Below are 44,140 nucleotides of genomic sequence, written 5' to 3'. Positions count from 1 at the left end.
CTCTTGCACTTTCAACATACCCTAAATTTAGGACACGCATTGTCTCTCCTCGAGCAATACGAGCGTAGCCAGGCCATGATGTAAAAATAAGACATAGTACTAATCCCGTAAAAGATTGTCCTGAAAATGACATAACTAAAATGGCGAGCAAAATACTAGGAAAAATAAAGATTAAGTTAGTAAACATATCCATTACTTCAGAAACAAACTTAATTTTTATTGCAGATAGATAACCTATAACGATCCCAATGACACATGCACTACTACTAATTAAAAGAGAAATCCCGACTGTATAAATAAGCCCAACGCTAAGAACCTTAAATAAGCTCCTTCCATTGATGTCTGTACCTAAAAAATAATCTTGTGAGAAAGGGGCAAACAATTCATGAGAGATAATACTTGAAGGTGTGTAATTAAAACCATTCATAAATAACCAAAGCAAGGCCCATACAATATAAATTGAAAGGATGACGCCACCGAAGATCATTTCATTATTTATTTTCTTCTTTCTCACTAACCTATCCTTGGATCAATTTTTTCATTTAAGTAATCAACTAATACATAAACAAGCATATAAATAACTGTTGAATAAGCGATTATCCCTTGAACGAGCGGGTAGTCACGATTGTTAATGGCCTCAAATAAAAGAGAGCCTAGTCCAGGAATATCAAAAATAGTTTCAGTAATAACAGTACCGGCCAGGACAACAGAGAGTTGAATTGCGACGACATTTAAAATCGTCGGCATACAAATCTTTACCAAGCGATAAACAATGGCCGAGTTTGAAAGTCCTTTTGCATTTAACACTAAAACCCATAGCTGTGATTCTTCTTCAAGATACTTATTTCTCATTACTCTAACGATTACAGATGATAAAGGAAGAACTAATGTCGTCACCGGAATTACCATATGCATGAAAGATTCCCACTGAGAAACAGGAAAAATTCCAAGCTTAATTGAGAAAACTAAAACAAGCAGCGGTGCCAAAGAGAAAATTGGAAATGACAACAGAGTCAATGTAATTACACGTATGGCAGTATCTGGTAATTGCGACTTCTTAATTGCAGAAATAACACCGATACCAATTCCAATTGGTGTTGATATTAAAATTGAGATTAAGGCCAACACAAGCGTTGGTGGTAGGTTTTGTTTAATAAGAGTAACGACAGATTCTTTTTTAAAAAATGACTTTCCTAGATCAAGAGTGATGATTCCTTTTGCAAAGTCTACATATTGCTCAACCAGTCCTTTATCAAGTCCAAGCTCAGCACGATACTTCTGAATCTCTTCTACCTTGGCCTCAGGCCCAAGTAATCTTTCGACAGGATCGCCAGGAGTTAATCTCAAAGCAAAAAATATCGTTGTGATTGCAAAAAATAATGTAAAAAAAGATTTTAAGAATAGCTTCATTTAACCAACTCTTTTGATAGGCCCTGGGATGCCCAGTAGTGACCAACAACATCTAAGTTTTTATTTAATATATACACTTGCTCCTGGCCGCCAGCAGCTAAAAGAAAGCGATAATTTCCTTTTTTATCAAATTCATCAAAACTCAATCTTGCTTCAGAAAGGATTTCTTTAGGAATATTTAAGTATTGTTCTTGGAAATATGGAAAGCTCTCCCAAAGAATATGAAAATTCATGTCACCATTTTTTTTCTCTATGGCCTTCTTAATAAATCCTGATACCTTTGCACATTCAATAATCGATGAATAAAAACAAATTGCTTTTACTCCTTGAGGTACAGCGTACTCACGTTGTCCCAACCATTTATACTCAGGCGAATTTAGATTATAGAGAATCTTTCTTCTTTTTAAGTCAACCTGTCCACTTACAGTGTAGACATCATTATTTAAGTAAAATGTTGATTCGTACTTAATTGGTACTAAGAAGAAAAGATCATTAGAAATCTTCTTTCTTTTAGATATGACAATAGTCTTTTCATAGACCTTGCTTCTATTAACTGGAGAGATGATTTGTGTCTTTCTAACATATTCATGATTTTTATTAAAACCAGACATTGTATCAACAAGATACTCGCCACTTACTTCTAATTGCTTATATTGATTAGTTGATGCCGTTAGCTGATCGTTTAAATCCTCGTTTAGCACACTACATGAAGCAATTAAGAATAGAAAAAGCACACCAAGAGGTCGCAACATAAACTACTCCTCTATTTTTTGATTAATATACTTATTAAATTCCTCATCAAGTGAAGTTAAAATTATTGATTTATCATCAAGCTCTTGTAGATATGACTCTAGCTCGCCATTACTCTCAAACTTAATACCAATTTTCTTCATTGGAATATTATCGAGCCTAAAGTTTACATAATCGATATCGTAAACTTTTTGGATATTAGAGATATCATACGAATTCTTTTCTAAAACTAAAGTCCCCATTGAGAACTTCTTATTTGAAAAGTTTTTGAAATCTTGAAGAGACATAACAAAGGAAGCACCATTACTTGAAATATCAATTAACTTAGCACCTCTTAATTCAGGAAAGTCACTCATCGATGTAGAGAAATCTTTAATGAATGAATCTTCTTTATTTTTTGATTTATTGAAGTGAAGAACGTTATCTGCAGAAGGCAGATCTTCTTCAACGGCATCAAAGTAGAGATATGAAGATGTCATATACGAAACATTGAATCTCATATCTGCTCTTCTTTCACTTCGATATACTTTACCATCGATTTTTAATTTACCACCATCAACGATACCCTTAAAAAAGTAGCTCATATAGCGAAGACTAAAGTTCGCCATCACAACACCATCAAGAGAGTGATTATCATCAATAATTAGAGTATCTTCTTCAATTGCAAAAATCTCAACAGAAGCAACTTGCTGTGAGTTAGTCCAAATTTTTAATTTACTCTTAGTGGCAATGAGCTCCCTGATTTTTAATTTTATATCAGAGAGCTCTAATTCGATAAAAAGATTTTTAGAATTCAATTGTAAACCTATCTTCGACTTATGATAGAGTCGCTACTTGTTTTAAAAGATCGATTGACTCTAGTGCCTTACCACATCCACGAACAACACAAGTAAGTGGATCTTCAGCAAGAGCTACAGGAAGACCAGTTCTTTCTTTAATTAAAACATCTAGGTTCGCTAGAAGTGAACCACCACCAGCTAGAATAATTCCGTTATCAACGATATCGGCAGCTAGCTCAGGAGGTGTCTTTTCTAATGAAGTTTTAATTGCTTCGACAACTTCTGCAATTGGATCAGAAAGAGCATCTCTGATTTCGTCAGAAGTAACTTCGATAATCTTAGGTGCACCTGCTACAAGGTCACGTCCCTTAACTTCATATGTTCTTACTTCATCATCAAATGGATATGCATTACCAATCGACATTTTGATTTGCTCTGCAGTTCTTTCACCAATTAATAATGAGTATTTTTTCTTAATATATGAAGCAATTGCTTCATCAAATTTATCACCGGCCACTCTTTCAGATTGAGAGTAAACGATACCACCAAGTGAAATGACTGCAACTTCAGTCGTTCCACCACCAATATCAACGATCATATTTCCAGAAGGCTCAGTAATTGGAAGTCCAGCACCGATTGCTGCGGCCATTGGCTCTTCAATTAAATATACTTCACGCGCACCTGCTTGCTCAGCAGATTCTTTAACTGCACGTTTTTCAACCTGAGTAATTCCAAAAGGAATACAAATAATGATTCTTGGCTTAACAAGCTTCGAACCTGATAGTGATTTTTGAATGAAGTACTTAAGCATCGCACCTGTCACTTCAAAGTCAGCGATTACTCCATCTCTCATAGGACGAATAGCTTGAATAGATCCAGGTGTACGACCAAGCATTTGCTTTGCTTCAGAACCAACAGCAAGAACTTTTGATCCAGTTCCTTTATACCCTTGGTGAACAGCAACAACAGAAGGTTCATTAACAATGATCCCTCTATCTTTAGCGTAAACAAGAATATTTGCCGTACCTAAATCGATCGCAAGATCGTTTGAGAAGAAATTAAAAAATTGCTTTAACATTTCATATTCCTTTATAAAATTTTACCAATGATAGTGTCTGATATTCTCACCACGGTCAGCAATGTCTGCCATTGCCTCAATTCCTAGCTCGATGTGAATATCTGTATATTTCTTGAAGACCGACTTAGCAGACTTCTTCGTTTTAATACCATCCTTAGTCATTGGACAATCAGAGATTAATAGTAATGCTCCAATATTTACCTTACTTACAAAACACGAAACAAATAGAGCGGCCGTTTCCATTTCAACAGCTAAAACTCTTTGCTCAATTAAGCGTTCTTTAAAACGATCATCAAACTCCCAGAATCTATAATCTGTAGAGTGGATCGTTCCAGTACGGTAATCATGCCCATGTTCTAATAATATTTGAGAAACGAATTTTTGTACTTTAAATGTTGGAAGGGCAGGAACTTCCCTAGGAAGAAAGTGCTCAGTAACACCTTCAGCTCTAATCGAAGCGATAGGAAGTACGAAGTCACCAACTTTCAGAGAAGGGTGAACAGCACCTGCAAGACCTAAGAATAGAACGGCCTTCGGGTGGATAACTGAAATAAGCTCCCCAATAAGGGCGGCCATTGCAGCACCTACACCAAATTCAATAATCGTTACTTTTGCTTTCTTAGAACTTGAAGCCTTAAAAGCTGAACCTTGTGTATAAACATGGTCATCAAGAAGAGCATTGAATCTTTCAACGTAGTAGTGAAAATTTGTTAAGATAATTTGTTGTTGGAAGTCTCTAAAGTCGTGACCTGTGTAGCGCTCAAGCATATCAATTGCGATCTTGCGCTTATCTTCGTTCCAGTGAATACGACGTGCTCTAAGAGCAGCCTTCTTCATTTCTAGGTTAGCACCTAGTTCCGGAGACTTCGCCTTTGTATTAAGAGAAAGTTCATCAACAAATGCAGTTGATAAGCTAGCCTGTGTAGGAGAACTTGCTTTACGTGAAGAAGTTTTCTTTACAGCTTTTTTCTTTGTAGCTTTCTTTTTAGCAACTTTTTTAGTCGTTTTTTTCGTCGTTTTGCTCGCAGCTTTTTTCTTAGCTGCTACTTTTTTCTTTGCAGCGCACATTCCATTATACCTTTTGATTAGCAATCCGTTTGCTTATATATGTAAAATGTACCATTTAGGTCATTTTATTGACAACCATTAATAACAAGTTTAGCACCGCGCATTCCTATAAAAATGACTTGGCCCTTGTCAAAATCGATATTTTTTTTTAGTATAACCAGACTATTTTCTAACACTACGCAAAAGGAAAGATTATGGGTGCAGGTAGAAAGAAAACTATTGCTAAAATGAGCAAGAAAAAAGCTCAACTTAAGAAAAAAGCAAGAATTTTACGCAGAATCAACGCTGCTAAGAAGTAATATAACTGGCGCATTAGCGTCAGTTACTTACTTCCTCTTCAATTGATTTTTCAACCGATTTTTCAATAGTCAAATTCACTTTATTTAAACGACCACGGTATAGGCTCATGAGACTCATGTCCTTCATCCACACGTCATCTTCAAGCCTCCAAGAACCTGTTATTCCAGCAACCTTCTTCGCATTAACCAGCGTTCTTTCAAGTTCATCACGGCTTGTAAAGTCACCTAACGATAGTACATTAGCAGCAAGTGCCATCCCCTCAAAGCCCAGGATTTCAACAACACCAGGACGTTGTCCATAGCGCGATTGATAACTAGAAACGAAGCCAGAGTCTCCCTGAGGCACTTCAGAATCCACAAAGTATAGCTTACCTAGCTTAGAAGTCTCCCTTGAGATTCTTCTTGATCTCCAGTTTGGACCTCCTACTAAATTTACATTAAATGCATCGTAGTAGTTAAAAGATGGAATTAGTTGAAGGGCATCATTTGGAGCTGCAGGCAGTAGAACCCAATCAAAGTCCACAATTGGGCCAAGTGTCTGGACACGTCTAATTGATGTATTACCTTCTAATTTATGAACAGACTTTAGAAGTTCAAACTCTTCTTGTCTTTCACGTGTAAAGTATAGACCTAGGATCTTAGCAACAGTTGATCTGTGGTCTGTCTGATTAGTATCAAATGATTGAATACTAACAATTTCGGCACCGGCCTTCTCGGCCATCTTCCATGCAGAATCAACATATGAATAACCAGTATCTGTATTTGGATAAATAATTGATACCTTATTTCCAAATTTTGAAAGATATTTCTCAGAGAATAATAATGATACTTGAGACTCTACTGAACCTGGTACTTCAATTAGTAAGTGTCCTTTATCATCTTTGCTTGTATAAATTTGAGATAGCGAAATAAAAAATGCTCCATACTTTCTAGCGGCTTCATATTGCGCCTTTGCTTCATCTTTCAAGAGTCCACCGATAATAATTGAAGAGTTCTCTCTTTCAATCATTTCACGAACTTTCTCTTTTCCGACAATGGCACTTCCCATACTATCAAAGATTTTAATCTGGATTGGTTGAAAGTTTGGCTTCGTTGAATTCTGTTCATTATATTTGCGGACAGCGTGATCAATACCAGCAAGCGCTCTCTTTCCAAACTTACTCTTGTCACCCGTAAGTGGAAGAACAACTCCAATTGATCGAAGATTAATTTTGCTATACTTCTTCAAATTTTCAAAACGAGCCGTAACTAGGGCAATGACCTCAGGATACATACTATATTGAGACTTAACCCAATCCCCTACTTCTTGTGCCTTACCTTTATTTCCTTGATTAATTAATTGCTCAATTTCTAAGTACGAAAGATAGGCACAAACAAAGTCCTTCCCCTCTTTAAAATCTTGCACTAATCGTACACGTTCCGCTTGATCAACAATGAAGTACTGAGTAACAAGTTGCCCATAGAACTTCTTCTCTTTTAATTCATCAACAGTATTGGCACCAGAGTTTAACCAAAGTAGTGAATCCAGCGCAACCGCTTGAAAATCAAGTTCTTTTGAAACACGGTAGCGTAATTTATGAAAATTTTCTAAGTCTCGGTTTAGAAGCCATCTTGAGTCCGTTCCATCAAGTGTTTTGAAAGTATTCTCTAGATCACCAAGCTTATAATAACTGCTCGCAAGATTAAGTTTAATCTGAGCATTAAGTTGACCATCTTCACCTGAACTATTTAAAGCTAGGTTAAATTGAAAGATTGCTTGTTCATAGTTTTGGTTTGAGTAATTGATAACACCAATTAAATTTGTCTTAGTAGCAAGTTCAGCTGGTCTTAACTTAGCATCCTGAATTGCATTAAGTTGACCTAGTGCTAATTCCTTATTTCCATCAACGAAACTCTTCTTAGCTACATCAAAATCTTTTAAAAACTTTTCAGTATAAAGATGTGAAGTGTCTCGGTTGATCATTTGGATACCACCGCAACTCACAAGAAGTGTGATTAAAATTAGAGAAATATACTTAAACATAGTCGACCTTTTTTAATTTTGTATGGTCTATTTTATTTGAAATATAGATAGATGAAAACAGGAGAAATATTAGGATTTTATAAACATGGGAGACTAATTCACTCAGTCTCCCGTGCATATATTGAATTAACTAAATAATTCTTTAACTTTATCGATGAAACCAGTGCTCATTGGATGACACTGCTTTCCTTCTAGCTTAGCAAGTTGCTCAAGTAATTCCTTGTGCTCCTTAGATAGCTTAGTCGGTGTCTCAACATGAACAGTTAGAATTGCATCACCTGTTCCATATCCACCAAGCTTTTGGATCCCCTTCCCCTTAAGTCTCATTTTCTTTCCAGACTGAGTACCAGGAGGAAGATCAACAACAACCTTACCATCTAAAGTTGGGACTTCTACCTCTGCACCAAGGGCCGCTTGTGAGAAGCTAATTGGTACAGTATAGAGAACATTGAAACCTTCACGCTTAAAGATTTCGTGCTCTTTAACATCCACAACAATATAAAGATCTCCGTTTGGTCCACCTTGAGCACCTGCATCACCTTCACCAGAAAGTTTTAGACGCTGCCCATGATCAATACCTGCAGGAATTGTTACTTCAAGTTCAACTTTTTTCTTCTTACGGCCTTGGCCATGGCAAGTTCCACAAGGATCTTTGATCATTGTTCCTGAACCCTGACACTTAGGACAAGTTGAAGCAACAGTGAAGAAACCTTGTTGGCGACGAACCTCACCAGCTCCGTGACACATATCACATGTTGTTGGTTCTGAGCCTGCTTTAGCACCAGACCCCGAACAAGTTTCACAAGTTGTTTCTTTGTTGATTGAAACTTTCTTTTTAGCGCCAAATGCTGCTTCTTCAAATGAAACACTAACAGTCATTTGAAGGTCATTACCAGGAACGCCTGTGCGACGTCTTCCACGACGACCACGGCCACCACCGCCCATCATGTCACCAAAGATATCTCCAAAGATATCACCTAGATCACCGAAATCACCAAATCCACCTTGGAAGCCACCGCCACCGAAGCCACCAGCTTGGCCATTTACACCAGCGTGTCCAAATTGGTCATAGCGCTGACGTTTTCCATCATCTAGTAAAACCTCTGCTGCTTCAGAAGCTTCTTTAAATTTAGCTTCAGCTTCTTTGTTATCAGGGTTACGGTCAGGGTGATACTTCATGGCCATCTTGCGATAAGCCTTCTTAATCTCAGCTTTATCAGCGCCTTTTGCGACACCTAGAATATCGTAATAATCTCTTTTATCACTCATATTTTTAATTCTCTATTAACGAACAAAGGGAGCACAGGGCTCCCTTCAATTCTATATTTCTAATTAAACTTCTTTAAAGTCAGCATCAACAACATCGTCGTCTTGCTTATTTGATCCTGCATTTGCACCTGCATCTGCTTCTGGACCAGCTTGCTGAGCACCAGCTTCAGCACCTGGTTGTTGGTACATTTGCTGAGCGATTGCATGTGAAGCGTTCGTTAGAGCTTCTTGAGCTGCTTTTAACTCATCAAGATTCTCAGACTGAAGCTTACCTTTAGCTTCATTGATTGCTGCTTCTAACTTAGACTTATCGTCTTCAGAGATTTTATCAGCACTGTCTTTGATCATTTTTTCACAGCTTAGGATAAGTGCATCTAGATTGTTTCTAGTATCAACAATCTCACGTGCCTTCTTATCTGCTTCTTTGTTAGCTTCTGCTTCTTGTACCATTCTTTCGATTTCTTCATCTGAAAGACCTGAACCAGCAGTAATCTTAATCTCTTGAGATTTACCAGTTGCTTTGTCTACAGCAGAAACGTGTACGATACCGTTAGCATCAATATCAAAAGTAACTTCGATCTGTGGAACACCTCTTGGAGCCGGTGCAATACCACTTAGGTCGAAACGTCCTAGTGACTTATTATCTTTAGCAAACTCACGCTCACCTTGGCATACGTGAATTGTAACAGCTGGTTGGTTATCAACAGCAGTTGAGAAAGTTTGTGACTTCTTCGATGGAATAGTCGTGTTCTTCTCAATTAGTGGAGTCATAACACCACCTAGAGTTTCGATCCCTAGAGTTAGTGGAGTTACGTCTAGTAGTAGAACGTCTTTTACGTCACCAGCTAGTACACCACCTTGGATTGCAGCACCTGCAGCTACAACTTCATCAGGGTTAACACCTTTAGAAGCTTCTTTACCAAAGATTTCTTTAACTCTCTCTTGAACAGCTGGGATACGAGTTGAACCACCAACAAGAATTACCTCATCGATTTCGCTCTTCTCAAGACCAGAGTCTTCAAGACAAGTTAGACATGGCTTAGCAAGAGCAGTTAAATGATCACCGATTAGAGATTCAAACTTAGCTCTTGAAAGGTTTACGTTTAAGTGTTTTGGACCTGAAGCATCTGCAGTGATGAATGGAAGGTTAACATCTGTCGAGTTAACATTCGATAGCTCATGCTTAGCTTTTTCAGCAGCTTCTTTTAGTCTTTGAAGTGCCATTTGGTCTTTTCTTAAATCGATTCCGTCAGACTTTAGGAACTCTTCAGCAAGGAAGTTAATGATTTTTTCATCAAAGTTCTCACCACCAAGGAATGTATCACCATTAGTTGCTTTTACTTCGAATACACCGTCTGAAGTGATCTCAAGAATTGAGATATCAAAAGTACCACCACCAAGGTCAAATACTGCAATGTTTTTATCTTGCTTAGACTCTAGTCCATAAGCAAGTGCCGCAGCAGTTGGCTCGTTGATAATTCTTTTTACTTCAAGACCTGCAATCTTACCTGCATCTTTAGTTGCTTGTCTTTGAGAGTCATTAAAATATGCTGGAACTGTAATTACAGCTTCAGTAACTGTTTCACCTAAGTAATCTTCTGCCGCTTTCTTAAGCTTTTGAAGAACTTTTGCAGAGATTTCTTGAGGAGACATTGCTTTCCCATCAACTTTTACCCATGCATCACCATTGTCATTTGCAAAAATTTCAAATGGAGCAACGTCAGCAAATGACTTTGCTTCTGGTGTATTAAATTTACGACCAATAAGTCTCTTAATCCCATAAAGAGTTTTTGAAGGGTTCGTTACAGCTTGTCTTTTTGCAACTTGACCTACAAGAGTTTCACCATTGTTTGCGAAACCAATAACAGATGGAGTTGTATTGTGTCCCTCTGCGTTTGCTACGATTTTGTATTTTCCATTCTCAAGAACAGAAACACATGAATTAGTTGTACCTAAGTCGATTCCAATAATTTTTCCCATTATAATCTCCTTTATATAATTAGTTTTTTGCTACTACTACTTTTGCTGCTCTAATCACTCTACCGTTTAGTGAGTAACCGTTTTGATATGTTTGTACGATCTCTTGATCTTCTTTTCCTTCTGCTGGCATTTGTGCCATGGCTTCGTGAAAATGTGGATCAAAAATCTTACCTTCTGTTTCAATTTTTTCTAACCCATTCGACTTAAGTGTTTCAAGAAACTGGTTTTTTACCATATCTACACCAGTGTAAATATTTTTAACCTTATCATCTTCATCACTTTCAATCGCCTGAAGAGTTCTTTCTAAGTTATCAACAACATCTAAAAGACCCATCATCACTTTTTCTGTTCCAAACTTAATCTGATCCTGTAGTTGCTTTTCATGGCGTCTTTTAAGATTTTCCATCTCAGCTGCTACATAATAGAACTTGTCTTTAAATTCCATTAACTCTTTCATTTCTTCTGAAACTTCATTTTCAGTTTCTGTATCTTCTACTTGAGAAGTTTCCTGAGTTTCTTCATTAGTTTCAGGCCCTAGTTCTTTTTCATTTTCTTCATTAACTTGAGTTTCAGACATTTCAACTACCTCTTTAAATTTATCTCTATCCTAAAGATGGTATTCTTTGGCCCAGTGTCAACGTTGTGCAATGATTTTTTTTCGATATACTTTACAACTATCTGAAATCACTTAGAAATTTTAAATATTTCATCAATAATTGAGTCAAGGATAAGAAAGCCGCGGGACGTCAAATAAAAATGATCGCGTCCGGCCATGGCCAATCCACGAGACTTAAGTGACTGAACGAGCTCACTAAGGTCACCCCAGTAAGAATCTTTAACAGGAAAGCCAACACTCGAGCGTAAATTCATATAAAGTCGCTCAATCTGAAACTCGTCTTCATTAAGATTTTCTTCGACTACTTCGGCCCCTTTAGTTTTCCACTTATAGCGATAACGATTATTTTTGATATAGCCAGTAGCAGAAGGGCCAATCGCTGCAACAGATTCCATCTTCCAGTAATTTAAATTATGAATTGATGCTTTATCCGCTTTAGCAAAATTTGAAACTTCGTAGTGCTTGAAACCATTGATAGCGAGGAAGTTAGCGACTTTTATATATTCATCACTTATCCACTCTTCGTCAGGTAATTCATCGTAGTGCTTATAATGTTTTGGAACAGTCAGAATATAAAGACTTATATGACTTGGGTTATATGTAAGAATTTCACTTAGCTCAGCTATAATATCGCGGTTGTACTTTTTAGAAAATGGCAGGCCAATCATAAAGTCCACAGAGAAATTATAATTTCCTTTATTAAAATATTTTAATGTTTCGTGAACATCATCAATATTGTGGACCCGATCGATAATTTTTAAGAAGTTCGGGTTTAGTGATTGGACCCCTAAAGAATAGCGATTCGCTCCAATACTTCGCCAACTACTCAAAGTCTCTTCCGTCCATGCCCCAGGATTTACCTCAAGAGTAAATTCACAATCCTCTTTCAAAGAAATCTTATTGTCAGACAACCAATCTCTTAAGAAGTAGGCTCCACGACTTCCCCATAAACTCGGCGTTCCTCCACCAATATAGAGAGACTCTAACTCTTTAAGAGTAGCGCCATGACTATCTAGAATCGACTTATGCTTTGTAGACATATCTGCAAAGAGTCTTTCGAAATCATCGAGTTGCCCATCGTTCTCTTTAATTGACTTAAAAAAGTCACAATAATTACACAGGTGACGACAGAACGGGAAATGGATATATAACGACTTTATTTCTTCCATATTATTTTTTTGTAACCCAGACTATAATTAACAAATACCTAAAATTAAAAGGCAATGTAAATGAAATATGAAATAGAAAAGTTAAATAATGGTTTGGAAGTCATTTTTGTTGATGTTCCAGGAAATACAAGTGCATCTGTACAAATTTGGTTTCGAGCAGGCTCAACTCTAGAAGATGAATCAAATTTTGGTATCGCACACTTCCTAGAGCATATGTTTTTTAAGGGAACACAGAAAAGACCAGGAGCTAAAATAGCCCATGATGTAGAATCATTTGGTGGTGAAGTAAATGCCTTCACTTCTTTTGACTACACTTGCTACTATATTAACTCACCTATTGCTTACTTTAATACATCAATTGATATCATCATGGATATGGTTTCTAATCCAATGTTCAATCAAGAAGATCTGATTCCTGAAAGAGAAGTAGTTTTCGAAGAATATCGTCGTAGCCAAGATAACCCAGGCCAATTTTCTTTCCAAAGAATTCAAGAAATGTCTTTTAACGGTGGCTATGCACACCCAATTCTTGGAAATGAACAAACAATCAAAAATTTCACACAAAAGCAGTTAATTGATTTCAGAAATAACCACTACAATAATGCTAACGCATTCTTAGTAGTCGCAGGGGATTTAAAGAATAAAAAGAAATATATTAAAACAATCGAGGGTTACGAACTTCCAAAAGGGAAGCGTTCAGAGAGACCTTCTTTTTCACTCCATAAGAAGTCTACAATTGAAATACATAAAAAAGACGTTCGTATGTGCCAACTGACAATGGCCATTGAATGTCCTCCAATGAAGTCAGATGGTGCAGCAGGAGAAGATCTCGCATATAATGCCCTTGGATACGGAGAGACATCGCCACTATATAAGAATCTTGTCTTAAATAATACGATTGCCAATAACTGTACTTCTTCTTCGATGTTCTTCGCAGATGGTGGGATACATTTTTTAAGAATCAATTTCCCAAAAGAAAATTACCAAAAAGTTATGCATGAACTAGAGAAGACAATCTCAGAAGCAACAACTGTTGGCCTTAAAGAAAATGATATTAAAAAAATTAAAAATCAATATGTAGCAGCTAAGATTTATGAGAAAGAATCTTTAGAGTCCTACGCCTTCTCTTTAGGAAGTAGTTATGCAGGAGCTAAGGATCTTGAAATCGAGCAAGAGTTTATTAGCAAGATCAAAAAAACTAGCCTAAAAGAAGTTAATAAAAAATACTCAGATATTTTTGGACGCTCACTTCACTTAAGTTTACAAATCCCAAATGAATTAAGGCCACAAGACTTTAAACCAAAGCTAGTGGAGTTTAAGAATAAAATTGCAAAGCTTAAGAAGAATAAAAAAGAACAAGCGATTAAGGCCACAAAATCTAAGAATGACCCGGCAACTCAAATTGTTGAAATCAAACCAGGAATCAAACTACTTTATCGCTATAATGCTATTACACCTACATTTGTAATGCACGCGTACTTAAAAGGTGGGCTTGTTGATGAGTCGACTAAAACAAATGGTATCTATAGTCTTATGAGCTCTCAGCTAACAAAGGGTTACAAAGGCCTTAGCTATGAAAAGCTGAAACTAGACCTCGACAATAAGTCGACAATGTTTAATAGCTTTTCGGGAAAGAACGCTTACGGAATGACAATGCACGGTCAAAGTGAGTACTTCTCTGACCTTTCAAAACATTTTTTTAAGTCACTGATTCATCCAACATTTCAAGCGAAATTCATTGCACATGAAAAGAAGTTGATCTTTAGAACTATTGAAGCAAATAAGTCAGATCCGACAAGACACTGCTTTAACGAAGCAACAAACCTACTTTTTAAAGGTCACCCTTATGCCCTTTCAACTATTGGAACCGAAAAATCAGTTAAGGCCATAAAGAAAGAGGACCTTGCAAAGCTTCATGAAAGAAACTTAAAAACAAAAGAGATGCTTATCACTTTCTGTGGAGATCTCTCTCTCGATGAAGTAAAGGAAAAAGTAGAATTCTACTTTGAAGGGCTAAAACCAAGAAAAGGAAAGAAGAAAGAAGCGAAGAAAGTTGTTCCAATTAAAACGGTTGAAAAACATATTGATTTTGATCGTGAACAAACTCAAATCCTAATTGCAACGCAAACAAAAAAACTTACGGCGAAGGAAAATGTTGTTTTTAAGATGTTAACAACACACCTATCTGGCCAGTCATCAGAACTCTTTGTTGATGTTAGAGATCGTAAAGGACTTTGCTATGTTGCCCAGCCAATTCATATGAATGCTCTTGAAGCTGGGTACTGGGGGATCTACATGGCCAGCGGTCATGATAAAACAGTTGAAGCAATCAATGCTATCAACACCATCTTATCTAAACTTCAAAAGGAAGGTCTTTCTAAATCAAACTTTGATCGCATTAAGATGATGATTGATGGACAAAATCAACTTAACCTACAAGTTAATGATGATTATGCAAATGTCTACTCTGTTCCGGCCCTTCACGGCCTTGGTGTTGATTACTTCTATAAATCAAACGAAGAAATTAGAAACTTTAAATATGAAGACTTTCAAAAAATCATCAAAAAGGTTCTAAAACAAAATTGGATAACAATTACAGTTGGAAAAACTATCGATAATAGTATTCCAACTACGATACATCCTTAGTAAAGAGCAAGTACTGCTCTTCATTTAAGTTGTAATCGCTTTGCAGTAAGCTCATCAAATTAGTGATGTCATAAAACTGCGAAGCGAGCTCCTTAAAGAAGCCATTAAAATCGTAAAATGTGTTTTGATAACAATCGAGTTTTTGATATGCAGTTTTACCAATCTCACAGTAGTATCCTAAATCAATAATCTTCTCATTAACTGAATTAGAAAAGTATCCACATAGAAATAATGCTGTATCTGCAATATCACGTAACTCTCTTTTCTTTTCCCGTTCACTTAAGTGCTCGGTTTGTAAGAGTTTTAACCCAAGTGTCTTCTCTTTTAATCTTCCATCTTTTTGCTCTTCGAAATAATGTTGAGAAAGTCCAAATTTATCCATGACTAAGGAAGAGTAAAATATAGATAACTGAGGTAAAGGATTTTGCCTTTTAAGATTTATACGATGCAGTTCATCATAGAAATATGCCTGCAGTGAAGGTTCAAGAGAAATGTTGGTCGTATGCTTTTTCACAATCTCCTCCGTGTCTATAAATTATAACTTAATCTCATAACGCAATACAACAACGAAACAAATTCCTAGGTTTTTATGGTATAAAGTTGGAATGAATTCGATCGGAAAAAAGCTTAGTAATTTCAGTGTTTTAGATAGCACTGTTATTGATGAAATTTTGGCCATTGCAAAAACAAGACCTTATATCTTCTTTGATATGGATGGAACAATCTTAGATAGTGAGCCACTTCATTATGAAGTTGTTAAAAATCTATGCAATGGAAAGAAAATTCCAACAATGGAAGAAACCTATGGCATGTCTGATGGCGAGGTTTTTCCAATGATTAAAGAAGCACTAGGCCTTAATAGCTTAGAAGAATATCTCATAAGGAAAAATGAAGCATTAGTCGAACTCATTGGCCAGTCCGACGCAAGTAATATAAGACATAGAAATATTCACGAACTACTAAATCGTCTAAGAGATAGTGGTACTCGACTTGCTCTTGTGACAGCAAGTCAATATGAAGTGACTCATCCAATCTTAAAACATTGTGAATTAGATAGTTACTTTGAAAAAATTATTACAGAAAGAGAAGTAGATTATACAAAGCCTAATCCTGCTCCATACTTATTGGCCCAGGATTTTTTTAAAGCTCAAACACATGAATGTCTAATTTTTGAAGACTCACCTACAGGAATCGAAGCTGCCCAAAGAGCAGGCATTGATCACGTCGTAGTAAAATGGTTTGAAGGAGAATAAATGAGTAAGTTAGATACTTGGAAAGAACTAGCAGAAAAAGAATCAAGAGGAAAAGGGATTAAAGTAACTCAAACTCCAGAAGGAATTGAGATGAAGGCCCTTTATACGAAAGCAGATATTGAAAATAATGACCTTACAGACACTATGCCTGGAATGGACCCATTTATCAGAGGTCCAAGAGCAACGATGTATACAGGTCGTCCGTGGACGATTCGTCAATACGCTGGATTTTCAACAGCTAAAGAATCAAATGACTTTTACAAGAAAGCACTGGCCGCTGGTGGACAAGGTGTTTCTGTTGCCTTCGATCTTGCAACTCACAGAGGTTACGATTCAGATCACCCTCGAGTAAAAGGCGATGTTGGGAAAGCTGGTGTGGCCATTGATACTGTTGAAGATATGAAAGTTCTCTTCGATGGAATCCCACTAGATAAAGTATCGGTATCGATGACAATGAACGGTGCCGTTCTTCCGGTACTCGCAGGATATATCGTTGCTGCAAAAGAGCAAGGAGTATCACTTGATCAACTTTCAGGAACTATCCAAAACGATATTCTAAAAGAGTTTATGGTAAGAAATACTTATATCTTCCCTCCGGCTCCTTCGATGAAAGTTATCGCAGATATTTTCGAATATACTTCGAACAATATGCCAAAATTTAACTCAATCTCAATTTCTGGTTACCACATTCAAGAAGCTGGTGCTGACGCTGCCCTAGAGCTTGCCTATACACTTGCAGATGGGAAAGAGTATATCGATACAGCAATTAAAGCAGGGATGCAGATTGATCAATTTGCTCCAAGACTTTCATTCTTCTTTGGTATTGGGATGAACTTCTACATGGAAATTGCAAAGCTTCGTGCCGCAAGACTTCTATGGTCTGAAATCGTTGAAGAGTATGAACCAAAGAATATTAAATCAAAGATGTTACGTACTCACTGTCAGACTTCTGGTTGGTCTCTAACGGAACAAGATCCATATAATAATATTATTCGTACAACTATTGAAGCAATGGCCGCAGTATTCGGTGGAACTCAATCTCTTCACACAAATTCATTTGATGAAGCAATTGCCCTTCCGACAGAATTCTCAGCTCGTATTGCAAGAAATACTCAAATCATCCTTCAAGAAGAAACTGGTATTACTAATACTGTTGATCCATGGGGTGGCTCATACATGATGGAAACTCTAACAAAAGAGATTGCAGACAAAGCACGTGGTCTTATCAAGGAAATTCAAGAAGCTGGAGGCATGGCCAAGGCAATCGAAACAGGACTTCCTAAACTTAAGATTGAAGAATCTGCGGCGCTAAAGCAAGCACGTATTGATCGCGGCGAAGATGTAATTGTAGGCGTTAACAAATACAAGCCAACAAAAGAAGACCATGTTGAAGTTCTTGAAATCGATAATGTTCAAGTACTTAATGAGCAAATCAAAAGACTTGAAGAAATTCGTGAATCACGAGATGAAGCAAAAGTTAGTGAGTGCATGGCCAAGCTTGAGTACTATGCTAAAACTGGTAACGGAAACGGCCTAGAGCTTGCGGTTGAAGCAATGGAAGCTCGTTGTAGTGTTGGTGAAATCACTTACGCACTCGAAAAAGAGTGGGGACGCTACAATGCAAACACTAAAACTGTTTCAGGTGTTTACGGTAAATCATTTGAAAGTGATGAGGAATGGATGAGCATTAAGAATGAAATTGATCAATTCGAAAAAGATTTTGGACGTCGTCCAAGAATCTTAGTTGCTAAAATGGGACAAGATGGACATGACCGAGGAGCAAAAGTTGTAGCAACGGCCTATGCTGATGTAGGTTTCGATGTCGACCTTTCTCCACTTTTCTCAACTCCTGAAGAAGTTGCAAAGCAAGCAGTTGAAAATGATGTACACGTTGTTGGGGCATCTTCACTTGCGGCCGGACATAAGACTCTTATCCCGGAACTAATCGCAGAGCTTAAAAAACTTGATGCTGAAGATATCATCGTTGTTGCTGGAGGAGTAATCCCTAGAAAGGACTATGACTTCTTATATGAAGCAGGTGTTAAAGGTATCTACGGGCCAGGAACAACAATTGCAGAAGCCGCAAAAGATGTAATTACAAAAATCAAAGAGGCTCAAAAGTAATGCAAATAGATATCCAGAAATTAAAAAGTGGAAATATTAGATCACTTTCTAAATTCATCACTTTAATCGAAAGTAAGAAGGCCGAGCACCAGAAAGAAGCTCAGTCACTCTTAAACGAAATTCTTCCCTTAACAGGAAAATCAATTCGTATCGGTATTTCTGGAACACCAGGGGTTGGTAAATCGACATTTATCGAATCCCTGGGACTTCACTTAATTAATAAGGGCCTAAAGGTTGCAGTCCTAGCAATTGATCCTAGCTCCCCTTTAAGTGGAGGAAGCCTTCTTGGCGACAAGACTCGAATGGAGAAGCTGGCCCAAGAAAAAAATGCTTTTATTCGCCCTACTCCTTCATCTGGAAACCTAGGTGGAGTTGCTCTGAAGACAAGAGAAGTTATGCTGGCCTGTGAAGCTGCAGGCTATGATGTTGTTCTTATTGAGACAGTTGGTGTCGGTCAGTCTGAATATGACGTTGCAAATATTGTGGACTTATTCACTGTACTTCTACTTCCAGGTGGAGGTGATGAACTTCAAGGGATAAAAAAGGGAATCATTGAACTCTGTGACAATATCGTTATCAATAAAGCAGATGGTGATAATAAACAAAAAGCACACGATACAATGGTTCAATACAAGTCAGCTCTTGGCGTGATTAAAACAGAACAAAAAATCGGTGCAAATGTAATGATGGCCTCCGCCTTAGAGAATAAAGGCGTAACTGAATATTGGGAATTAATTGAAAAAATCTACCAAGAAAACCAAGAAAAAATTCAGCTAAAGCGAAAAAGACAAAATCAAGACTGGCTTAAGAAACTATTTAATGAATTGCTTGAAAATAAGGTTAAGGCCAATCCATCTCTTCAATCAGAATGGACAAAGTTAAATGATAATATTTTAAATGAAGTTGAAACGCCCCTAAGTGCTGCAAATAAATTAATTCATATATTATTTAACAACTAAGCATTTCATTTTCTTCGTTATACTTTTAGGGCCAACAAGCTTTAACTCTCCTTCATTTCCTTTCAAAATAAAGCGGAAACCGAGGAATCCCTCTGCCTTAAGAACTCCTGTATAATTAGACCCCGATTGCTTTACGGAAACATCATAAGTGGATTCTAGAGTTTTAATGATGGCCTTATTTTCGTTAACATTAAAAGAGTATCCACCACCTTGGCAGTTAATATTTGTCGAATTTGCAAAAGCAAATGATGCAACAAAAGAAATAACAAATAATTTAATAAACTTCATTCAATCTCCTAGATCGAAATATAGAACTTACCATCATCATAGGTAACATTACTCCCTACGATAGCATTCTTAATAATTTTCTCAATTAACCAAATCCACTTAACTTTGATAAAACCAAATGGAACAACAACATCTGTAACATCCAAAATAATTTGAGAATCTTTTTCATTAAAAGAAACACTTGCCGTCAGATCAACATCAAAATTCTTCTTCAAAAGAACATTCTTATATGCATGTGCCTTAACTTTAGCGACACCATTAGTAATCTTAATTGAAATATCTGAAAGGTTAGATTTATCCAAGCTTAGATTTGCTAATGGCCTATAAGTATCTATTTCTAAGTTCTTATAACGATTCGAAATTATCTGCCTAGATACGACACGTCCACGTGGGTCCGTTACTATCTTAACATCCTCACTCGTTTTCAACTTATCAATTTCAATAGAGCCATCAATTAAACATTCTTTAATCATTGAAGGTATATCTAATAAGTCTGACTGAATTAATTTTTGGCACTTAACATCAAGGTCTTTTACTGTGACAGACTTCTTAGTATCTATAAATTGAAAGATATCTGAATGAAAATTTAATCTTTCACTTTTCACATTTAATGTATCGATATCAAAATAAAATTTTGTCTTTTCTTTTGAGTTAGAAACTAAAATCTTTGGAACATTTAAGGCCGCAGTATTTTCACAACCACTCATAAGAGAATCTGAATCGATTTCGACAAGATCCTCATCTTTTTCACATTTAAGATCAACAGACTTTGCCTGTACATCATATTGCTTATAATCCATAACAAGTAGTGGTGAAGCAACTTGTAAAAACCTGGCCGCTTGTAATTGCATCGTACCGATATCACCACTTGCCGTAAACGTGGCCCCATCTTCCAACTTCTTCTTAAAGATAAAGTTCACAGGCTTTTTATATGACTTAGGCGTAATATTAAGTTCAGTCATACATCCTTTAACAATCCCATCTCCAGTTGCCATATCATATTCTGGGTCATTAGTTGTACAGAAAACAAAGAAGTTATTTGCGTTTAACTCTAGACCCTCTCTATCCATATAGAAACTAGAACCATTTATATTAAAATAAGTAGCATTTATAGCTGTTTCAGCATTACTTATTTTTAATTTATCTAATGTATTTAAAAATGTATTACCACTCATATCAAATTGAGCAGTCATCATTCCATTATCAAGTTTTAACTGATTATTTTTAAAATAAACCTCAGCACTTGATTTACTTTTATTTCGATCAGAGATATTAAACGAAAGAGTGTCACGAGAAATAATAGCACTCTCGTATTCCATGTAGCCTAATCTTCCAAAGATATCATCTTGCTTCGAAACATTGAGATCATGAACCTTAACTTCGATAAAGTTATTGGCCAGGGCCAAATAAGGCAGGAAAGATAGGAGGAGTATTTTCTTCTTTAACATAGATTGTAATATAGAAGAAAAAGGTACCAAGATACTGAAAATTGAAAAATTTCAGTACCTTGTCTATTTAATTAACATTAGAAAAATACGATAAAGGCCTGAAATTACTTAAGAATTCCAGCACCTTGTCTTATGACATCAGCTTCACCATTAGTGAAGTCAACAATAGTTGATGAGCCTACAAACTCATGCTCTCCTGGATCAACAATAAGAGACACAACTCCCGCTAATGATTCCTCAATCATATAAGAAAATAATTCATCATAAGAAGAGAGAGCAGGTGTAAACTTATCCAAATCTACATTACTCGATAAAACCGGTTCTCCATGTATATCCAGTAAGCGAGTAATTAGTGTCGATGGAACAAAACGAATCCCTACTTCATGATCAGTTTTATTTGCTGCCACGGCCTTCGTGATTTTCTTATTTGCATTGAAAATAAACGTATAATGACCTGGAATGATTCGCTTAATATAGCGAAAAACACCATCATCAATATTGGCAACATCTGAGGCCATCGAAATCGAGTCACACAGAAGTGAAAAAGCCTTTAGCTTTGGAGCATTCTTATATTTATAGATTCTTTCAATCCCTTTCTTATTAAAAGGGGAAGCGATAACGACCCAACTCGTATCAGTTGGTAAGCACACAAGCTCTCCATTATTAAGAGCTTGTGAGACTTTTTGTAATACGCGATCATCTGGATTTTCTGCAATTACATATTCAATCAATGCTTACCTCAAGTATTTTAAAAATTCGTTATCATTAGAGATTATAAACTTAGTTTTACCTTTAATTGACGTTTTATATGCTTCTAGAGATCTTACAAACTCGAAAAAGCTTGGGTCTTGAGAAAATGCCTTCGCATAAACTGCTGATGCCTTAGCTTCAGCACGACCTTTAATCAATTGTGACTTCTTGTAACCTTCTGATTGAATTGTTTGTAAATCTTTTACCAAACGACCTTCAATCTTGGCCTTTTCTCCTTCACCAATTGATCTAATCTTTTGCGCAATTCTTTGACGTTCAGAAATCATTCTCTCGTAAACTTTACGCTCTACTGACTTCTCATATGAAATACGTCTTAATTGTACATCAATTAATTGAATACCAAATTGTTCTAACTCTCCATCGGCTTTGCTTACGATTAGTTGAGATAATTTTTCTCTACCAACGCTTACATCTTCGATATCACCAGTTATTTCTTCTTCAATTTCGTTAACATCTACTTTAGTTGCATTTAACTTTTCAATAATAGCATTAGAGTTACGTACGGCCTCTACAAGATCATGAGATGAAATTACATTTCTTGTTGCTGAGTCTAAGATTGTATCAATTCTCTTTTTCGCACCTTCTGTATTACGTACAGTTTGGATAAATTTAAGAGCATCGATAATTTTAAATCTTGCCGTAGTATCTACTTTAATGAATTTCTTATCTTTTGTAGGGATCTGATTTGGAAAACCATCCCAGCTAAGAATACGTTTATCAACAAAACGAACATCTTGAACAAAAGGTTTCTTGAAGTGTAAACCTGCATTTGTAATTGGCTTTCCAACAGGCTTACCAAATTCAGTGATAATTGCTTGTCTTCCTTCACTAACGATAAATAGTGACTGCTTTCCTAGAATTAAACCAATAAATACAACAACAATAAGAGTTACTACTTTATTCATTTCTTAGCTCCTTGGTTGTAAATCGGCAGAAGCCCCTTAACCTTAGGGTCAATAATCGTAAGATTATCGTACTTCTTATAAAGCCCTTCCATTGCTTCAATATAAAGGCGTTTCTTTGTAATTTTTGGAGCACGACGATATTCTTTAAGAATTTCCTTAAATTTCGCAACATCCCCTTCTGCACGGTTCACAAGAGCAGCAGCATAACCTTCAGCTTCAGAAACCATTTTCTCTGCCTTACCACGTGCTTCAGGAATAACCTTGTTATAAGCACCCTCAGCTTCGTTGATGGCCTTTTCTTGTTCTTGTTTCGCTTCGTTAACTTCATTAAATGAAGCCTTAACAACCTGAGGAGGATTAACATCTTGAAGTTTTACCGAGATAATTGAAACTCCCATGTCGTACTTATCAATCACTTCTTGCATTAAAATTTTTGCATCAGCTTCAATCTCAACCTTTCCAACAGTTAGTACATCAGTAACCGATCTATCCCCAACGACTCTTCTCATAATCGATTCAGAGATGTCTCGAATATTTCTTACTGGTTCACTTGTTTGAAAAATAAACTTAAACGGATCTCTTACTTGATACTGAACCGCCCACTCAACAGAAGCGACATTTAAGTCACCTGTTAGCATGAGGGACTCATTATCAAAATTGTCACCTGAATAAGATGAACGACGAGATCTTGTACTCTTTGTTCTAAATCCAAATTCTTCTTGAAGAACTGTTTTAACCTTAACCTTGATAACTTCATCAATTCCAAATGGAATTTTAAAATGAAGACCTGGAGTATTCGTATTAATATACTTCCCCAGACGGATTACCACGGCCTCTTCATCAGGCTCAACAGTGTAAAAAGATGTGTACCCGAAAATAACTAAAACAATAAATACAAAAAAGGGCCCAAGTAACTTGAGCCCCTTATCTAAATCTTGTTTCATTTTTTCGAAGTCATTCCTTGGTGCTTGTCCATTATTAAAAGACATTTGCTCTCCTTGACTTGCGTCCTATGCTTCTACTTCTAACATGAGGACGTTTTCTTCTAAGGCGTCCCCTTCCTTAACGTGAATTGCTTTAACAGTTCCGTCGATTCCACTCTTAATCTCATTCTCCATTTTCATGGCCTCAAGAATAATTAGAGTTTCACCGGCCTTAACTGCTTGACCAACTTCAACATTGATCTTAACAACCTTACCTGGCATTTTAGTAAGGAGCTCACCAGCGTCAGCTCCACCTAAACCAGATGGCTTGTACCCTCTAAATAGAGAGTAAACCTTATCAACGTTCACAACTCTTGATGGAAGATCTTGTCTTGGGATCTTCTTCCAAGTTTTATTATCTCTAGAGATAAAATATTGGCCACAAAGCTTTCTTAACCACATTGTTTCGTGAAGGCTTCTTTCACCTTCTTTTAATGTAGAAAAATCAAACTCAACTAAGCTGTGATCGTGAACTTTAGTTCTTGTTAAATCAACAATTACTTCTTCATTATCATTAATTAAATATGTTCTCATCTTAGATACCCATCCTACGTGCTTCAGAACCAGCAATGATCGTATAAAGCTTAATATGATCTAGGTCTGTCTTCACGTTGTTCTGAGGTGCTACTTCACCAATGTAAGCTGTTGAGTAGTGACCTTCAACAAAGTTCTTCTCTGTCATAATTTCTTTTAGAAGAGGAAGATTTGTTTTTAGTCCTTCAATGAATAGTCCATCAAGAGCTGCATTCATTTTTCTAACTGCAACGTCACGAACGATTCCCTTACAAACTAACTTACCAACCATAGGGTCAAAGTCAGGAGTTACTTCAAGTCCTTTGTATAGACAGTGATCAAAACGAGTTCCTTGTGGGAAGTTTGTTTCAAAACCTGTTACAAGACCTGGAGCTGGAAGCATTGTAATTGGATCTTCGGCACAAATACGACACTCAATCGCATGTCCTGATCTTCTAATGAATTCTTGAGAAGGAATTCCTAGCTCATCACCAAATGCAGCTTGAATCATACAAACGATTAGATCCATACCAGTAATTTCTTCTGTGATTGGGTGCTCAACCTGAATACGAGTATTCATCTCAAGGAAGTAAAATTGCTTATCTTCACCCATGATGAATTCAACAGTTCCTGCTGAGTCATAGTCTACAGCTTTCGCAAGCTTAACTGCCGTCTCACAAACGTTTTGACGAAGCTCTTCATCTGTTCCAATAAATGGAGATGGTGCTTCTTCAATAATTTTCTGGTGTCTTCTTTGTACAGAACATTCTCTTTCAAAGAAGTGAAAAGTATTACCTTTCTTATCTGCAAGAATTTGAACTTCAATGTGACGTGGATTAACAATTAGTTTCTCAACTAAAAGGTCCCCGTTATTAAAAGCTGCCATCGACTCACGTCCAACAGCTTCAAATTGAGCACGAACTTCTGCTTCGTCCTTACATGCACGCATACCACGTCCACCACCACCGGCAACAGCTTTTAGAAGAACTGGATAACCAATTCTACCTGCAATTTCAACTGCTTCATCAACAGTTGGAACAGCGTGATCTGTACCTGGAACAGTAGGAACACCAGCATCGTTTGCTAGTTTCTTAGATGTTGCCTTATCACCCATAACTCTAATGGCCTCAACGTGTGGACCAATAAAAGTAATCCCTGCATCAGATAGAGCATTTGCGAAATCTCTATTCTCAGAAAGGAAACCGTAACCTGGGTGTACACCGTCGGCCTTAACTTCCTTAGCAAGAGCAACAAGCTTTTCAACATTTAGATATGTCTCAGCGTTTGTATTTCCCGGAAGGTATACCCACTCATCACAAAATTGTAAGTGAGTTCCTTGTGGTTCATTATCTGTGTAAATACCAATTGCAGTATGCCCAAGCTCACGACAAGCTTTTGCAACACGTGAAGCAATCTCACCACGGTTAGCAATTAGTACTCTTCTTTCCATGTTCTTTGGCTGTCTGATCATCATAATTGAATATTCCCGTGTTTACGTTTTGGACGGTCAACGTTCTTATCTTTTAGAACTACTAGGTATTCATATAGACGCTTTCTAGTTTCTTCTGGAAGAATAACAGCATCAATATATCCTCTTTCAGCTGCAACATATGGATTAGCGAAGTTATTCTCATAGTTTGCAACTAGCTCAGCTTTCTTCTTATCAAAAGCTTCACCTTCAAGGCCTTGAAGTTCTTTTCTAAATACAATATTTACTGCACCTTCTGCACCCATAACTGCAATTTCACCAGTTGGGTAAGCAAGGTTTACGTCTGAACGAATATGCTTAGATGCCATAACGTCATAAGCTCCACCGTAAGACTTTCTTGTAATAAGAGTAATTAATGGAACAGTCGCTTCTGCGTATGCGTATAGAAGTTTTGATCCGTGCTTAATGATCCCACCGTACTCTTGAACTGTACCTGGTAAGAAACCTGGAACGTCTACAAGTGAAACAATAGGAATATCGAAAGCATCACAGAATCTAATAAAACGAGCTGCTTTACAAGATGAATCGATATCAAGTACACCAGCAAGAACTTCTGGTTGGTTTGCTACGATACCAATTTTAATTCCACCAATTGATGCGAAACCAACGATGATATTTCTTGCATAATCTTTATGAACTTCTAAGAAGTGACCATCATCAACGATATCAAGAATTACTTCTTTCATATCATATGGCTTCTTAGGATTACCTGGAACAACTTCTTTTAATTTAGAGTTATCTCTATATACCGGATCTGAAGTATATTTAGGCGCTTGTTTCTTGAAGTTAGAAGCTGGGATATAGCTCATTAACTCTCTTACTCTCTCAAATGTTTCGTCTTCGTCTTTACACTTAAACTGACATACACCTGATTTTTCTGAGTGAGCTGTTGCACCACCAAGATCTTCTTTTGTTACTTCTTCGTGAGTTACAGTCTTGATAACATCTGGACCAGTAACAAACATGTAAGAAGACTTATCAACCATGAAGATAAAGTCAGTTACAGCTGGAGAATAAACAGCTCCACCTGCTGAAGGTCCCATGATTAATGAAATCTGAGGAATAACACCAGAGGCCTTAACGTTTCTGTAGAAAATTTCTGCATATCCACCAAGTGCATCAACACCTTCTTGGATACGTGCTCCACCTGAATCCTGAATACCAATTACTGGAATTCTGTTATCAAGAGCAAAGTCCATAATCTTACAGATCTTTCTTGCATGAGCTTCACCAAGTGCTCCACCCCAACAAGTAAAGTCTTGAGAATAAACTGCAATCTTTTGTCCGTTAATCTCTGCGATACCTGTAACAACACCATCTCCGTAAAACTTCTTATTTTCCATTCCGAAGTTTACACAACGATGTGTAACAAATTTATCAAACTCAATGAAAGTACCTGGATCAACAAGTCTTTCAATTCTTTCTCTTGCAGTATACTTACCTTGCTCATGTTGCTTAGCGATTCTTGCTTCACCACCACCAAGCTCGGCCTGCATTCTTCTGTCTACTAAAAGAGCTCTTTTTTGCTCTAATATATTTTCACTGGTTGTTGACATACATCCCCTCCACCAATTTCTCTTTCGAGATTCTATGTAATTAATTATCCGAGCATATTACACCCTTAAAAGGTAATTTGCCCAATCACATTGCGTTATTTTCGAGGGGTTAAGTATCTGAAATTATGGAAATATAAATAAAAAGGCCCTCGCAGAGGGCCTAAAAGTGTCTATCTTTTTATTTTAAAGCAATTATTCTATTCGTTACCTGCTTTCGCGCGCTTATCTAGTCCGTACTTATCTACTTTCATAATAAGACTGGCCCTAGACATCCCTAGCTCTTTGGCAAGCTTTGACTTGTTGAAGTTACATCTCTTAAGACCTTCACGAATCATAATGATCTCTAGCTCCATTAGTGCATCCTTAAGCTTACCTGATGTATTAACTCCTCTAGTTGACTCAACAGGAGCTGCACCATGATCAAGAATCTGTGGACTTAAGTTATCTGGCGTAATTGATTTATCATCACCAGCAAGTACAACAAGCCTCTCAACTTCGTTTTCTAGCTGACGTACGTTACCAGGCCATGGGTAATCTAACATTTTCTCCATACACTTCTTAGAGTATGACTTCATTGGCATCCCCGACTCATCACATTTCTTCTTCAGAAAGTGCTCCATTAGTACAGGTATATCTTCTTTTCTATCTCTTAGTGGAGGAAGGTTTACGTTTAGAACGTTAATTCTATAATAAAGGTCTTCTCTAAACTCACCTTTTGCCATCATTGTTTTCAGGTCTTTATTTGTTGCCGCGATAATACGAACATCTGTTCTTCTAGGTGAATCTGCACCTACTGGAAGATAAGTACCTTCTTGAAGAACACGAAGTAGTTTTACCTGCATTGAAAGTGAAGTATCACCAATTTCATCAAGAAATAGTGTTCCACCATTTGCAAGTTCAAATAAACCAGATTTCTCTTTATGTGCTCCTGTAAATGATCCTTTAACGTGACCAAATAATTCAGAGTCTAATAAGTTTTCGTTGAATGCTGAACAGTTTACAGCTAGGAACTGAGCATCTTTACGTGGAGAAGCAAAGTGTACGGCCTTAGCAACAAGTTCCTTACCAGTCCCGTTTTCACCTTGAATAAGAACTGATGATTCACTCGTAGAAATACGCTCTAGTAGTGAATAAATCTTTTGCATTTGCTTAGATTTACCAATCATATTGTGATAGCGAAACTTTTCACCCAGCTCAGAATTAAGCATATGAATTCTTTCTTCACGCTTAGAGATTTCATGGTGAAATGTTGAGATTTCACCGGCCACTAGCTCTACTAATTCTTTTAAATATTCAATTTCTCTCGGGAATAATCTTCTTGTTTCATTAACACATTCTTGTGCTGCTTCTGGAGATGCACCATGCTCAATTAGTGCCGTCACAAGTTCTTTTTCTTCTGCTTCAGTAAAAGTACTTTTTAAGAAAGGAAAAGCAAATACAGTTCCGTGATACTCACCTTCAATTTCAATCTTAGTACCCATCATCTTAACACCTGGGAAGTAAGAATCGAAGATCATAACAACTTCACCAGACTGGCTAAGCTCATCACTAAATCTTTCAACATCGGCCGTTACAAAATCATAACCATGAGGAAGTGACATTTGTGTCTCAAAGAAAAGGTTCTTAAAATTATAGTCCTTATCTGTGTGTGAACTTCTAATCTTAAAATGGTTATCTGCATAGAAAACCTCTACACCAAACCACTTATGAATTACTTCTTCGAGCTTAGAAATAACATGAAGTCCTTTTAGTTCATTCCAGTTGATCATTTTTATTCTCCGATGTTTAATTCTTTGGCACAAAAAACGATAGGCCAAAGCAAAGTCTGTAAAACTTTTCGGCAGAATTTAATAAAACTTAACTATGAATGATAAAAAAATAGACGAATTTAAAGAAATATTATTAATTTACTTCACGCCTAAGTAGCTAAGAACACGTACAAAATATGAATCCATTTTCCAATCCTGAGGACCTTTAAACATAATTCTGTGCTCTAGTTTAGAATTGAAGACAAAAGTCTCCGGAACCTTTACAACACCTAATTTACTCATAGAGATACCAGCTTGATCATGAATCACAAGAGAATTAGATGGTAAGTTATTGAATCTTTTTAGAAACTTCTTAATCTTCATGTCATCATCTTTAACGGCCATGAAAACAACTTTTACATTTTTCTCTTCCAATTTGCGTGCAAATTCAACAAATTCAGGAAATTCGGCTTCACAAGGAGCACACCAAGTTCCCCAAAAATGCACAACTAAACCATTAGAGTTTCTAGCCAAATCCTGAAGTTCAACTTCAGCATTATCAGCAAAATTATCAAGCTTAACACTTGGAAGTGACTTAAGAATATAATCACGACTTTCGTCCACGTAAGAATCTATTTTACCTTTATGATAAATAGAATAACCAAGTGTAATAGCAACAATAATGAAAATAATAGAAACTTTAGATGATGTGCTCATAGATATATTGGAAAAGTTTTAAATAAAAAAACCCATCATACGCAAATATGATGGGTTTATTCTATCTCATTCGAATTAAAAATTAATCAACAAATGCGATGTATGCCATTTTAGAGTTATCACCAACTCTATTCTCAGAAAGTCTCATGATTCTAGTGTAACCACCGTTTCTTTCTTTGAATTTTGGCCCAAGCTCAGTAAAAAGCTTGTTTACAGCATTCTTATCATTAAGTTTTTTGAATGCAAGTCTTCTGTTAGCAACTGTATCATTTTTAGAAAGAGTTACTAATTTTTCAACTACTGGTTTGATTGCTTTAGCTCTTGTAAGAGTAGTTTTAATCATACCGTGATCGATAACTTCAGAAGCAAGGTTTTTAACCATTGCAACTCTGTGTGAAGGACTTACACCTAGTTTATACTTATGTTTTTGATGTCTCATATCTCTACCTCAACTTATAACAACTTTTATTCTTCTTTTAGATCTTGCATGATGCTATCAACTTTCATACCTAGACCAAGTCCCATTTGAGAAAGTACTTCTTTAATCTCATTTAGTGACTTACGTCCAAAGTTTTTAGTTCTTAGCATCTCACCTTCAGTCTTAGAAACTAGCTCATAGATATACTTAATATCTGCGTTCTGCAAGCAGTTTGCAGATCTTACAGACAGCTCAAGCTCAGAAACTGGCTTTAATAGAGCTGCATTAGCAGTATTTTGTTGTTTCTTAGGCTTAGTTTCCATTCTTGTGATTTCTTCTTCATCTTCGAAGCTAAGGAATACAGCAAGTTGGTCTCTTAGGATCTTCGCTGAGTAAGCTACTGCATCCGAAGGCTCAACACCTGCGTTAGTCCAAACTTCAAGAGTAAGCTTATCAAAATCTGTTCTCTTACCAACACGTGAGTTTGTAACTGTATAGTTAACACGTGCAACAGGTGAGAAAAGAGAATCAAGACAAATCCAACCGATTGGAAGATCAAAAGACTCTTTATTATCAAGAGCTGTTACGTATCCTTTTCCTCTAGCAACAAGCAGTTCCATTTTAATAGATCCACCAGTTGATAGGTTACAGATAGCGTGCTCTGGATTTAAAACTTCAACATTTGCAGACTCAGAAATGTCACCAGCAGTAACAACACCCTCTACAGATTTCTCAAGAGTAAGAGTTACCTGCTCTTTATCTTTAATCTTAAAGTGAACTTCTTTAAGGTTAAGAATAATCTCAGAAACTTCTTCTTTTACGTTGTTGATTGTACCAAACTCATGCTCAACTCCATCAATTCTGATTGCAACGATAGCTGCACCCTGAAGTGAAGATAGAAGTACACGACGTAAAGAGTTTCCAAGAGTTTGTCCATAACCTCTTTCTAGTGGCTTAGCAACGAACTTACCATAAGTATTAGTTAGCTTATCGTTATCCATTTCCAAAGCTACTGGTCTTATCATTCCTGTCCAATTTTTTGCTGTAAATGTGTCCACAGACAACTCCTTAATATAAATCTATATAATTATACTCTTCTTCTTTTCGGTGCACGACATCCATTGTGTGGAATTGGTGACCTATCAGCAACAGAAGTGATTTTAAGGCCTGCAGCGATGAATGCTCTAACAGCATTTTCTCTACCTGCACCCGGACCTTTAACTCTTACTTCAACAGTAGATAGTCCGTGCTCCATAGCCTTTTTAGCTGCTTCCATAGAAGCCATCTGTGCCGCGAATGGAGTCGATTTCTTAGACCCTCTGAATCCTAATTGACCAGCAGATGCCCATGAAATAGCGTTACCGTTCATGTCAGTGAACGTAACGATTGTATTATTGAAAGAGCATTGAATATGAGCAATACCTCTCGAAATATTCTTTTTTACTTTTTTCTTTGAAGCTGTTTTCTTAACCATCATTAACTCCTAACAATTACTTCATTGACTTAATAGACTTCTTACCTGCGATTGCAACAGCTGGCCCCTTACGAGTACGAGCATTTGTAGAAGTTCTTTGACCTCTTACAGGAAGACCTTTTCTATGTCTGATCCCTCTGTAACAACCTAAGTCTTTTAGTCGTTTAATGTTAAGACCAACTTCTCTACGTAAGTCACCTTCTACAGTGTACTCACTTTCTAGAAGAAGTCTGATTTCATTTGCTTCTTCTTCAGTTAGTTCGTTTGAATTTTTGTTTAAATCGATGTTTGTTTTTTCTAATACTTCCTTAGCAACTTTCGGTCCTACACCGTAAATTGATTGAAGGGCAATTTTCATTACCTTATTTCTAGGAATATCAACACCAAGAATTCTCGCCATAGCTACACTCCTTTCCTATGATTAACCTTGTCTTTGTTTGTGCTTAGGTTGCTTACATACAACTCTAAGTACGCCTCTTCTTTTAATAACTTTACAATCTTTGCACATCGGCTTTACAGATGCTCTAACTTTCATAACAACCTCGTAAATTCTACACTAGCGTTTTTTACTTCTATATGTAATTCGGCCCTTCGTTAAGTCATACTTGCTAATCTCAACAAGTACCTTATCTCCAGGTAAAATTTTAATAAAGTGCATTCTCATTTTTCCACTAATGTGGGCAATAACAGAATGTCCATTAGGTAATTTAACCTTAAATTTTGTGTTTGGAAGAAGCTCAGTAACTTCCCCTTCAACTTCAATCGTTTCCTGATTACTCATATATTAAAACCTAAAGTAATTGCTTATATATGACTCAGGGCCATATTGCAAGACGAATTACTTATATAATAAATTATTTAACTACTTTTTTTATTTCTTCAAAAATCTCATCAAGCCCATTAGTAGCATCAACTCTAACTAAGCGCCCCTGAGACTCATAGTACTCAAGAACTGGCTCGATATTATCTGTAAAAACCTTCATTCTTGTTCTTACAGTATCCTCATTATCATCCTTACGATGCACAAGGTCTTCACCTGAAACGTCGCACTTACCTTCAACCTTAGGTGGCTTTGTCTTTAAATTGTAGATCTCACCGCTTCCAGGAGCCACACGTCTATTAACAATTCGCTCAACCAAAGTATCAAGTGCAATATCAAAGTAAATTGCTTTAGAGTCAACTCCACCAAGTAGAGCGCTATCTAAATCCTTTGCTTGAACTAGGTTTCTAGGATAACCATCAAAAATATATGTCGACTTCTCAACAGCGCAATTCGCCTTGAGAAGATCCAATACTAACTCGTCACTTACTAGTTCACCAGAGTCCATAACAGCTTTAATCTTACGACCAAGCTCAGAACCTTTAGCTACTTCTGCTCTAAGTAAGTCCCCAGTAGAAACATGCTTGTACCCAAGCTCAGAAACAATATTCTTAGCTTGAGTACCTTTTCCTGATCCAGGAGCTCCAATTAAAATAAGTTGTGGTGCCATGGATTAGAACCTTCTATTGTTTCCGTTATATTTACCTTTCGACTTGTAAGACATTTCATACTTGTCAGCAAACATAAACGATTGAACATTCATCATCACTCTAACTGATACAGAAACTAGGATAAGCATTGATGTACCACCAAATCTAGTTTGTGCACCTGTAATTAAAGAAGGAACAATACAAACCACGATTAAGAAAAGAGCACCAAAGAATGATAAACGATTTAATAATGTATCTAAATATTCTTTAGTTTTATCACCTGGTCTAATGCCTGGGATAAAAGCATTATTCTTTTGTAGCATCTCTGAGATCTTCTTCGTTTTGAATTGGATCGGTGCATAGAAGTAAGTCATATACACAATAAGAGTTGCAAAAAGAATATTAAATAAAAGTTGTCCTGGAGCTAAACTTTGTTGAATCGTATCAAAGTAAGGCTTAAAAGCACTATCTGCAGGTACAAATGTAGCAAAAGTTGCAGGAGCTGCTAATAGAGAAGAAGCTAAGATTGGAGGCATAACTCCACCTGTATCAACTCTCATTGGAAGAGTTTGGTTACCACCATAAACTCTATTATTAACAACACGTTTTGCATATTGTACCGGAACAGCTCTAAAGGCTCTTTCGATAAATGCAACTACAAAGAATGCAACAATAATAACGGCCACAAAAGTAAGAAGCTCAAGTCCTCCCATTTCACCGTTTCTAAAAAGTGTAATTTTTTGAATAACTTCTGATGGTAGCTCTACAGCAATACCAGCAAAGATAATCAGAGAAACACCATTCTCTAAACCAAATTCCGTAATACGCTCACCAAGCCAAAGTAAGAACATTGTTCCCGCAGCTAGAGTGATCATAGTTACAATTCTAAAAAGCATACCTGGTTCAGGGATAACTCTAGCACCACCTGGTGAAACAAATGTTTCGAATACAGCGGCCATTGAGTAACCTTGTATGCAACAGAGAATTACTGTTGCATACCTAGTCCACTTTTGAATTTTTTTGTTACCTTCTGAGTCTTCTTGTAGCTCTTGGATTTGAGGGATAACCTCTCCTAAAAGAGAAAAGATGATTGAAGTAGTAATGTACGGCATAATCCCCAGTGCTAAAACTGAGAAACGCTTGAAGGCACCACCACTAAAAGTGTTGATTAGGTCAAAAAGACTTCCTCCACCAGCTTCCGCAAAATAAGAAGAGATTGCCTGCGCATCAACTCCTGGTACAGGAATTTGCGCAACCAATCTATATACTACTAATAATAAAAAAGTAAAAAAGACTTTTTTCTTAAGCTCTTCAAGTTTTCCTTGAGCGTTTGACATCAGACGATCCTTTTATCTATTTTGTTGCTATTTTTCCACCAGCTTTCTCGATTGCTTCTTGAGCACCCTTAGAAAACTTTTCAATATTAACAAAATTTAACGATTTTGAAAGCTCTCCGTTAGCAAGAATTTTCACTGGACGTCTTTTGTCTGCACCCTTAAGGATACCTTTCTCAATTAGTGCTTCTTTTGTAACGTCTCCGCCATCAAATTTAGCTTCTAATGTAGATAGAGAAACCTCAGCATACACAGTTTTAAATGGTGCGTTAGAGAAACCTCTTTTTGGAAGACGCATGTAAAGTGGCATTGCTCCACCTTCGAAACCAGTTCTTACACCGCCACCAGCACGAGCCTTTTGACCCTTGTGCCCTTTACCAGCTTGAGTACCTTGACCTGAACCTTGTCCACGACCAATTCTCTTAATGTTTTTATGTGCACCTTTTGGACTTTTTAAGTTATTTAAAGTTAACATATTTACCTCTTAATCAACTAATACTGCTTATTCTTGAATGTCTAAAAGGTGAATTACCTTTTTGATCATTCCTCTAACAGCAGAAGTGTTTTCTAAAGTTTTTGAAGTTCCAGTTTTTCTTAGACCAAGTCCTCTTACTGTAGCTTTCTGCTTCTCAGTACATTTAATAGTACTTTTCTTTAATGTTACTGTAATTGTTTTCGCTGTCATATCAACCTCAATTAACCTTTAATTCTTAAGCCTTTAGCTTCTTTTCCACGTACTTTAGCTACTTCTTCTACAGATCTTAGTTGTTTAAGAGCGTCAAAAGTTGCCTTAACGATGTTATGTGGGTTGTTACCTCTAAGAGACTTAGTAAGTACGTCTTTAACACCTGCAAGTTCTAGGATTGAACGACATGCACCAGCAGCCTTAACCCCTGTACCTTCCGCAGCAGGCTTAAATAGAATCTTACCAGCATCAAATTCACCAAGTACTGTATGAGGAATAGTTCCTGCATCAACTGGTACTGAAATCATGCTTTTTTGAGCAGCTTGTGTAGCTTTTCTGATTGCTTCAGGTACTTCCTTAGCTTTACCAAGACCGTAACCTACACGACCATTCTTATCACCAACGATCATTAGAGCACTGAAAGAAAATCTTCTACCACCCTTCATAACCTTAGCAACTCTATTTACAGCAACAACTCTTTCTTCTAGTTCAACATCCATAGAGTTAGCTTGACGCTTTTTCGCTGGAGCTCTCTTAGAAGCTTGTCTTTTCTTCGGTTCTGCTTTTACTGTTTTTTCAACGCTTTTATTTTCTTCAGTCATCACTTACTCCTAAATTTGAATTCCATTTTCTCTAGCAGCTTCAACAACAGCCTTGATTACACCGTGGTATCTAAGTCCGTTTCTGTCGAATACAGCAGTTGAAATATTGTTAGACTTTAGGTTTTCAGCAAGTTTTGTACCAACTAGCGTTGCACCAGCAACATTGCTTTTTCCTTCAACAGCATTTTTACCATAAGTTTGAACACTGAAAAGTGTCTTGTTAGCAACATCATCAATTACTTGAACTGTAATGTGCTTGTTTGTACGGTTAACTGATAGACGTGGTCTTTCAGCAGTTCCGTTAACTTTCTTACGGATAGCAAGTTTTCTTCTAATTTTTCTAGCTGCACTTGCTTTACCAGCTTTACCATAAGGCTTTCTAATCATTTTTAACTCCTCACCCTAGGCCCTCACTGCGGGCCATTCTCAGGCTACTATTTATTACTTACCGCCAGATTTACCAGCTTTTCTTACGATTGTCTCTTCAGCGTATTTAACACCTTTGCCTTTGTATGGCTCTGGTGGTCTGAATGAACGGATCTTTGCAGCAGCAAATCCAACTAGTTCTTTGTTCGATCCAGTAAGTTCGATTTCTTTACCAGCAACTTTCGCTGCTACACCTTCTGGAAGAACATAGTCAATCGGGTGAGAGTAACCAAGGTTAAGAGTTAGTGTATTTCCACTAACAGCAGCCTTGTAACCAACACCGTTGAACTCTAGCTTTCTAACAAATCCATCAGTAACACCAGTTACCATGTTGAAAACGATTTGTCTTGCTGTACCCCACATTGCACGAGACTTTTTAGACTCATCAACTGGGTTAACTTTAATTTCATTACCTTCTTGTGCAAAAGTCACTCTATCATTGAAAGTGTACTCTAGCTCACCTTTAGGTCCTTTAACTGATACAGAAGTACCATTTATTGTAACCTGAACTTTCTCAGGAACTACTACCGGGTTTTTTCCTACACGTGACATTACTCGCTCCCTACTACCAAATATTACAGATTACTTCACCACCAACTTTAGTCGCTCTCGCTTCTCTATCAGAAATAATTCCTTTAGAAGTTGATAGGATTGAAGTACCTAGACCACTAATAACTCTAGAGATATCTTTGTAACCACGGTACTGTCTAAGACCTGGTTTAGAAACTCTCTCAAGACCTACGATAGCGTCGTCTTTAAGTAATACTTTGATTCTAATATCTGATTGGCTCTTTGCAATAATTTTGAATGAACGAATATAACCTTCGTCTTTCATAACTTTACAAACACCTGCTTTCATTTTCGAAGCTGGAAATTCCACTCTATCGTGTCCAGCATTAATTGCATTTCTAATTCTTGTTAACATATCTGCAATAGGATCAGTCATCATAATTTCGTCTCCTCAACCATTACCAGCTTGACTTAGTTACACCAGGGATCATTCCTCTAAGTGCTAACTCTCTAAATTGAATTCTTGATAGTCTGAACTTTCTATAGAAAGCACGTGGACGCCCAGTTAATTCACATCTATTTCTAACTCTAATTGCAGCTGAATTTCTTGGTAGTTTCTGTAGCTTGATCATCGCTTCGAATCTTTCTTCGTCAGAAAGATTTTCATTGATAATAGCAGCTTTAAGTTCTTTTCTTAAAGTACCGTATTTTTCAGCAAGCTTAGCTCTTTTCTTGTTACTTTCAATTTTCGCTTTTCTAGCCATTACATTATCCTCAATTACTTGTTAAAAGGCATACCAAAAAGGTTTAGAAGCTCTCTACCTTCTTCGTTGTTTCCAGCAGTAGTTACGATTGAGATTCCTAGACCTCTTACTTTATCAATTTGATCGTAAGAAATTTCTGGGAAAATAATCTGCTCTTTTAAACCTAAAGTGTAGTTACCTTTTCCATCAAAACCTTTAGAAGAAACACCTCTAAAGTCACGAACTCTTGGAAGAGTGATGTTAACAAGTCTATCTAGGAATTCGTACATTCTATCACCACGAAGAGTAACGTTTGCACCTAAAGGCATACCTTCTCTTACTTTGAATCCAGCAACAGATTTTCTAGCTTTAGCTACAACTGGCTTTTGACCAGTAATAGTACCAAGATCGTTAACAATCGACTGAACAACTTTAGAGTTAGTTACTGCGTCTCTTGTACAACAGTTAACTACTATCTTTTCTAGCTTAGGAATTTGGTTAACATTCTTATAACCAAACTTCTCAGTCATTTTATTTTTAATTTCGTCATTATATAGTTTTCTGAATCTGCTCATTTTTGCCTCTATCCTTAACTCAGTACTGATCCACAAGACACAGCGACTCTAACCTTCTTACCATCTTTTTCTTCAATTCTTACTCTTGTAGCCTTTTTAGTTTTTGGGCTAACAACAGCAACATTTGAGATGTTAAGAGGTGCTTCGATGTCTACGATACCACCAGCTGGGTTCTCTTGAGTTGGTTTAATTGCTTTTTTTACTAGATTAACACCACCAACATAAACAACTTTGGTCTTGAAGTTGATTTTCTTAACTTCACCAGTTTTGCCTCTGTCTTTACCTGTTAAAACTACAACATTATCATTAACTTTTAGCTTTTGCATAACTTCCTCACTGAACCTTTGATTAAAGAACTTCTGGCGCTAAAGAACAGATCTTCGTAAAGCTCTTGTTTCTTAACTCTCTCGCAACAGGACCAAAAATACGTGTCCCTACTGGTTCATTGTTATTATTTAGTATTACAACGCTGTTCTTATCAAATCTGATGTATGAACCATCGTCTCTTCTAATAGGGTACTTCGTTCTAACGATAACCGCTTTCTTAACGTCACCCTTTTTAATTTTTCCACCTGGTAGTGCTTGCTGAACTGCTACAACAATAATGTCACCAAGATTTGCGTTCATTCTTTTTGAACCACCAAGAACCTTGATACACTTTACTTCTTTAGCTCCAGAGTTATCAGCAACTTCTAACTTAGTTTGCATTTGGATCATTACTAACTCCTAAAATAGGCTTATTAAGCCCTACTTATTTACCTTTAACAGTTCCCACTTTTTGAGTTTTGAATAAGGTTTACTTTCAATAATTGTTACATTGTCACCTAGATTCGCTTCTAAACTTACGTTATGAGCGTGGTACTTTTTAGTTTTTGTAACGAATTTGCTGTAAACAGGGTGCTTGAAACGTCTAGCAACATTCACAACAACTGTGTTTTCATTCTTTACAGAAACAACTACACCATCTAGCTTTCTCTTAAACGTATTTGTACTCATGGTTACTCACCTTTAGCATTTTTTGCTGTTAATAATTTAGCAATATTCTTTTTTGCAAGTTTTAGCTCATGAGGCTTCTCGATTCCACTTGTCGTTTTAGACATGTTGATATCAAAGATAGCTCTTCTCATTTCAACTACTTTTGCATCAATTTCTTTACCGCTTAAACCGCTTATATCTTTGTACTCTAACTTTTGCATAACTTCCTCTTAACGATTTAAAGTTCCTGCTGTTCTCTAGAAATAATTCTAGTCTTTACAGGTAGTTTATACATTGCAAGCTTAAGTGCTTGTTTACTTAGCTCAGGATCGATGTGCTTGATTTCAAACATTACTCTTCCTGGTTTTACTACTGCAACCCAAGAATCTGGAGAACCTTTACCTTTCCCCATACGAACTTCAGCTGGTTTCTTAGTAAGGACCTTATCTGGGAAGATCTTGATCCAAACGTTACCACCTCTTTTGATCTTTCTTGTCATTGCAATACGGGCAGCTTCAATTTGACGGTTAGTTATATACCCACATGATAGGGCTTGTATAGCAAATTCACCGAACGTGATAGTATTTCCACGGTTCGCCTTACCCTTCATTCTTCCTTTCTGCTGCTTACGCCACTTTACTTTCTTTGGACTTAACATATTTACCTCAATAAAATAAATTCACTAACGAATTTCCGACTACTTATAGATCTCACCTTTGTAAACCCAAACTTTTACACCGATAACACCGTATGTAGTGTGAGCTTCAGCAGTATTGTAATCAATGTCTGCTCTAAGAGTATGTAGTGGAACTTTTCTTTCTGTATAACCTTCAGCTCTTGCCATCTCAGCTCCGCCAAGACGTCCTGCTGTTCTAACACGGATACCTTTTACACCAGCTCTGAATGCTGACTGCATAACTTTCTTCATTGCTCTTCTGAAAGCTACACGTTTTTCAAGCTGACCTGCAATGTTTTCCGCGATTAACTTAGCTTCTGCATCTGGTCTCTTAACTTCTGCGATATTGAAGATTAGTGTACCTTTAGTAAGTTTCTTAAGGTCGTTTCTAATTTTCTCAATTCCTGCACCTTTTTTACCAATAGCAACACCTGGCTTAGCTGTATAAACAGTAACCTTAACCTGGTTTGAAGTTCTTGATAATTCGATATTAGCTACAGAAGCATTTTTCATGTTCTTTTCAATGTAGTTTCTAATCGCTAGATCTTCGTGAAGAGTCTCACCGTATTCTCTATCGTTAGCAAACCAGTTTGAATGCCATGACTTAATATAACCTAATCTAAAACCGTATGGATGTACTTTTTGTCCCATAATTTATCCTATGCTTCTTTTAGTTCTACTGTTATGTGACTAGTTCTTTTTCTAATTCTGAACGCACGACCTTGAGCTCTTGGCTGAATACGCTTTAAAGTTGGACCTTCGTCAGCTTTAATCGTACCGATAACTAGGTTATCTAAGTCATACTTTTCAGAATCAGCTGCGATAGCTAATCCACTATTAATTAATTTTGTTAAAACAAGTGCAATTTCTTTCTTCTCTTGGAAGCGTAAGATTCTAAGCGCCTCAGAAGCTTTCTTCTTTCTGATTAGATCGCAAACCTGTCTTACTTTTCTTGGTGCGATACCAACTCTACTGTTTCTAACTGTAATGGCCATCTGACCTTCTCCTTATTCAACTCTAACTTAACTATCTTTTCTTAGCTTTCTTATCTGCACCGTGACCAAAGTATGTTCTAGTTAGTGCAAATTCACCTAATTTATGTCCAATCATGTTATCTGTAACATAAACCGGTATGAATTTCTTACCGTTGTGTACGGCAAAAGTAAGTCCGATAAACTCAGGAACAATAGTTGATCTTCTAGACCAAGTCTTGATCACTTTGTTACCTTTGTTACCTTCTTCTTGCATTTGTAGAGCTTTTTTCATTAAGCTAATATCAACAAATGGACCTTTTTTTAATGAACGGGCCATATTAATCTCCTACTACTTTCTTCTCTTAACGATGAACTTATCAGTTCTCTTATTAGTTCTTGTCTTGTAACCCTTAGCAGGTGTTCCCCATGGTGACACTGGATGACGTCCACCTGAAGTTCTACCTTCACCACCACCGTGTGGGTGATCAACTGGGTTCATAGCAACACCACGTACAGTTGGTCTAAATCCAAGCTTTCTCTTACGTCCAGCTTTACCAATGTTACGTTTTTCGTGATCAAGATTACCAACTTGACCGATTGTCGCTACACAATCAACTTCAACTTTTCTAAGCTCACCTGATGGCATTCTAAGAAGAGCAAATTTACCTTCTTTCGCCATAATTTGAACGTAAGAACCAGCAGAACGTGCTAGCTGACCACCAGCTCCTGGATACATTTCAACATTGTGTACAAGTGTACCAACTGGAATGTCCTTAAGCTTCTTAGCATTTCCTACTTTAATATCTGCATCTGCAGAAGCGATAATCTTATCACCAACTTTTAGACCAAGTGGAGCTAGGATGTAGCTCTTCTCACCGTCTAAGTATGCGATAAGTGCAATATTACATGTTCTGTTCGGATCGTAAGAGATCGCTTGAACAGTTGCAGGGATATCTGTTTTATTTCTTTTGAAATCGATAATTCTGTATCTTCTCTTAACACCGCCACCTCTGTGTCTAACAGTGATGCGACCAGCGTTGTTTCTACCTGCAAAATTTTTCTTAACAGCTGTAAGGCCTTTAACTGGCTTTACACCTTTTGTTAACTCATCACTATTTACGACTTGCATCTTTCTTAGTGAAGGAGTTGTTGGTTTAAATCTTTTAATACCCATAATTTCCTCAGCTAACTAGTTAAACACCTTTAAAAAATTCAATCTTTTGACCTTCCGCTAATTGAACGAAAGCTTTCTTGAATTTACTAGTCTTTTTAACACCTTTACCAGCTCTTTTAACTTTACCTGGAGTGATGTTTGTCTTTACATTTAAAACTTTCACATCGTATAGAGCTTCAACAGCATTCTTGATTTGATGCTTGTTTGCCTTTAGATCAACTACAAAACCAAAACGGTTTTCGCTATCTGTAGCAACTGAAGTCTTTTCAGTGATAAGTGGTTTCTTTAATACATTTTCTAACGTCGCCATAATCTACACCAACTTATTTAATAGGGTTTCTAATGCACTCTTTTCGATAACTAGGTTTTCAAATTTTACTGCTTCGTATACAGAGAAACCTTCAACGGCCATCCCTTTACCCCACTGTAAGTTCTTCACTGCTCTAAGAGCTGGTGAGTTTTTATCAGCAGTTACTACTAAAGCAGGAAGTAAACCCTTACCATTTAATAGAGCGTACATTTCTTTAGTTTTTCCAGTTGATTCAATTGTATCTACTACTGTCAACTTTCCAGCTTGGAGTTTGTCAGCAAGTACAGATTGAATTGCAACCTTTGCCATTTTCTTATTTACTTTTTGTACGTAGCTTCTTGGGCTTGGACCGTGAACAGTTCCACCGCCTACCATAAGAGACGATCTTGTTGAACCTTGTCTAGCTCTACCTGTACCTTTTTGCTTGAATGGTTTTGCACCACCACCGCTAACATCTGAACGACCTTTAACACAAGCATTACCTTGTCTTCTTCCCGCTAGAGTAGCTTTAACAACTTGGTGAACAGCCGCTACATTAATATCTTCAGCAGTTAAGCTTACTGGAGCAGTAAGTGTTCCTGCATTTTCTAATTTCGAATTTAATACTGTTACATCACTCATAACTTATTACCTCAGCCTACAATTACTTCTTAAGTGCTTTTGCAATTCTTACAAAACCGTTTTTAGAACCAGGTACTGATCCCTTAAGTAGCATGTATCCTTTATCTTGATTAACTTCAACAACCTTGATGTTTTGAATTGTTTTTGTTTCACAACCCATGTGACCAGGCATTCTTTTGTTCTTCCAAACCTTACCAGGAGTCGCTCTGTTACCGATCGAACCACCACGTCTGTGGAATTTCGAACCGTGAGTAGCAGGTCCACCTTTGAAGTTGTGACGCTTCATTTGACCTTGGAACCCTTTACCTTTTGATGTACCAGTTACATCAACGTATGTAGAAGCTTCAAATGACTCTAGAGATAGATCTTTACCTAAGTTAGCAGCATCAACGCTCTCTGTTCTAACTTCTGCAAATTTTACAAAGTTATTTTCAACGTTAGCAGCTTTAAGGTGACCTTGAGTTGGCTTATTAACAAGCTTTTCTCTTTTTTCGTAGTAACCTACTTGGTAAGCTTCGTAACCGTCTTTGTCTAAAGTTTTAACTTGTGTAACTTTGTTAGGGATTAGTTTGATAACTGTTACTGGAACGTGGTTTCCAGCTTCATCAAAGATTCTTGTCATACCAGCTTTCACACCATAGATAGTGTTAAGCGATACAGTAGCAGTAGTCTCAACTGCTTGAGTTTCTTCTGTCATTTTGCCTCCACAGCATCACTCTTCTCCAAGAGATGCATGCATGGTTAATAATAAAAATTTTTTTCGTTTATACTAGTACTTGATCTCTACGTCAACACCAGCTGATAGGTCTAACTTCATTAGGCTATCAACAGTTTGTTGAGTTGGATCAACAATATCAATTAATCTCTTATGTGTTCTCATTTCGAACTGCTCACGAGATTTTTTATCTTTGTGAGGTCCTCTAAGAACTGTAAACTTGTTAATTTCAGTTGGTAATGGGATTGGACCCGCTACTCTTGCGCCTGTCTCTTTAGCTGTTTGTACGATCTCATCAACTGAGCTATCTAGAAGCTTGTGATCATATGCGCGTAATTTAATTCTTAACTTAGAAGCTTTCATACTCATCCTATTATCAATTTTAAAAGTTGAACCTGACTTTTACTGTTTTTTTGGGCCTGTTGTCAAATTATTTTTACGCTAGGCCATATATTTTTTACGCGTCAACTTAAAGTATTGAGCGTAAAAAAGGGGGTGATCAAAAAATCACCCCAAAATTTAAGCAAAAATTTAGTCTAAAATTTCAGATACTGTACCAGCACCGATTGTTCTACCACCCTCACGGATTGCGAACTTAAGACCTTTTTCCATCGCGA

The 44,140-nt window shown here is 36.9% G+C and carries 56 protein-coding genes; 4 read left to right on the top strand and 52 right to left on the bottom strand.

Translation table 11 applies throughout. The annotated features are described in order from the left end of the window. The 11 genes from ABMA79_RS15755 to ABMA79_RS15705 all read right to left on the bottom strand — a co-directional run. Positions 1–514 (bottom strand): ABC transporter permease (locus ABMA79_RS15755; RefSeq protein WP_393093823.1); only part of this gene is annotated, 514 nt, incomplete at its 3' end. After that, entirely contained in the window at positions 514–1,410 is an 897-nt protein-coding gene (locus ABMA79_RS15750) for an ABC transporter permease (protein WP_392857928.1), read from the bottom strand. The genes ABMA79_RS15750 and ABMA79_RS15755, both read right to left, overlap by 1 nt. After that, the gene (locus ABMA79_RS15745) at positions 1,407–2,162 is read right to left on the bottom strand and encodes a hypothetical protein (protein ID WP_392857930.1); all 756 of its coding nucleotides are present in this window, start codon (positions 2,160–2,162) and stop codon (positions 1,407–1,409) included. Before ABMA79_RS15745 ends, ABMA79_RS15750 begins: the two co-directional genes overlap by 4 nt. Positions 2,163–2,165: 3 nt before the next feature. Beyond that, complete coding sequence (locus ABMA79_RS15740) at positions 2,166–2,957, bottom strand: hypothetical protein (protein ID WP_392909706.1); 792 nt, start codon at positions 2,955–2,957, stop codon at positions 2,166–2,168. Between the two features lie 19 nt (positions 2,958–2,976). Then, positions 2,977–4,017: a rod shape-determining protein gene (locus ABMA79_RS15735; protein ID WP_392857934.1), complete on the bottom strand. Its 1,041-nt coding sequence runs from the start codon at positions 4,015–4,017 to the stop codon at positions 2,977–2,979. 21 nt (positions 4,018–4,038) lie between these two features. Beyond that, positions 4,039–5,085 (bottom strand): AMP nucleosidase, encoded by a 1,047-nt coding sequence (locus tag ABMA79_RS15730; RefSeq protein WP_392857936.1) that lies wholly within the window; start codon positions 5,083–5,085, stop codon positions 4,039–4,041. Between the two features lie 318 nt (positions 5,086–5,403). Then, the gene (locus ABMA79_RS15725; protein WP_393093820.1) at positions 5,404–7,407 is read right to left on the bottom strand and encodes an ABC transporter substrate-binding protein; all 2,004 of its coding nucleotides are present in this window, start codon (positions 7,405–7,407) and stop codon (positions 5,404–5,406) included. Positions 7,408–7,533: 126 nt separating this feature from the next. Then, entirely contained in the window at positions 7,534–8,676 is a 1,143-nt protein-coding gene (dnaJ, locus tag ABMA79_RS15720) for a molecular chaperone DnaJ (protein WP_392857939.1), read from the bottom strand. Positions 8,677–8,739: 63 nt separating this feature from the next. Continuing rightward, a complete protein-coding gene (dnaK, locus tag ABMA79_RS15715; RefSeq protein ID WP_392857940.1) occupies positions 8,740–10,656 on the bottom strand; it encodes a molecular chaperone DnaK in 1,917 nt (638 codons plus the stop codon). A gap of 19 nt (positions 10,657–10,675) precedes the next feature. Continuing rightward, positions 10,676–11,233, bottom strand: a complete 558-nt coding sequence (grpE, locus tag ABMA79_RS15710) for a nucleotide exchange factor GrpE (protein ID WP_392857942.1) — start codon at positions 11,231–11,233, stop codon at positions 10,676–10,678. A gap of 107 nt (positions 11,234–11,340) precedes the next feature. Then, a complete protein-coding gene (locus ABMA79_RS15705; protein WP_393093817.1) occupies positions 11,341–12,441 on the bottom strand; it encodes a coproporphyrinogen-III oxidase family protein in 1,101 nt (366 codons plus the stop codon). Positions 12,442–12,501: 60 nt separating this feature from the next. On the opposite strand from ABMA79_RS15705, the gene ABMA79_RS15700 reads away from it, so the two are divergent. Beyond that, positions 12,502–15,087, top strand: a complete 2,586-nt coding sequence (locus ABMA79_RS15700; RefSeq protein ID WP_392857946.1) for a M16 family metallopeptidase — start codon at positions 12,502–12,504, stop codon at positions 15,085–15,087. Here the strand turns inward: ABMA79_RS15700 and ABMA79_RS15695 are convergent. Next, a complete protein-coding gene (locus ABMA79_RS15695) occupies positions 15,071–15,601 on the bottom strand; it encodes a hypothetical protein (protein ID WP_393093814.1) in 531 nt (176 codons plus the stop codon). The genes ABMA79_RS15700 and ABMA79_RS15695 overlap by 17 nt on opposite strands. 91 nt (positions 15,602–15,692) lie before the next feature. Between ABMA79_RS15695 and ABMA79_RS15690 the strand changes: the two genes are divergently transcribed. The 3 genes from ABMA79_RS15690 to meaB are packed head-to-tail and all read left to right on the top strand — an operon-like array spanning position 15,693 to position 19,423. Beyond that, positions 15,693–16,340: an HAD family hydrolase gene (locus ABMA79_RS15690; RefSeq protein WP_393093811.1), complete on the top strand. Its 648-nt coding sequence runs from the start codon at positions 15,693–15,695 to the stop codon at positions 16,338–16,340. Continuing rightward, a complete protein-coding gene (scpA, locus tag ABMA79_RS15685; RefSeq protein ID WP_392857952.1) occupies positions 16,341–18,464 on the top strand; it encodes a methylmalonyl-CoA mutase in 2,124 nt (707 codons plus the stop codon). It begins immediately after the preceding gene. Then, entirely contained in the window at positions 18,464–19,423 is a 960-nt protein-coding gene (gene meaB / locus ABMA79_RS15680) for a methylmalonyl Co-A mutase-associated GTPase MeaB (protein WP_392857954.1), read from the top strand. Before scpA ends, meaB begins: the two co-directional genes overlap by 1 nt. On the opposite strand, the gene ABMA79_RS15675 is transcribed toward meaB, so the two are convergent. The 40 genes from ABMA79_RS15675 to ABMA79_RS15480 form a co-directional block, all read right to left on the bottom strand. Next, a complete protein-coding gene (locus ABMA79_RS15675) occupies positions 19,409–19,711 on the bottom strand; it encodes a hypothetical protein (RefSeq protein WP_392857956.1) in 303 nt (100 codons plus the stop codon). The genes meaB and ABMA79_RS15675 overlap by 15 nt on opposite strands. An 8-nt stretch (positions 19,712–19,719) precedes the next feature. Next, entirely contained in the window at positions 19,720–21,159 is a 1,440-nt protein-coding gene (locus ABMA79_RS15670; RefSeq protein WP_393093808.1) for a hypothetical protein, read from the bottom strand. Positions 21,160–21,263: 104 nt separating this feature from the next. Beyond that, on the bottom strand, positions 21,264–21,890 hold the full coding sequence (locus ABMA79_RS15665) for an L-threonylcarbamoyladenylate synthase (protein WP_393093805.1): 627 nt from the start codon (positions 21,888–21,890) through the stop codon (positions 21,264–21,266). Between the two features lie 3 nt (positions 21,891–21,893). Beyond that, positions 21,894–22,835, bottom strand: a complete 942-nt coding sequence (hflC, locus tag ABMA79_RS15660; RefSeq protein ID WP_392857962.1) for a protease modulator HflC — start codon at positions 22,833–22,835, stop codon at positions 21,894–21,896. Beyond that, positions 22,832–23,824, bottom strand: coding sequence for an FtsH protease activity modulator HflK (gene hflK, locus ABMA79_RS15655; protein ID WP_393056826.1), 993 nt, complete (start codon positions 23,822–23,824; stop codon positions 22,832–22,834). Before hflK ends, hflC begins: the two co-directional genes overlap by 4 nt. 21 nt (positions 23,825–23,845) lie before the next feature. Further along, the gene (locus ABMA79_RS15650) at positions 23,846–24,352 is read right to left on the bottom strand and encodes an acetyl-CoA carboxylase biotin carboxyl carrier protein subunit (protein WP_392857963.1); all 507 of its coding nucleotides are present in this window, start codon (positions 24,350–24,352) and stop codon (positions 23,846–23,848) included. A 1-nt stretch (position 24,353) separates the two neighbouring features. Then, entirely contained in the window at positions 24,354–25,781 is a 1,428-nt protein-coding gene (locus ABMA79_RS15645; protein ID WP_393093802.1) for an acetyl/propionyl/methylcrotonyl-CoA carboxylase subunit alpha, read from the bottom strand. Between the two features lie 20 nt (positions 25,782–25,801). Continuing rightward, entirely contained in the window at positions 25,802–27,376 is a 1,575-nt protein-coding gene (locus tag ABMA79_RS15640; protein WP_392857967.1) for an acyl-CoA carboxylase subunit beta, read from the bottom strand. A gap of 197 nt (positions 27,377–27,573) precedes the next feature. Next, positions 27,574–29,145 (bottom strand): sigma-54 interaction domain-containing protein, encoded by a 1,572-nt coding sequence (locus ABMA79_RS15635; protein ID WP_393093800.1) that lies wholly within the window; start codon positions 29,143–29,145, stop codon positions 27,574–27,576. A 138-nt stretch (positions 29,146–29,283) separates the two neighbouring features. Further along, complete coding sequence (locus ABMA79_RS15630; RefSeq protein WP_392857969.1) at positions 29,284–29,841, bottom strand: TlpA family protein disulfide reductase; 558 nt, start codon at positions 29,839–29,841, stop codon at positions 29,284–29,286. Between the two features lie 82 nt (positions 29,842–29,923). Beyond that, complete coding sequence (gene rplQ / locus ABMA79_RS15625; protein ID WP_021266273.1) at positions 29,924–30,280, bottom strand: 50S ribosomal protein L17; 357 nt, start codon at positions 30,278–30,280, stop codon at positions 29,924–29,926. A 26-nt stretch (positions 30,281–30,306) separates the two neighbouring features. After that, positions 30,307–31,317 carry a DNA-directed RNA polymerase subunit alpha gene (locus tag ABMA79_RS15620; protein WP_392857971.1) on the bottom strand — a complete coding sequence of 337 codons (1,011 nt, stop codon included), beginning with the start codon at positions 31,315–31,317 and terminating at the stop codon, positions 30,307–30,309. 29 nt (positions 31,318–31,346) lie between these two features. Beyond that, on the bottom strand, positions 31,347–31,733 hold the full coding sequence (rpsK, locus tag ABMA79_RS15615) for a 30S ribosomal protein S11 (protein WP_021266246.1): 387 nt from the start codon (positions 31,731–31,733) through the stop codon (positions 31,347–31,349). A gap of 16 nt (positions 31,734–31,749) precedes the next feature. Beyond that, positions 31,750–32,133, bottom strand: a complete 384-nt coding sequence (gene rpsM / locus ABMA79_RS15610) for a 30S ribosomal protein S13 (protein ID WP_021265934.1) — start codon at positions 32,131–32,133, stop codon at positions 31,750–31,752. A gap of 21 nt (positions 32,134–32,154) precedes the next feature. Further along, positions 32,155–32,268: a 50S ribosomal protein L36 gene (rpmJ, locus tag ABMA79_RS15605; RefSeq protein WP_021266475.1), complete on the bottom strand. Its 114-nt coding sequence runs from the start codon at positions 32,266–32,268 to the stop codon at positions 32,155–32,157. A 21-nt stretch (positions 32,269–32,289) separates the two neighbouring features. Beyond that, on the bottom strand, positions 32,290–32,514 hold the full coding sequence (gene infA, locus ABMA79_RS15600; protein WP_021266177.1) for a translation initiation factor IF-1: 225 nt from the start codon (positions 32,512–32,514) through the stop codon (positions 32,290–32,292). 73 nt (positions 32,515–32,587) lie between these two features. After that, positions 32,588–33,223: an adenylate kinase gene (locus tag ABMA79_RS15595; protein ID WP_393093798.1), complete on the bottom strand. Its 636-nt coding sequence runs from the start codon at positions 33,221–33,223 to the stop codon at positions 32,588–32,590. Positions 33,224–33,226: 3 nt separating this feature from the next. Further along, positions 33,227–34,540 (bottom strand): preprotein translocase subunit SecY, encoded by a 1,314-nt coding sequence (secY, locus tag ABMA79_RS15590; protein ID WP_392857978.1) that lies wholly within the window; start codon positions 34,538–34,540, stop codon positions 33,227–33,229. 16 nt (positions 34,541–34,556) lie between these two features. Next, positions 34,557–35,012, bottom strand: coding sequence for a 50S ribosomal protein L15 (rplO, locus tag ABMA79_RS15585; RefSeq protein WP_392857980.1), 456 nt, complete (start codon positions 35,010–35,012; stop codon positions 34,557–34,559). A 27-nt stretch (positions 35,013–35,039) separates the two neighbouring features. Further along, positions 35,040–35,222 carry a 50S ribosomal protein L30 gene (gene rpmD, locus ABMA79_RS15580; protein ID WP_021266070.1) on the bottom strand — a complete coding sequence of 61 codons (183 nt, stop codon included), beginning with the start codon at positions 35,220–35,222 and terminating at the stop codon, positions 35,040–35,042. Positions 35,223–35,233: 11 nt separating this feature from the next. Continuing rightward, on the bottom strand, positions 35,234–35,722 hold the full coding sequence (gene rpsE, locus ABMA79_RS15575; protein WP_040313879.1) for a 30S ribosomal protein S5: 489 nt from the start codon (positions 35,720–35,722) through the stop codon (positions 35,234–35,236). A 111-nt stretch (positions 35,723–35,833) separates the two neighbouring features. Beyond that, positions 35,834–36,211 (bottom strand): 50S ribosomal protein L18, encoded by a 378-nt coding sequence (rplR, locus tag ABMA79_RS15570; RefSeq protein WP_392857982.1) that lies wholly within the window; start codon positions 36,209–36,211, stop codon positions 35,834–35,836. Positions 36,212–36,265: 54 nt separating this feature from the next. Then, positions 36,266–36,802, bottom strand: coding sequence for a 50S ribosomal protein L6 (gene rplF / locus ABMA79_RS15565; RefSeq protein WP_392857984.1), 537 nt, complete (start codon positions 36,800–36,802; stop codon positions 36,266–36,268). A gap of 13 nt (positions 36,803–36,815) precedes the next feature. Continuing rightward, positions 36,816–37,196 carry a 30S ribosomal protein S8 gene (gene rpsH, locus ABMA79_RS15560; protein ID WP_040313878.1) on the bottom strand — a complete coding sequence of 127 codons (381 nt, stop codon included), beginning with the start codon at positions 37,194–37,196 and terminating at the stop codon, positions 36,816–36,818. A 22-nt stretch (positions 37,197–37,218) separates the two neighbouring features. After that, the gene (gene rpsN, locus ABMA79_RS15555; RefSeq protein ID WP_021266310.1) at positions 37,219–37,524 is read right to left on the bottom strand and encodes a 30S ribosomal protein S14; all 306 of its coding nucleotides are present in this window, start codon (positions 37,522–37,524) and stop codon (positions 37,219–37,221) included. A 14-nt stretch (positions 37,525–37,538) separates the two neighbouring features. After that, positions 37,539–38,078: a 50S ribosomal protein L5 gene (gene rplE / locus ABMA79_RS15550; protein WP_392857986.1), complete on the bottom strand. Its 540-nt coding sequence runs from the start codon at positions 38,076–38,078 to the stop codon at positions 37,539–37,541. Between the two features lie 14 nt (positions 38,079–38,092). Beyond that, entirely contained in the window at positions 38,093–38,404 is a 312-nt protein-coding gene (gene rplX, locus ABMA79_RS15545; protein WP_021265798.1) for a 50S ribosomal protein L24, read from the bottom strand. Positions 38,405–38,426: 22 nt separating this feature from the next. Next, the gene (gene rplN, locus ABMA79_RS15540; protein ID WP_021265914.1) at positions 38,427–38,795 is read right to left on the bottom strand and encodes a 50S ribosomal protein L14; all 369 of its coding nucleotides are present in this window, start codon (positions 38,793–38,795) and stop codon (positions 38,427–38,429) included. A gap of 30 nt (positions 38,796–38,825) precedes the next feature. After that, on the bottom strand, positions 38,826–39,074 hold the full coding sequence (gene rpsQ, locus ABMA79_RS15535; RefSeq protein ID WP_021266428.1) for a 30S ribosomal protein S17: 249 nt from the start codon (positions 39,072–39,074) through the stop codon (positions 38,826–38,828). 2 nt (positions 39,075–39,076) lie between these two features. Then, a complete protein-coding gene (gene rpmC / locus ABMA79_RS15530) occupies positions 39,077–39,274 on the bottom strand; it encodes a 50S ribosomal protein L29 (RefSeq protein ID WP_021266478.1) in 198 nt (65 codons plus the stop codon). Positions 39,275–39,291: 17 nt separating this feature from the next. Further along, positions 39,292–39,711 carry a 50S ribosomal protein L16 gene (gene rplP / locus ABMA79_RS15525; protein WP_021266311.1) on the bottom strand — a complete coding sequence of 140 codons (420 nt, stop codon included), beginning with the start codon at positions 39,709–39,711 and terminating at the stop codon, positions 39,292–39,294. Positions 39,712–39,750: 39 nt separating this feature from the next. Then, positions 39,751–40,380, bottom strand: a complete 630-nt coding sequence (gene rpsC, locus ABMA79_RS15520; protein WP_021265986.1) for a 30S ribosomal protein S3 — start codon at positions 40,378–40,380, stop codon at positions 39,751–39,753. A gap of 8 nt (positions 40,381–40,388) precedes the next feature. Beyond that, positions 40,389–40,724 carry a 50S ribosomal protein L22 gene (gene rplV / locus ABMA79_RS15515; RefSeq protein WP_021266204.1) on the bottom strand — a complete coding sequence of 112 codons (336 nt, stop codon included), beginning with the start codon at positions 40,722–40,724 and terminating at the stop codon, positions 40,389–40,391. 31 nt (positions 40,725–40,755) lie between these two features. Next, a complete protein-coding gene (gene rpsS, locus ABMA79_RS15510) occupies positions 40,756–41,040 on the bottom strand; it encodes a 30S ribosomal protein S19 (protein WP_021266332.1) in 285 nt (94 codons plus the stop codon). Between the two features lie 12 nt (positions 41,041–41,052). Beyond that, a complete protein-coding gene (rplB, locus tag ABMA79_RS15505) occupies positions 41,053–41,877 on the bottom strand; it encodes a 50S ribosomal protein L2 (RefSeq protein ID WP_392857994.1) in 825 nt (274 codons plus the stop codon). A gap of 19 nt (positions 41,878–41,896) precedes the next feature. Next, on the bottom strand, positions 41,897–42,187 hold the full coding sequence (gene rplW, locus ABMA79_RS15500) for a 50S ribosomal protein L23 (RefSeq protein ID WP_392857995.1): 291 nt from the start codon (positions 42,185–42,187) through the stop codon (positions 41,897–41,899). 3 nt (positions 42,188–42,190) lie between these two features. Further along, positions 42,191–42,808 carry a 50S ribosomal protein L4 gene (rplD, locus tag ABMA79_RS15495; RefSeq protein WP_392857997.1) on the bottom strand — a complete coding sequence of 206 codons (618 nt, stop codon included), beginning with the start codon at positions 42,806–42,808 and terminating at the stop codon, positions 42,191–42,193. A gap of 22 nt (positions 42,809–42,830) precedes the next feature. After that, entirely contained in the window at positions 42,831–43,505 is a 675-nt protein-coding gene (gene rplC / locus ABMA79_RS15490) for a 50S ribosomal protein L3 (protein WP_392858000.1), read from the bottom strand. A 72-nt stretch (positions 43,506–43,577) separates the two neighbouring features. Next, positions 43,578–43,886, bottom strand: coding sequence for a 30S ribosomal protein S10 (gene rpsJ, locus ABMA79_RS15485; RefSeq protein ID WP_021265868.1), 309 nt, complete (start codon positions 43,884–43,886; stop codon positions 43,578–43,580). Positions 43,887–44,054: 168 nt separating this feature from the next. Next, a partial coding sequence (locus ABMA79_RS15480; protein WP_392858019.1) for a hypothetical protein occupies positions 44,055–44,140 on the bottom strand: 86 nt, incomplete at its 5' end.

Origin of the sequence: Halobacteriovorax sp. HFRX-2_2 (genome assembly GCF_043196705.1) — a bacterium.
GTDB lineage: Bacteria > Bdellovibrionota > Bacteriovoracia > Bacteriovoracales > Bacteriovoracaceae > Halobacteriovorax_A.
Note: the sequence above shows the minus strand (reverse complement) of the source record. Positions and strands in the feature narration are given on the sequence as shown.

Bases quoted from the DNA above. Each gene is read 5' to 3' on its own strand.
- rpsH (WP_040313878.1), bottom strand. From the start codon at position 37,196: ATGACTGATCCTATTGCAGATATGTTAACAAGAATTAGAAATGCAATT.
- rpsQ (WP_021266428.1), bottom strand. From the start codon at position 39,074: ATGAGTACAAATACGTTTAAGAGAAAGCTAGATGGTGTAGTTGTTTCT.
- rplR (WP_392857982.1), bottom strand. From the start codon at position 36,211: ATGATTAGAAAGCCTTATGGTAAAGCTGGTAAAGCAAGTGCAGCTAGA.
- rplP (WP_021266311.1), bottom strand. From the start codon at position 39,711: ATGTTAAGTCCAAAGAAAGTAAAGTGGCGTAAGCAGCAGAAAGGAAGA.
- ABMA79_RS15700 (WP_392857946.1), top strand. From the start codon at position 12,502: ATGAAATATGAAATAGAAAAGTTAAATAATGGTTTGGAAGTCATTTTT.
- rplW (WP_392857995.1), bottom strand. From the start codon at position 42,187: ATGGCGACGTTAGAAAATGTATTAAAGAAACCACTTATCACTGAAAAG.
- rpmD (WP_021266070.1), bottom strand. From the start codon at position 35,222: ATGACAGCGAAAACAATTACAGTAACATTAAAGAAAAGTACTATTAAA.
- ABMA79_RS15635 (WP_393093800.1), bottom strand. From the start codon at position 29,145: ATGATCAACTGGAATGAACTAAAAGGACTTCATGTTATTTCTAAGCTC.
- ABMA79_RS15725 (WP_393093820.1), bottom strand. From the start codon at position 7,407: ATGTTTAAGTATATTTCTCTAATTTTAATCACACTTCTTGTGAGTTGC.
- rpsE (WP_040313879.1), bottom strand. From the start codon at position 35,722: ATGGATGTTGAACTAGAAGAAAGAGTTGTTGCTGTAAATAGAGTTGCT.
- rplQ (WP_021266273.1), bottom strand. From the start codon at position 30,280: ATGAGACATCAAAAACATAAGTATAAACTAGGTGTAAGTCCTTCACAC.
- dnaJ (WP_392857939.1), bottom strand. From the start codon at position 8,676: ATGAGTGATAAAAGAGATTATTACGATATTCTAGGTGTCGCAAAAGGC.
- rpsS (WP_021266332.1), bottom strand. From the start codon at position 41,040: ATGGCCCGTTCATTAAAAAAAGGTCCATTTGTTGATATTAGCTTAATG.
- rpsN (WP_021266310.1), bottom strand. From the start codon at position 37,524: ATGGCTAGAAAAGCGAAAATTGAAAGTAACAAGAAAAGAGCTAAGCTT.
- rpmJ (WP_021266475.1), bottom strand. From the start codon at position 32,268: ATGAAAGTTAGAGCATCTGTAAAGCCGATGTGCAAAGATTGTAAAGTT.
- rplE (WP_392857986.1), bottom strand. From the start codon at position 38,078: ATGAGCAGATTCAGAAAACTATATAATGACGAAATTAAAAATAAAATG.
- ABMA79_RS15675 (WP_392857956.1), bottom strand. From the start codon at position 19,711: ATGAAGTTTATTAAATTATTTGTTATTTCTTTTGTTGCATCATTTGCT.
- ABMA79_RS15730 (WP_392857936.1), bottom strand. From the start codon at position 5,085: ATGTGCGCTGCAAAGAAAAAAGTAGCAGCTAAGAAAAAAGCTGCGAGC.
- scpA (WP_392857952.1), top strand. From the start codon at position 16,341: ATGAGTAAGTTAGATACTTGGAAAGAACTAGCAGAAAAAGAATCAAGA.
- ABMA79_RS15735 (WP_392857934.1), bottom strand. From the start codon at position 4,017: ATGTTAAAGCAATTTTTTAATTTCTTCTCAAACGATCTTGCGATCGAT.
- infA (WP_021266177.1), bottom strand. From the start codon at position 32,514: ATGAGTAATCAGGAAACGATTGAAGTTGAAGGGGAAGTTACTGAGCTT.
- rplV (WP_021266204.1), bottom strand. From the start codon at position 40,724: ATGGCCATTACAGTTAGAAACAGTAGAGTTGGTATCGCACCAAGAAAA.
- secY (WP_392857978.1), bottom strand. From the start codon at position 34,540: ATGTCAAACGCTCAAGGAAAACTTGAAGAGCTTAAGAAAAAAGTCTTT.
- grpE (WP_392857942.1), bottom strand. From the start codon at position 11,233: ATGTCTGAAACTCAAGTTAATGAAGAAAATGAAAAAGAACTAGGGCCT.
- ABMA79_RS15595 (WP_393093798.1), bottom strand. From the start codon at position 33,223: ATGGCACCACAACTTATTTTAATTGGAGCTCCTGGATCAGGAAAAGGT.
- ABMA79_RS15640 (WP_392857967.1), bottom strand. From the start codon at position 27,376: ATGTCAACAACCAGTGAAAATATATTAGAGCAAAAAAGAGCTCTTTTA.
- rpsC (WP_021265986.1), bottom strand. From the start codon at position 40,380: ATGGGACAAAAAGTACATCCATACGGTTTTAGATTAGGTTATATTAAG.
- ABMA79_RS15745 (WP_392857930.1), bottom strand. From the start codon at position 2,162: ATGTTGCGACCTCTTGGTGTGCTTTTTCTATTCTTAATTGCTTCATGT.
- rpsJ (WP_021265868.1), bottom strand. From the start codon at position 43,886: ATGAAAGCTTCTAAGTTAAGAATTAAATTACGCGCATATGATCACAAG.
- rplB (WP_392857994.1), bottom strand. From the start codon at position 41,877: ATGGGTATTAAAAGATTTAAACCAACAACTCCTTCACTAAGAAAGATG.
- hflK (WP_393056826.1), bottom strand. From the start codon at position 23,824: ATGTCTTTTAATAATGGACAAGCACCAAGGAATGACTTCGAAAAAATG.
- ABMA79_RS15630 (WP_392857969.1), bottom strand. From the start codon at position 29,841: ATGAGCACATCATCTAAAGTTTCTATTATTTTCATTATTGTTGCTATT.
- rplF (WP_392857984.1), bottom strand. From the start codon at position 36,802: ATGTCACGTGTAGGAAAAAACCCGGTAGTAGTTCCTGAGAAAGTTCAG.
- rplN (WP_021265914.1), bottom strand. From the start codon at position 38,795: ATGATCCAAATGCAAACTAAGTTAGAAGTTGCTGATAACTCTGGAGCT.
- meaB (WP_392857954.1), top strand. From the start codon at position 18,464: ATGCAAATAGATATCCAGAAATTAAAAAGTGGAAATATTAGATCACTT.
- ABMA79_RS15670 (WP_393093808.1), bottom strand. From the start codon at position 21,159: ATGTTAAAGAAGAAAATACTCCTCCTATCTTTCCTGCCTTATTTGGCC.
- rplD (WP_392857997.1), bottom strand. From the start codon at position 42,808: ATGAGTGATGTAACAGTATTAAATTCGAAATTAGAAAATGCAGGAACA.
- ABMA79_RS15645 (WP_393093802.1), bottom strand. From the start codon at position 25,781: ATGGAAAGAAGAGTACTAATTGCTAACCGTGGTGAGATTGCTTCACGT.
- ABMA79_RS15650 (WP_392857963.1), bottom strand. From the start codon at position 24,352: ATGAGAACATATTTAATTAATGATAATGAAGAAGTAATTGTTGATTTA.
- rplC (WP_392858000.1), bottom strand. From the start codon at position 43,505: ATGACAGAAGAAACTCAAGCAGTTGAGACTACTGCTACTGTATCGCTT.
- ABMA79_RS15750 (WP_392857928.1), bottom strand. From the start codon at position 1,410: ATGAAGCTATTCTTAAAATCTTTTTTTACATTATTTTTTGCAATCACA.
- dnaK (WP_392857940.1), bottom strand. From the start codon at position 10,656: ATGGGAAAAATTATTGGAATCGACTTAGGTACAACTAATTCATGTGTT.
- hflC (WP_392857962.1), bottom strand. From the start codon at position 22,835: ATGAATAAAGTAGTAACTCTTATTGTTGTTGTATTTATTGGTTTAATT.
- rpmC (WP_021266478.1), bottom strand. From the start codon at position 39,274: ATGCAAAAGTTAGAGTACAAAGATATAAGCGGTTTAAGCGGTAAAGAA.
- rplX (WP_021265798.1), bottom strand. From the start codon at position 38,404: ATGCAAAAGCTAAAAGTTAATGATAATGTTGTAGTTTTAACAGGTAAA.
- ABMA79_RS15705 (WP_393093817.1), bottom strand. From the start codon at position 12,441: ATGGAAGAAATAAAGTCGTTATATATCCATTTCCCGTTCTGTCGTCAC.
- rplO (WP_392857980.1), bottom strand. From the start codon at position 35,012: ATGTTAACTTTAAATAACTTAAAAAGTCCAAAAGGTGCACATAAAAAC.
- rpsM (WP_021265934.1), bottom strand. From the start codon at position 32,133: ATGGCGAGAATTCTTGGTGTTGATATTCCTAGAAATAAGGTAATGAAA.
- ABMA79_RS15690 (WP_393093811.1), top strand. From the start codon at position 15,693: ATGAATTCGATCGGAAAAAAGCTTAGTAATTTCAGTGTTTTAGATAGC.
- rpsK (WP_021266246.1), bottom strand. From the start codon at position 31,733: ATGGTTAAGAAAACAGCTTCAAAGAAAAAAGTAAAAAAGAATATTTCG.